This is a genomic window from Rhodococcus ruber, assembly GCF_027270735.1.
Classification (GTDB): domain Bacteria; phylum Actinomycetota; class Actinomycetes; order Mycobacteriales; family Mycobacteriaceae; genus Rhodococcoides; species Rhodococcoides rubrum_A.
The window spans coordinates 402,055-458,550 of sequence record NZ_JAPWIJ010000005.1; the positions used below are offsets into that span (position 1 = coordinate 402,055).

General features: G+C 65.0%; 59 protein-coding genes (1 of these 59 only partly in view). 32 read left to right on the top strand and 27 right to left on the bottom strand.

Annotation, left to right across the window (positions count from 1 at the left end):
• Positions 1-115 precede the first annotated feature (115 nt).
• Positions 116-1,450, bottom strand: a complete 1,335-nt coding sequence (locus O4220_RS14325) for an ammonium transporter (protein WP_269605238.1) — start codon at positions 1,448-1,450, stop codon at positions 116-118.
• Positions 1,447-2,178 carry an enoyl-CoA hydratase gene (locus O4220_RS14330; protein ID WP_269605240.1) on the bottom strand — a complete coding sequence of 244 codons (732 nt, stop codon included), beginning with the start codon at positions 2,176-2,178 and terminating at the stop codon, positions 1,447-1,449. Before O4220_RS14330 ends, O4220_RS14325 begins: the two co-directional genes overlap by 4 nt.
• Positions 2,179-2,240: 62 nt before the next feature.
• Here O4220_RS14330 and O4220_RS14335 point away from each other — a divergent pair, with 62 nt between their 5' ends.
• Positions 2,241-3,308: an NAD(P)-binding domain-containing protein gene (locus tag O4220_RS14335; RefSeq protein ID WP_420030388.1), complete on the top strand. Its 1,068-nt coding sequence runs from the start codon at positions 2,241-2,243 to the stop codon at positions 3,306-3,308.
• On the opposite strand, the gene O4220_RS14340 is transcribed toward O4220_RS14335, so the two are convergent.
• Entirely contained in the window at positions 3,305-4,126 is an 822-nt protein-coding gene (locus O4220_RS14340) for a uroporphyrinogen-III synthase (RefSeq protein WP_269605242.1), read from the bottom strand. The two genes, O4220_RS14335 and O4220_RS14340, sit on opposite strands and share 4 nt — an antisense overlap.
• Before the next feature lie 40 nt (positions 4,127-4,166).
• Complete coding sequence (locus O4220_RS14345) at positions 4,167-5,015, bottom strand: aldo/keto reductase (RefSeq protein WP_269605244.1); 849 nt, start codon at positions 5,013-5,015, stop codon at positions 4,167-4,169.
• A 57-nt stretch (positions 5,016-5,072) separates the two neighbouring features.
• Here O4220_RS14345 and O4220_RS14350 point away from each other — a divergent pair, with 57 nt between their 5' ends.
• Positions 5,073-6,704, top strand: coding sequence for an ABC-F family ATP-binding cassette domain-containing protein (locus O4220_RS14350; RefSeq protein ID WP_269605246.1), 1,632 nt, complete (start codon positions 5,073-5,075; stop codon positions 6,702-6,704).
• A 60-nt stretch (positions 6,705-6,764) separates the two neighbouring features.
• On the opposite strand, the gene O4220_RS14355 is transcribed toward O4220_RS14350, so the two are convergent.
• Positions 6,765-7,595, bottom strand: a complete 831-nt coding sequence (locus tag O4220_RS14355; protein WP_269605248.1) for an alpha/beta fold hydrolase — start codon at positions 7,593-7,595, stop codon at positions 6,765-6,767.
• 81 nt (positions 7,596-7,676) lie between these two features.
• Between O4220_RS14355 and O4220_RS14360 the strand changes: the two genes are divergently transcribed.
• The 6 genes from O4220_RS14360 (at position 7,677) to O4220_RS14385 (ending at position 12,642) form a co-directional block, all read left to right on the top strand.
• Positions 7,677-8,132, top strand: coding sequence for a MarR family winged helix-turn-helix transcriptional regulator (locus O4220_RS14360; protein ID WP_269605250.1), 456 nt, complete (start codon positions 7,677-7,679; stop codon positions 8,130-8,132).
• A 65-nt stretch (positions 8,133-8,197) separates the two neighbouring features.
• The gene (locus tag O4220_RS14365; protein ID WP_032372936.1) at positions 8,198-8,470 is read left to right on the top strand and encodes a helix-turn-helix transcriptional regulator; all 273 of its coding nucleotides are present in this window, start codon (positions 8,198-8,200) and stop codon (positions 8,468-8,470) included.
• Positions 8,467-9,018, top strand: a complete 552-nt coding sequence (locus O4220_RS14370; protein ID WP_269605252.1) for a hypothetical protein — start codon at positions 8,467-8,469, stop codon at positions 9,016-9,018. The genes O4220_RS14365 and O4220_RS14370 overlap by 4 nt, the downstream gene beginning before the upstream one ends.
• Positions 9,019-9,034: 16 nt before the next feature.
• Complete coding sequence (locus O4220_RS14375) at positions 9,035-9,928, top strand: ABC transporter ATP-binding protein (protein ID WP_269605254.1); 894 nt, start codon at positions 9,035-9,037, stop codon at positions 9,926-9,928.
• Complete coding sequence (locus tag O4220_RS14380; RefSeq protein ID WP_032377382.1) at positions 9,925-11,124, top strand: ABC transporter permease; 1,200 nt, start codon at positions 9,925-9,927, stop codon at positions 11,122-11,124. Before O4220_RS14375 ends, O4220_RS14380 begins: the two co-directional genes overlap by 4 nt.
• Before the next feature lie 24 nt (positions 11,125-11,148).
• Positions 11,149-12,642 (top strand): carboxyl transferase domain-containing protein, encoded by a 1,494-nt coding sequence (locus O4220_RS14385; RefSeq protein WP_269605255.1) that lies wholly within the window; start codon positions 11,149-11,151, stop codon positions 12,640-12,642.
• Between the two features lie 18 nt (positions 12,643-12,660).
• Here O4220_RS14385 and O4220_RS14390 read toward each other — a convergent pair whose 3' ends face one another.
• Positions 12,661-13,092: a hypothetical protein gene (locus tag O4220_RS14390; RefSeq protein WP_269605257.1), complete on the bottom strand. Its 432-nt coding sequence runs from the start codon at positions 13,090-13,092 to the stop codon at positions 12,661-12,663.
• A gap of 193 nt (positions 13,093-13,285) precedes the next feature.
• On the opposite strand from O4220_RS14390, the gene O4220_RS14395 reads away from it, so the two are divergent.
• Both O4220_RS14395 and O4220_RS14400 read left to right on the top strand, forming a co-directional pair.
• Complete coding sequence (locus O4220_RS14395; RefSeq protein WP_269605261.1) at positions 13,286-15,142, top strand: propionyl-CoA synthetase; 1,857 nt, start codon at positions 13,286-13,288, stop codon at positions 15,140-15,142.
• 73 nt (positions 15,143-15,215) lie between these two features.
• Positions 15,216-16,118: a DMT family transporter gene (locus O4220_RS14400; protein ID WP_269605263.1), complete on the top strand. Its 903-nt coding sequence runs from the start codon at positions 15,216-15,218 to the stop codon at positions 16,116-16,118.
• On the opposite strand, the gene O4220_RS14405 is transcribed toward O4220_RS14400, so the two are convergent.
• A complete protein-coding gene (locus O4220_RS14405; RefSeq protein ID WP_269605265.1) occupies positions 16,115-17,443 on the bottom strand; it encodes a cryptochrome/photolyase family protein in 1,329 nt (442 codons plus the stop codon). The genes O4220_RS14400 and O4220_RS14405 overlap by 4 nt on opposite strands.
• A gap of 121 nt (positions 17,444-17,564) precedes the next feature.
• Here O4220_RS14405 and O4220_RS14410 point away from each other — a divergent pair, with 121 nt between their 5' ends.
• The 5 genes from O4220_RS14410 (at position 17,565) to O4220_RS14430 (ending at position 22,078) form a co-directional block, all read left to right on the top strand.
• Entirely contained in the window at positions 17,565-18,635 is a 1,071-nt protein-coding gene (locus tag O4220_RS14410; protein WP_269605267.1) for a sensor domain-containing diguanylate cyclase, read from the top strand.
• 92 nt (positions 18,636-18,727) lie between these two features.
• Positions 18,728-18,934 carry a hypothetical protein gene (locus tag O4220_RS14415; protein WP_032378310.1) on the top strand — a complete coding sequence of 69 codons (207 nt, stop codon included), beginning with the start codon at positions 18,728-18,730 and terminating at the stop codon, positions 18,932-18,934.
• Between the two features lie 17 nt (positions 18,935-18,951).
• Complete coding sequence (locus O4220_RS14420) at positions 18,952-19,680, top strand: response regulator transcription factor (RefSeq protein WP_269605269.1); 729 nt, start codon at positions 18,952-18,954, stop codon at positions 19,678-19,680.
• Positions 19,677-20,978 carry a sensor histidine kinase gene (locus O4220_RS14425; RefSeq protein WP_269605271.1) on the top strand — a complete coding sequence of 434 codons (1,302 nt, stop codon included), beginning with the start codon at positions 19,677-19,679 and terminating at the stop codon, positions 20,976-20,978. Before O4220_RS14420 ends, O4220_RS14425 begins: the two co-directional genes overlap by 4 nt.
• 62 nt (positions 20,979-21,040) lie before the next feature.
• Positions 21,041-22,078, top strand: coding sequence for an isopenicillin N synthase family dioxygenase (locus O4220_RS14430; RefSeq protein ID WP_269605273.1), 1,038 nt, complete (start codon positions 21,041-21,043; stop codon positions 22,076-22,078).
• On the opposite strand, the gene O4220_RS14435 is transcribed toward O4220_RS14430, so the two are convergent.
• Together O4220_RS14435 and O4220_RS14440 are read right to left on the bottom strand one after the other, a co-directional pair.
• A complete protein-coding gene (locus tag O4220_RS14435; protein WP_032377394.1) occupies positions 22,071-22,430 on the bottom strand; it encodes an FKBP-type peptidyl-prolyl cis-trans isomerase in 360 nt (119 codons plus the stop codon). The genes O4220_RS14430 and O4220_RS14435 overlap by 8 nt on opposite strands.
• An 85-nt stretch (positions 22,431-22,515) precedes the next feature.
• Positions 22,516-23,190, bottom strand: coding sequence for a DUF2848 domain-containing protein (locus tag O4220_RS14440; RefSeq protein WP_269605275.1), 675 nt, complete (start codon positions 23,188-23,190; stop codon positions 22,516-22,518).
• A 130-nt stretch (positions 23,191-23,320) separates the two neighbouring features.
• Between O4220_RS14440 and O4220_RS14445 the strand changes: the two genes are divergently transcribed.
• Positions 23,321-24,670, top strand: coding sequence for an MFS transporter (locus O4220_RS14445; RefSeq protein WP_269605277.1), 1,350 nt, complete (start codon positions 23,321-23,323; stop codon positions 24,668-24,670).
• On the opposite strand, the gene O4220_RS14450 is transcribed toward O4220_RS14445, so the two are convergent.
• Entirely contained in the window at positions 24,642-25,283 is a 642-nt protein-coding gene (locus tag O4220_RS14450) for a GntR family transcriptional regulator (RefSeq protein ID WP_269605279.1), read from the bottom strand. The genes O4220_RS14445 and O4220_RS14450 overlap by 29 nt on opposite strands.
• 46 nt (positions 25,284-25,329) lie before the next feature.
• Between O4220_RS14450 and O4220_RS14455 the strand changes: the two genes are divergently transcribed.
• Complete coding sequence (locus O4220_RS14455) at positions 25,330-26,130, top strand: carbon-nitrogen hydrolase family protein (protein ID WP_269605281.1); 801 nt, start codon at positions 25,330-25,332, stop codon at positions 26,128-26,130.
• A 126-nt stretch (positions 26,131-26,256) separates the two neighbouring features.
• On the opposite strand, the gene O4220_RS14460 is transcribed toward O4220_RS14455, so the two are convergent.
• From O4220_RS14460 to pdxH, 5 genes are all read right to left on the bottom strand, one after another.
• On the bottom strand, positions 26,257-27,555 hold the full coding sequence (locus O4220_RS14460; protein ID WP_269605283.1) for a citrate synthase: 1,299 nt from the start codon (positions 27,553-27,555) through the stop codon (positions 26,257-26,259).
• 70 nt (positions 27,556-27,625) lie between these two features.
• On the bottom strand, positions 27,626-28,564 hold the full coding sequence (locus O4220_RS14465; protein WP_269605286.1) for a carbohydrate kinase family protein: 939 nt from the start codon (positions 28,562-28,564) through the stop codon (positions 27,626-27,628).
• Positions 28,561-29,490, bottom strand: a complete 930-nt coding sequence (locus O4220_RS14470) for an aldose 1-epimerase family protein (RefSeq protein ID WP_269605289.1) — start codon at positions 29,488-29,490, stop codon at positions 28,561-28,563. Before O4220_RS14470 ends, O4220_RS14465 begins: the two co-directional genes overlap by 4 nt.
• On the bottom strand, positions 29,474-30,757 hold the full coding sequence (locus O4220_RS14475; protein WP_269605427.1) for an MFS transporter: 1,284 nt from the start codon (positions 30,755-30,757) through the stop codon (positions 29,474-29,476). Before O4220_RS14475 ends, O4220_RS14470 begins: the two co-directional genes overlap by 17 nt.
• Positions 30,758-30,762: 5 nt before the next feature.
• Positions 30,763-31,437, bottom strand: coding sequence for a pyridoxamine 5'-phosphate oxidase (gene pdxH / locus O4220_RS14480; protein ID WP_420030389.1), 675 nt, complete (start codon positions 31,435-31,437; stop codon positions 30,763-30,765).
• Between the two features lie 78 nt (positions 31,438-31,515).
• On the opposite strand from pdxH, the gene O4220_RS14485 reads away from it, so the two are divergent.
• The 5 genes from O4220_RS14485 to O4220_RS14505 all read left to right on the top strand — a co-directional run bounded on the left by O4220_RS14485 (position 31,516) and on the right by O4220_RS14505 (position 36,468).
• Positions 31,516-32,634: a citrate synthase 2 gene (locus tag O4220_RS14485; RefSeq protein ID WP_269605291.1), complete on the top strand. Its 1,119-nt coding sequence runs from the start codon at positions 31,516-31,518 to the stop codon at positions 32,632-32,634.
• An 87-nt stretch (positions 32,635-32,721) separates the two neighbouring features.
• Positions 32,722-33,840 (top strand): phosphoserine transaminase, encoded by a 1,119-nt coding sequence (serC, locus tag O4220_RS14490; protein WP_269605293.1) that lies wholly within the window; start codon positions 32,722-32,724, stop codon positions 33,838-33,840.
• Between the two features lie 96 nt (positions 33,841-33,936).
• Positions 33,937-34,608, top strand: coding sequence for a rhomboid-like protein (locus tag O4220_RS14495; protein ID WP_269605294.1), 672 nt, complete (start codon positions 33,937-33,939; stop codon positions 34,606-34,608).
• Between the two features lie 111 nt (positions 34,609-34,719).
• Positions 34,720-35,613, top strand: coding sequence for a septation protein SepH (sepH, locus tag O4220_RS14500; RefSeq protein WP_269605295.1), 894 nt, complete (start codon positions 34,720-34,722; stop codon positions 35,611-35,613).
• Positions 35,614-35,697: 84 nt separating this feature from the next.
• Entirely contained in the window at positions 35,698-36,468 is a 771-nt protein-coding gene (locus O4220_RS14505) for a DUF6928 family protein (RefSeq protein ID WP_420030390.1), read from the top strand.
• 115 nt (positions 36,469-36,583) lie between these two features.
• Here O4220_RS14505 and O4220_RS14510 read toward each other — a convergent pair whose 3' ends face one another.
• Together O4220_RS14510 and O4220_RS14515 are read right to left on the bottom strand one after the other, a co-directional pair.
• Positions 36,584-36,853: a DUF2537 domain-containing protein gene (locus O4220_RS14510; RefSeq protein ID WP_269605296.1), complete on the bottom strand. Its 270-nt coding sequence runs from the start codon at positions 36,851-36,853 to the stop codon at positions 36,584-36,586.
• Positions 36,850-37,653 carry a TrmH family RNA methyltransferase gene (locus O4220_RS14515; protein ID WP_269605297.1) on the bottom strand — a complete coding sequence of 268 codons (804 nt, stop codon included), beginning with the start codon at positions 37,651-37,653 and terminating at the stop codon, positions 36,850-36,852. Before O4220_RS14515 ends, O4220_RS14510 begins: the two co-directional genes overlap by 4 nt.
• Before the next feature lie 75 nt (positions 37,654-37,728).
• Between O4220_RS14515 and O4220_RS14520 the strand changes: the two genes are divergently transcribed.
• Positions 37,729-38,928: a GNAT family N-acetyltransferase gene (locus tag O4220_RS14520; protein WP_269605298.1), complete on the top strand. Its 1,200-nt coding sequence runs from the start codon at positions 37,729-37,731 to the stop codon at positions 38,926-38,928.
• Here O4220_RS14520 and O4220_RS14525 read toward each other — a convergent pair.
• The 4 genes from O4220_RS14525 to O4220_RS14540 are packed head-to-tail and all read right to left on the bottom strand — an operon-like array spanning position 38,925 to position 42,623.
• Positions 38,925-40,241 carry an MFS transporter gene (locus O4220_RS14525; protein WP_269605299.1) on the bottom strand — a complete coding sequence of 439 codons (1,317 nt, stop codon included), beginning with the start codon at positions 40,239-40,241 and terminating at the stop codon, positions 38,925-38,927. The two genes, O4220_RS14520 and O4220_RS14525, sit on opposite strands and share 4 nt — an antisense overlap.
• A gap of 44 nt (positions 40,242-40,285) precedes the next feature.
• Positions 40,286-40,933 carry a response regulator gene (locus O4220_RS14530; RefSeq protein WP_269605301.1) on the bottom strand — a complete coding sequence of 216 codons (648 nt, stop codon included), beginning with the start codon at positions 40,931-40,933 and terminating at the stop codon, positions 40,286-40,288.
• Positions 40,930-42,072 carry a sensor histidine kinase gene (locus O4220_RS14535; protein WP_269605304.1) on the bottom strand — a complete coding sequence of 381 codons (1,143 nt, stop codon included), beginning with the start codon at positions 42,070-42,072 and terminating at the stop codon, positions 40,930-40,932. Before O4220_RS14535 ends, O4220_RS14530 begins: the two co-directional genes overlap by 4 nt.
• Entirely contained in the window at positions 42,069-42,623 is a 555-nt protein-coding gene (locus O4220_RS14540) for a CcdC protein domain-containing protein (protein ID WP_037154973.1), read from the bottom strand. Before O4220_RS14540 ends, O4220_RS14535 begins: the two co-directional genes overlap by 4 nt.
• A gap of 167 nt (positions 42,624-42,790) precedes the next feature.
• On the opposite strand from O4220_RS14540, the gene O4220_RS14545 reads away from it, so the two are divergent.
• Genes O4220_RS14545 through O4220_RS14565 form a run of 5 tightly spaced genes read left to right on the top strand, consistent with a single transcriptional unit; the run spans position 42,791 to position 46,496 of the window.
• Complete coding sequence (locus O4220_RS14545) at positions 42,791-43,018, top strand: hypothetical protein (RefSeq protein WP_080739160.1); 228 nt, start codon at positions 42,791-42,793, stop codon at positions 43,016-43,018.
• Positions 43,015-43,950 carry an ABC transporter ATP-binding protein gene (locus O4220_RS14550; RefSeq protein ID WP_269605312.1) on the top strand — a complete coding sequence of 312 codons (936 nt, stop codon included), beginning with the start codon at positions 43,015-43,017 and terminating at the stop codon, positions 43,948-43,950. The genes O4220_RS14545 and O4220_RS14550 overlap by 4 nt, the downstream gene beginning before the upstream one ends.
• Positions 43,947-44,720, top strand: a complete 774-nt coding sequence (locus O4220_RS14555) for an ABC transporter permease (RefSeq protein ID WP_269605314.1) — start codon at positions 43,947-43,949, stop codon at positions 44,718-44,720. Before O4220_RS14550 ends, O4220_RS14555 begins: the two co-directional genes overlap by 4 nt.
• A 37-nt stretch (positions 44,721-44,757) precedes the next feature.
• Positions 44,758-45,894 carry a sensor histidine kinase gene (locus O4220_RS14560; protein WP_269605316.1) on the top strand — a complete coding sequence of 379 codons (1,137 nt, stop codon included), beginning with the start codon at positions 44,758-44,760 and terminating at the stop codon, positions 45,892-45,894.
• Positions 45,891-46,496 (top strand): response regulator transcription factor, encoded by a 606-nt coding sequence (locus O4220_RS14565; RefSeq protein WP_032377416.1) that lies wholly within the window; start codon positions 45,891-45,893, stop codon positions 46,494-46,496. Before O4220_RS14560 ends, O4220_RS14565 begins: the two co-directional genes overlap by 4 nt.
• Positions 46,497-46,502: 6 nt before the next feature.
• On the opposite strand, the gene O4220_RS14570 is transcribed toward O4220_RS14565, so the two are convergent.
• From O4220_RS14570 to O4220_RS14580, 3 genes are read right to left on the bottom strand one after another with little or no spacing between them, the layout of a single operon-like run.
• Positions 46,503-47,774, bottom strand: a complete 1,272-nt coding sequence (locus tag O4220_RS14570; protein WP_269605319.1) for an MFS transporter — start codon at positions 47,772-47,774, stop codon at positions 46,503-46,505.
• A gap of 57 nt (positions 47,775-47,831) precedes the next feature.
• Complete coding sequence (locus tag O4220_RS14575) at positions 47,832-48,263, bottom strand: MarR family winged helix-turn-helix transcriptional regulator (RefSeq protein WP_269605434.1); 432 nt, start codon at positions 48,261-48,263, stop codon at positions 47,832-47,834.
• A gap of 49 nt (positions 48,264-48,312) precedes the next feature.
• Positions 48,313-49,764: an NCS2 family permease gene (locus O4220_RS14580; protein WP_269605321.1), complete on the bottom strand. Its 1,452-nt coding sequence runs from the start codon at positions 49,762-49,764 to the stop codon at positions 48,313-48,315.
• A 59-nt stretch (positions 49,765-49,823) separates the two neighbouring features.
• Between O4220_RS14580 and O4220_RS14585 the strand changes: the two genes are divergently transcribed.
• Positions 49,824-50,063, top strand: coding sequence for a DUF2530 domain-containing protein (locus O4220_RS14585; protein WP_269605323.1), 240 nt, complete (start codon positions 49,824-49,826; stop codon positions 50,061-50,063).
• Between the two features lie 141 nt (positions 50,064-50,204).
• The gene (locus tag O4220_RS14590) at positions 50,205-50,348 is read left to right on the top strand and encodes a hypothetical protein (protein ID WP_198289516.1); all 144 of its coding nucleotides are present in this window, start codon (positions 50,205-50,207) and stop codon (positions 50,346-50,348) included.
• On the opposite strand, the gene O4220_RS14595 is transcribed toward O4220_RS14590, so the two are convergent.
• Genes O4220_RS14595 through O4220_RS14605 form a run of 3 tightly spaced genes read right to left on the bottom strand, consistent with a single transcriptional unit; the run spans position 50,317 to position 54,654 of the window.
• A complete protein-coding gene (locus tag O4220_RS14595) occupies positions 50,317-50,868 on the bottom strand; it encodes a phosphatase PAP2 family protein (RefSeq protein WP_269605327.1) in 552 nt (183 codons plus the stop codon). The genes O4220_RS14590 and O4220_RS14595 overlap by 32 nt on opposite strands.
• Positions 50,858-53,587, bottom strand: a complete 2,730-nt coding sequence (locus tag O4220_RS14600; RefSeq protein WP_420030396.1) for a sacsin N-terminal ATP-binding-like domain-containing protein — start codon at positions 53,585-53,587, stop codon at positions 50,858-50,860. Before O4220_RS14600 ends, O4220_RS14595 begins: the two co-directional genes overlap by 11 nt.
• Complete coding sequence (locus tag O4220_RS14605; RefSeq protein WP_420030391.1) at positions 53,584-54,654, bottom strand: DUF3027 domain-containing protein; 1,071 nt, start codon at positions 54,652-54,654, stop codon at positions 53,584-53,586. Before O4220_RS14605 ends, O4220_RS14600 begins: the two co-directional genes overlap by 4 nt.
• A 41-nt stretch (positions 54,655-54,695) precedes the next feature.
• Between O4220_RS14605 and O4220_RS14610 the strand changes: the two genes are divergently transcribed.
• Together O4220_RS14610 and O4220_RS14615 are read left to right on the top strand one after the other, a co-directional pair.
• On the top strand, positions 54,696-55,544 hold the full coding sequence (locus O4220_RS14610; protein ID WP_420030392.1) for a glutaminyl-peptide cyclotransferase: 849 nt from the start codon (positions 54,696-54,698) through the stop codon (positions 55,542-55,544).
• Between the two features lie 64 nt (positions 55,545-55,608).
• Positions 55,609-56,496 carry the 5' portion of an MFS transporter gene (locus tag O4220_RS14615; protein ID WP_420030397.1) on the top strand. It continues 753 nt past the right edge of the window, so the window shows 888 of its 1,641 coding nt (coding positions 1-888); the start codon lies at positions 55,609-55,611; its stop codon lies beyond the right edge, outside the window.

Below are 56,496 nucleotides of genomic sequence, written 5' to 3' on the forward strand. Positions count from 1 at the left end.
AACCGAAGATGAACGAACGGGGTCGAATCGAACAACGATCGATCGCATCAACCCGAAAGGGACAGAACGACTTTCAGCGACCGATCGGTTCGTAAAGGGGACCCACGGGCTGTCTCTACTTACCGAAAAGACCAGGCTTGTTGCTGCCTCCGTGACCCACTCCGAAGTCGTAGGCGGACTCGGCGTGCTCGTGCTCGTCGAGGCCGTCGGCTTCGTGCTGCGCGTCGGCACGCACGCCCATGACAGCCTTGATCGCGAATGCGATGCCGGTGGTGACCACCGCGCAGTAGACGAACACCGCCACCACTGCGATCGCCTGCACCCACAGCTGATGCAGGCCGCCGCCGTAGAACAGACCGTCCACACCCGCAGGCATCTGTGCACTGGCAACAAGCCCGATCATCAGCGTGCCGACGATGCCACCGACGAGGTGCACGCCGACGACGTCGAGTGAATCGTCGTAACCGAAGCGGTATTTGAGGCCGATGGCCAGAGCACACAGAGCACCCGACGCGATGCCGATCGCCGCGGCACCTATCGGAGTGACCGCTGCGCACGACGGGGTGATGGCCACCAGACCTGCTACGACGCCCGAGGCCGCGCCGAACGATGTGGCGTGACCGTCTCGCCACTTCTCGACGACGAGCCACGCCGCCATGGACATTGCTCCGGCACCCATCGTATTCACCAATGCCACCGCGGCGACGCCGTCCGCGGCCAACGACGATCCCGCGTTGAAGCCGAACCAGCCGAACCACAGCAACCCGGCGCCGAGCATGACGGCCGGAAGATTGTGTGGGCGCATGGGATCTCGCGGCCAGCCACGACGCTTGCCGACCACGAGCGCGAGCACCAGCCCGGCTACTCCGGCATTGATCTCCACGGCCGTGCCGCCGGCGAAGTCGATCGCGCCGAGCCTGTTGGTCAACCATCCGCCGAACTCACTGGTGAGCCCGTCGAGCGAGAACACCCAGTGCGCCACAGGGAAATACACCAGGGTGGACCACAGGGCCGCGAACAGCACCCACGGCACGAAGCGCATCCGGTCTGCGACGGCACCGGAGATCAGCGCGACCGTCACCATGGCAAATCCTGCCTGGAACGCTGCGAACACCAACGCCGGAACGGTTCCCACCAACGGAATCGACACCGTGCCCGCCGCCGAGGTGTACACCCCGCCCAATAGACCCTCGAAACCGGCGTACTGCAACGGGTTTCCGATCCACCCGCCGATCACGTTGTCGCCGAACACCATCGAGAACCCGAACACCAACCACAGCAGCCACACGACGGCGATGGCCGACAGGCTCATCATCATCATGTTCAGCACGCTCTTCGAGCGCACCATGCCGCCGTAGAAGAAGGCCAGGCCGGGCGTCATCAGCAGCACCAGCGCGGTGCTGGCCAGCAGCCACGCGGTATCGCCCGCATCGGGCGCGCCGGTGATCACCTGCCCACGAACTTCGGCTTGCGCTTCTCGGCACGGGCCCGCCGCGCTTCCCTCATGTCCTCGCTGCTCCACGCGGCCTCGAACGCCGCATGCTGCTCCGGCGTCGGATCATCGCGAATCTCGTCGTCGTTGAACACGAGCTTGAGGTGTTTCAGGGCCAGCGGAGCGAGTTCGGTGATCGACTCGGCCCACTGCGTTGCAACCGTGAGATCGCCGAGCTTGTTGGCCAGCCCGCACGTGTACGCCTGCTCTGCGTGTACCCGCTCCCCACCCAGCAGGATGGTGCGCGCCACTCCCCCACCGGCGAGCGCAGCCAACCGCCGGATGGTCCAGTTGCTCACCGCGATACCGAGGCGCGTCGACGGAATCTCGAAGAAGCTTCCCGGCGCAACGACCCGCAGATCGCAGGCGATCGCCAGCTGCGTCCCCGCACCCACGGCCGGGCCGTTCACCGCAGCCACCACCGGAATCGAGGCGCGTTCGATCGCCGTCAGCATCTCTTCGAGGATCTGCCCGAACGAGTCGGGAAACGCATCACCGGTCAGATCCGCACCTGCGCAGAAGCTGGTGCCCTGACCGGTGATGACAACGACCCGCGCGCCGTCACGCTCGGCCTGTTCCACACCGTGGCGCACCGCAAGACACAGCTCCGTGTTCAACGCATTGCGTCGATCCGGGCGCTGCAATTCGAGAGTGACGACATCGCCGTCACGAGAGAGTCCGATCACGAGAGCAGAGGTTACCGACCAGTACCGGTTTTACCTACTGGGTGGCTGATCTACTGGTAGCCGTGATCGACACTCGAATCGCCGTCATCGGCGCGGGGCAGGCCGGACTCTCGGCCGGCTACCACCTCCATCGAGCAGGCCTGGACGCAGGCGCAGGCTTCGTGATGCTGGACGGCGCCCCCAGTCCTGGCGGTGCCTGGCAGTTCCGGTGGCCTTCGCTGACGCTGAGCACCGTCAATGGTGTCCACGACCTGCCCGGTATGACCTTCTCCGAAACGCTGGGCGACGAGCCGGCCGAGACTGTTCCGGCCGCCGAGGCCGTCCCCCGCTACTACCGCGAGTACGAGGAACGCTTCGAACTACATGTTCGACGCCCCGTCACGGTCACCGTCGTGTGCGATCGCGAGCCTCTCTTCCGGGTCGAGGCCGGGGAGACGGTCGTCATGGCCGAGGGATTGATCAACGCCACCGGAACGTGGGAGAAGCCGTTCGTTCCGCATTACGACGGAGCCGAGACGTTCACCGGCAGGCAATTGCACACCAAGGATTACCGGACCGCCGACGAGTTCGCCGGCAAGCACGTCGTGGTGGTGGGCGGCGGGATCTCGGCCGTCCAGCTGCTCGACGAGATTTCCCAGGTGACGACCACAACATGGGTGACGCGCCGACCACCGGTGTTCAGGGACAGTCAGTTCGACCACGACGCCGGACGCCAAGCCGTTGCCATGGTCGAGGAGCGGGTGCGAGCGGGCCTGCCACCGGGCTCGGTCGTCTCGGTGACCGGTCTGCTGCTGACGCCGTCGTTGGCCGCGGCACGCGAGCGCGGCGCGCTCGAGCGCAGGCCGATGTTCTCGAGGATCACCGCAGATTCGGTGGTGTGGGACGACGGATCGAGCCAACACACCGACGTGATTCTGTGGGCCACCGGTTTTCGCAGCGCACTCGACCACCTGGCTCCTCTGCGCTTGCGCGGGCACGGCGGAGGAATCGTCATGGACGGCCGGCTCGCCACTCGAGTGGCGGCGAACCATCGCGTCCACTTGCTCGGCTACGGGCCGTCCGCGAGCACGATCGGAGCGAACCGCGCCGGACGAGCCGCGGTGACGGAGATACTCGAAACGCTGGGCTAAGAGAGTTGCTCGGTCACGAACTTCGCCAGTGCGCCCAATCGTGCCCGGCTCGGCATCGAGGTCGGGACACCCAACGCATCCAACGGGGCCGATGTCACCGGACCCACGCAGATCGCGGCGACGTGGCCTCGAAGCGCGTCCAGGAAGGCGTCGAGCCGGCCGTTGTCCTTCGCGGTCGAGAGCAGCGACGCGACGGCGGGGGCGCTGGTGAACGTCACCGCGTCCACACGACGGTCGATGATCTGCGACAGAAGGTCGATGAGCGGAGCCTGGTCCACGGGACGGATCCAGCGGTACACCGGGATCGGTCGGACGTGCGCACCGAGTTCCCCCAGCGCATCGCTGAGATGGATCGTCGGTTCCCATTCGGTGATGACGCCGTGCAGCTGCACCGCAACGTCCACTCCGGAAACACCTTCGGCGGCAAGATGATCGGATACTTCCTGCGAGGCCTCGGTGGCCGGCGACCACTCTTCTCGAAGCCCCGTGCCGCGAATTGCCCCGCGCGCCTTGGGGCCTCGGGCAATGATTCGCGTGTGCCCCAGTGCTGTCAGGAGGTCTTCGCGCATACCCCAGTCGGCCGCCGCGTCGAGCCAGCCCCGAAAACCGATGCCGGTACTGATCACGACAATCTGCGGTGGACGCTCGACGATGCCCTCGGTGGCCGACTTCAACTCGGAGTCGTCGATCAGGGGCAGAACGTGAATCGCCGCGGCGTGAACGATGTTCGCGCCGCGGCGTTCGAGCATGGTGGCCAATTCGTCCGCGCGCCGCTCGGCGGTGAGGGCAACGGTCTTGCCGTCGAGCGGTTCCGACATGAGTACAGACTAGGCCCCCGACGTGCCTGGAACTGACAGGTCAGCTGCTGAACTTGTCCGGGTCCGGGCCGGTGCGGCCGTCGGCGGAGTCCAGCGCATTGATCTGCTGAATCTCGTCGTTGCTCAGCTCGAAGCCGAAGACGTCGAAGTTGCTGGCAATGCGCTCGGGGGTGACCGACTTGGGGATCACGACGTTGCCGAGCTGGATGTGCCAGCGCAGAATCACCTGGGCCGGGGTAACTCCGTGCGCCTCGGCGATGGGCGCGAAGGCCGGATCGTCCAGGACGGTGCCGGAGCCGAGCGGGCTCCAGGCCTCGGTGGCGATGCCCTTCGAGGTGTGGAAGGCGCGCAGCTCTTCCTGGATCAGACGCGGATGCAGCTCGATCTGGTTGATCGACGGCGTCTCGCCGACCGCGTCGATCAGCTTCTCGAGGGTGGGAATGGTGAAATTGGAGACGCCGATCGAACCGATCCGGCCGTCGGCCTTGAGCTTCTGGAAAGCCTTGAAGGTATCGATGTACTTGTCGCGATCGAGCTGCTGCCAGTGAATGAGGTACAGGTCGAGGTATTCGAGGCCCAGACGATCCATGCTGGCGTCGAAGGCCTTCAAGGTGGAGTCGTAGCCCTGATCGTCGTTCCACAGCTTGGTGGTGATGAACAGCTCGTCACGGGCGATGCCGGACTCCGCGATCGCCTTGCCGGTGCCGGCCTCGTTCTCGTACACCTTGGCGGTGTCGATGCTGCGGTACCCGACCTTCAGCGCCTCGGACACGGCGGCCTGGGCACCGTCGTCGGGAACCTGCCATACGCCGAACCCGAGCTGGGGAATGGACGTGCCGTCGTTGAGCACGATGGTCGGGACAGTACTGGTCTCGGCTGAATACGTCATACGAATGCCAACGGACGGCGCTGTGAATCTGTTCCCGGTCCCGGGGATACTGGTCCGGTGACTGCCACGCTCCGCATCGACGATCTGGCCGCTTTTCACGGCGATCGAACTCTGTTCTCCGGGCTCGACCTCACGGTGACCGAGGGCGATGTGATCGGGCTCGTCGGCGCGAACGGCGCAGGTAAATCGACGCTGTTGACGCTGCTCGCGGGTGTGGGGACGGCCGATCACGAGGGTGAGATCTACACCAGCCCACCCGACGCGACCGTCGGCTATCTCGCACAGGAGCCCGAGCGAATTACCGGGGAGACGGTGCTGGACTTCCTCGGTCGACGGACCGGGGTGACCGACGCCGAATCGTCGATGAACGCGGCCGCCGAGGCTCTCGGTTCGAGTGACGACGACCTCTACACCCCAGCACTGGAGAAGTGGCTGGCTCTCGGCGGCGCGGATCTGGCGGAGCGCACGGCGAAGGTGCTGGCGGATCTCGGTTTGGATGTCGACGGGTCTGCGCTCATGACGGCGCTGTCCGGTGGGCAGGCTGCGCGCGCCGGTCTCGCGGCGATTCTGCTCGCGCGCTACGACATTCTTCTGCTCGACGAGCCGACCAATGACCTCGATCTGGCAGGCCTCGAGCAACTCGAGCAGTTCGTCGTCGCGACGCGGGCGGCGATCGTCGTCGTCAGTCACGACCGCGAATTTCTGGCGCGGACGGTGACGGGTGTCGTCGAGCTCGATCGGGCGCAGCGTCGTATCGATGTGTACGACGGCAGCTACCAGTCCTATCTGGCGGAACGCGAGATTGCGCGCCAGCATGCGCGGGAGAAGTACGACGAGTTCGCAGACACCAAGTCGGCGTTGGAGTCCCGGGCCCAGATGCAGCGAAACTGGATGGAATCGGGGGTGCGCAATGCGCGCCGCAAGGCCACCGACAACGACAAGATCGCCCGCAAGACCCGCGCCGAGTCCACCGAGAAGCAGGCCGCGAAAGCTCGTCAGACACAGCGCCGCATCGAGCGGCTCGAGGTGGTCGAGGAACCCCGCAAGGAATGGGAGCTGCGAATGGAGATTGCGGCGGCTCCCCGTAGCGGCACCGTTGTCTCGGTGTTGGGCGGTGCTGTCGTTCGCCGATCGGAGTTCACATTCGGTCCGGTGACGACGCAGATCGAGTGGGGCGATCGAATCCTCATCACCGGGCCCAATGGCTCCGGCAAGACGACGCTGCTCTCGGTCCTGCTGGGCCGGTTGACGCCGGACGAGGGAATGGCCTCACTGGGTTCGGGTGTGGCGGTCGGCGAAATCGACCAGGCACGAGCATATTTCGTCGGCGAGGGGACAGTGTCCGACGCATTGAGTGCAGCGGTTCCGGACTGGCCCGACGCCGAAGTGCGGACGTTGCTGGCCAAGTTCGGACTGCGCGGCGACGACGCGCTGCGGCCGGCGTCATCCCTCTCGCCGGGTGAGCGAACTCGTGCGGCACTCGCATTGCTACAGGCCCGCGGCGTGAACCTGCTGGTGTTGGACGAGCCCACCAACCACCTCGACCTACCTGCCATCGAACAACTCGAACGTGCGATGGAGAACTTCGAGGGAACCCTGTTGCTGGTCACCCACGACCGCCGAATGCTCGACACCGTTCGCAGTACTCGTCACTGGACGATGAACGATGGGCAGCTGAGCGAGAAGTAGGTCGCGCTGAATCGGGTGCAGCTGGCCGCGGTGAGCGCGGTCAGCTGCACCCGATTCACGTCAGCTCAGCAGAATCTCGTTCACCTCTGCGGCGGGAAGCATCGGCAACGTGTGATGCGTGGCTCCGTCGAGTATCACGGTCCGCGCTGCAGGCAGGACGGTTCGGACCGCCGATTCGATGCGAGCAGCGTTGTGCACCTTCCCTTTCCCTGCCAGCACCACGGTTGTCGCTACACCGAAGTTCGCGAACGCAGCAGGTTTCGGCCGTTTCGGAACAATGATTTTTGTGGTCGGAGCATGCGCGGCTCCCAGAGCAAGTACGTCGAGCCAATCCGGATCCAACTGCGCGTCATCGGTTTCCCATCGCACGAAAGCACGCTGCCGTGTCTCGTTGGGAGACAGCAATGTCGGCAGGGCGTGCAGCAGGTACCGCGGACTCATGGAGCCGAAGCAGGAATTGGGATCGAGTAGCGTCAGCGTATCGATGCGACTTTCGTTGCGCAGGGCGTACGCCAGAGCGATCATCGCGCCGTAGGAATGTCCGCAGAGCGCCGCGGTGGGCAGCTCGAGCTCATCCAGCACCGCCGTCACCCAGTTCAGCAGCTCGTCCACGGAGTCGATGGACTGCTCACCCGGCACGCTCCGTCCGACATCGCCCATGAGGTCCACCGCGTACACCCGATATCGCTGCGAGAGCGCCGCCACGTTGGCGAACCACACGGTCGACGTCGCGCCCGCGCCCGGTAGTAACACCAGAGCCGGACCGTCGACGGGTCCGCAGGCGTTGATTCGTGTGGAGCCGTGCACCGTTTTCACGTCGATGGCTTGGGTATGTGCCGGCCACTCCCGCAGCACTCGGTCGTATGCGGCATAGAACTTCTCCAACGTCACGGCAACCCTCTATTCTCTCGATGATCGAGATAGTAGACAATAGAGAGACTTCTCGTCCAGCATCTCCCGAGGGACCAGCACATGACCGAGCCCATTTCTGCCGTCCATCAGCTACGTGCGCTGACCGTCGACCTCGATCTTCTGGGCGCGGAGTTCGCGCAGAGACATGCGCTCCATCCGACGGATATCCGGGCGCTGATCTGCCTCCTCGACGCGGACCGAGCCGGAACGCGCGCTACCCCCGGTTGGCTAGGAACCCAGCTGGGCCTGGAATCCGCGTCGGTCACAGCCCTGATCGATCGAATGGCGAAGCGAGAGTTGGTATCACGTGAGTCCGACCCAGCCGATCGCCGGCGAGTACTCCTCCGGGTCACCGCACATGCAGCCGAACTCGGCACCACGTTCTTCGGCCCCGTCATCGGCCGAGCAGTCGACGAGCTGGCGCGCTTCACACCCGAGCAGCGGGCGACGATCGACGAGTTTCTGACGACCATGCGCGCCATTGTCGCCTCCGCCCGGGACCAACAGACTTCGTAGCGACATCGAACTCATTCGTTATTACCCGTTGACAGATCGTTGGGTTTATACAACACTTCATTGTCATGAGCCCCGTCAAGCGCGGTACCGCGCTCCCGATCTTCAACAGGGTGGGTGTTCTGCGGGCAGAACGAAAGATGAGCCGCGCACAACTGGCCGAACTCGTCGAGGTGAACCCGCAGACAGTGGGAGCCCTCGAACGAGGCGACCACTACCCGAGCTTGGACCTCGCGATGCGCATCTGCGACGTCTTCGATCTGCCGATCGAAGCAGTGTTCTCGCGCACCGAACTCGGACCACTCTCGGCCGAACTCTTCCGAAGGGAAAAGGATCGATGACTACGCCCGGCTCCGACATCCTCACCCGCTACCAGGAGCGTCGCACGCGGCGCTTCTTGGAGAACGACGCGAAAACCCGTCACTGGCTTCCGAACTGGCGCACCCAGAAACGTCGACGCATACTCGTCGTCTTCCTGTTGGCGTCCTTGCTCACCCTGTTGGTGGTTGCCGTGTGGTCGCTGTTCTCCCGGTGGGCACCGATCGCATGGATCCCGGCCACGGTGATGTTTCTCGTCGCGTGGACGATGCTGCAGACAGTGTCCCGTCGGCACAGCGATGCACCGGTGGGCGCACTCGACGAATGGGAAGTGCAGCAGCGCAACGAAGCACGGTCGATCGGCCTCACCGTCACCCAGGCTCTGGTGATGATGGCAATTCTTCCAGTGATCGTGCTGTCGGGAGGGTACGACAACGAAAACCTTTCTTACGCCGCGGGTTTGTGGACGCTTGTTGCCCTGCTGACCGGCGGGTGCTCCCCCGCAATCATTCTCGCCTGGATCACCCCCGACCCCGAACCAGAAGACACCGAAGATTTCGACCAGCAGTAACGACCGAAAGGGCACCATGAGCACCCTCACGATCGACTCCGTCTCCAAGAGATACGGCGACAAGATCGCCCTGGACAACCTGAGTTTCGACGTCCGGCCGGGCGAGCTGTTCGGCTTCGTCGGCAGCAACGGCGCGGGCAAGACCACCACGATGCGCATCGCATTGGGCGTACTGTCTGCAGATTCCGGCCAGGTTCTGTTGGGCGGCAAGCCCGTCGACCTCGACGTCCGCCGCACCATCGGATACATGCCAGAGGAACGCGGCCTGTACCCGAAGATGAAGGTCGGCCCGCAACTGGCGTACATGGCCGAGCTCCATGGCTTGTCGTCGAAGGATGCCAAAGCTGCGGTGATTCGCTGGACCGAACGTCTGGGCATCGACGAGCGAGTGAACGACACCGTCGACGCGCTGAGCCTGGGCAATCAGCAGCGCGTGCAGTTGGCAGCAGCGCTGGTGCACGACCCCGCGGTTCTCGTGTTGGACGAGCCGTTCTCCGGCCTCGACCCGATCGCCGTCGACGTCATGAGCGAGGTCCTCCGCGAAAAAGCGGCTGCCGGAGTGCCGGTGGTGTTCTCGAGCCACCAACTCGACCTGGTGCAACGTCTGTGCGACCGTGTCGGCATCATCGCCGCCGGCTCGATGAAAGCCGTCGGCACCGTCGACGAACTACGCGGATCGGGAGATTCGCACCTGCACGTCCACGCACCGAACGCTGCCCCCGGATGGGCGTCGGGCATCGACGGAGTGAGCATCCTCGACCACAGCGACGGCATCACCGTTCTGGGGTTGGCACCGGGAGCCGACGATCAAGCAGTTCTGCGGGCCGCGCTCGCGACCGGACCGGTCCATGAATTCTCCATCCAGAAACCTTCCCTGAGCGACCTGTTCCGAGAGGCGGTAGTGGCATGAGCTCACAACTGAATTCCTTCAGCGCGGTCTCATTGATCGCCAAGCGCGAGTTCACCGTTCAGGTGATGAAGAAGAGCTTCGTCATCAGCAACGTCATCATTCTCGCCGTCATCGTCGGCGGCATCATCGCGTACTCGATCTTCTCGGGCAGCGGTGACGAGGAGCGCGACGTCGTCGGCATCGCTGGTGATCAGTCAATCGCGGCCGTAGTGGAAGCAACCGGCGACGCCGTCGGTTCTCCGGTCGAAGTTCGTGAGATCGCCGACGCGGGGGCCGCACGGAGCGGCGTCGAATCCGGGGATCTCGACGTGGCGCTGGTGCCGGACGGAACCGCAGGCGCATACACAGCCGTCACCGAGTCCGATCTGACCGGGACGTTGAGAGCAGTCGTCGAGGGCAGTGTTGCGACGCAGGCCACGAATGCTGCACTGGCGCAACAGGGTGTCGACCAGAACGAACTCGCAGCGTCGACGGGTGCCGCGACGGTCACCGTCGACGCCATCGATCCGCCGGACCCCGAAGCCGGTCAGCGGACCGCTCTGGCGCTGTCGGCAGTGTTCCTGCTGTACGCCCAGATCATCGGCTTCGGCATGTACGTCGCGATGGGCGTCGTCGAAGAGAAGTCCTCACGGGTCGTCGAACTGCTGCTCTCCACCGTTCGCCCGCTGCAGCTGCTGTGGGGCAAGATCCTCGGCATCGGTGCCGTCGGAATCCTGCAGCTCGCTCTATACGGAATTGCCGGTGTGGGAGCAGGATTGGGCACGGGCGTCCTCACCGTCACCGGTGCCGCCGTGAGTGTCTTCGCTGCCACGTTGGCCTGGTTCATCCTGGGCTTCGCCTTCTTTGCGGTGCTCTATGCGGCAGGCGGGTCGATGGTCTCGCGGCAAGAGGACGTGAACTCGACGACAATGCCGCTCCTGATCCTGATCATGGCAATGTTCTTCGCCGCCTTCTACTCCGTCAGCGATCCGGAGAGCACACTCGCGAACACATTGAGCTGGATCCCCCCGTTCTCCGCGATCATGATGCCGTTACGCATCGCCGCCGGCGTGACCTCGCCGGTGCAGATCGTCGGATCGGCGGTCCTGATGATCATCACCACCGCCATCCTGGCGATGGGTGCAGCGAAGATCTACCAGCGATCCATCCTTCGAATCGGCAAGACCGTCTCCTGGAAGGAAGCGTTTGCTCGCTAGGGTTCGCTGCGTAGGCTCCCCGATATGAGCCCACGGACATCCGCCGCCGAGATTCTCGATTCCGTTCTCGACGGCGGATCGTTCGTGTCCTGGGACTCCACGCCCGTGGACGTCCATCCTGGGGAGTCCTATCTGAGGGACCTGGCCAAGGCTCGCGAGAAGAGCGGCGTCGACGAATCGGTGTTGACCGGCGAGGGCACCATCGAGGGCCGACGCGTGGTGATCATCGCCTGCGAGTTCGCCTTTCTCGCCGGCTCGATCGGCGTTGCAGCTGCCGAGCGCATCACCTCCGCTGTCGAACGCGCCACCGCCGAAGGATTGCCATTGATCGCCTCCCCCACGTCCGGCGGAACGCGAATGCAGGAGGGCACACTCGCGTTCGTGCAGATGGTCAAGATCGCCGCCGCCGTCACCGCGCACAAGATGGCACATCTGCCATATCTGGTGTACCTCCGCAATCCCACGACCGGCGGGGTGTTCGCATCCTGGGGTTCGCTGGCCCACGTCACCGTCGCCGAACCCGGAGCGCTCATCGGATTCCTCGGCCCCCGCGTCTATCAGGCGTTGTACGACAAGCCTTTTCCCGACGGAGTCCAGACCGCCGAGAACCTGTACCAACACGGCGTCATCGACGGGGTGGTGCCGGTCGATCAGTTGGGGAATCTACTCACTCGAGCCCTGCGGGTGATCCTCGACGCCCCGACGTGGACCGATACCGCTGATGACAGTCCCGCACCCATGACCGAGCGGTCGGCCTGGCATTCGGTGCAGTCGTCGCGTCGCGCCGATCGCCCCGGAATTCGGCAACTGATCGAACATGCTGCTACCGAACAGGTTCCGCTCAGTGGTACCGGGCAGGGCGAGGCCGATACCTCGATCCTGTTGTCGCTGTGCCGCATTCGCGGTGTCTCCTGCGTGCTTTTCGGAAACGACCGCAGCAGCAGCTCCGCCAGCGCGACAATGGGCCCGGCGGCATTGCGCGAGGCCCGACGCGGAATGCGTCTGGCCGAGGAATTGCGAATTCCGCTGGTGCTCGTGATCGACACGTTCGGCGCAGCTCTGTCCAAGGAAGCAGAGGAGGGCGGCCTGGCACCCGAGATTGCGCGCTCCATCTCGGATCTGGTCACCGTCGACACTCCCACGGTGTCGGTGCTGCTCGGCCAGGGCACCGGCGGCGGAGCACTCGCACTGCTGCCTGCCGATCGCGTCCTGTGCGCCCAGAACGGCTGGCTCGCACCACTTCCGCCCGAGGGTGCCAGCGCCATCGTGCACCGCGACACCGCCCACGCTGCAGAGATGGCCGAGGCACAGGGCATCCGGTCGGTCGATCTACTGCGCGACGGCATCGTCGACGCCATCGTGCCCGAACTCCCCGACGCGGCCGACGAGCCGGCCGCGTTCTCCGGTCGCATCGCCGATGCCATCGCCCGAGAACTGCACACGCTGTCGACCGTCGATTCCGCCACTCGGACTCGGAACAGGCTCGGCCGCTACCGCACTCTCGGGGTCACCTTGTGAGTGGAAACTCGACCCCTGCTACGAGACCGGAGTGGAGCCTGCGGAACGACCGCAGGCTCCGCCGTGCACCTGCGAGGTCACGAGCGCCAACACGTCGCCCGCGCGTAGGTCTGCGGGCAACTCGACCGGACTGACGCAGCTGCGTCCTGGGCTGTGCACGTCCACCTTGACCACCGGACCCACCGAATGTCGGTTGACCACCACGGCCTGCAGCAGATCACCGAACTCGGCATCGACGCCCACTTCACCTGCGATGACCGAGCGCACCCGAGTCACCAGAATGCGGCCCCACTGCACCGGAGTGCCCTGCGCATCGGCCAGATCCTCCAGCGCAACGCCGTCGACGGTGATTCGGCCGCACACACAGTGCGTATCGGCGGGCCACAGCGATGGATCGCACCGCGCAACATAGGCGGCACCGAGAGACGGAAGCATGTCGAGAAGTGTCATGAGAAGCAGTCTTGCGCCGCGCGGAGGCGTCGAACAGAGGTGTTGACGCAATATTGACGGCGCATCAGCGAATATTGACGGCGTGTGGGCAAGAGTGCACGCGGCGACCGCCGGTCGACGGGATTCCGCCGGTCGTCGCCGGTAGTGCGCAACCCGGCCCGGACCACCCCACCCTCGAACTACGCTCCAGAGCATGAGTGGCGAGTATCGGCAGGCGTTCGAGAACAGCATCGACAACCGCGAGCAATTCTGGCTCGATGCCGCAACGGGAGTCGACTGGGACACCCCGCCTACCAGCGCGTTCGACGGCTCGCGGTGGTTTCCCGGGGCCCGTCTGAACACCTGCTTCAACGCCCTGGACCGGCACGTCGACGCCGGGCACGGCGACCGGACCGCGTTGATCTACGACTCGGCGATGCTCGGACTCACTCGCAGCTACACCTACTCCGAACTCCTCGACCAGGTCGCTCGATTCGCCGGGGTACTGCGCGAGCACGGTGTGGGGCCGGGCGACCGCGTGGTGATCTACCTACCGATGATTCCCGAGGCCGTCGTCGCGATGCTGGCGTGTGCGCGACTCGGTGCGGTGCACTCGGTGGTGTTCGGCGGATTCGCCGCCAAAGAACTCGCCGCGCGCATCGACGACGCCGAGCCGGTACTGCTGATCACCGCGAGCGGCGGGTTCGAGCCCGGTCGCGTCATCGAATACCTTCCCCTGGTGCAGCGCGCCCTCACTCTGACGACCGCGAAAACACCGTCGGTGATCGTGAAATCGCGCGAGGGAATCGCCGGCGACCACGAGTGGCTGGACTGGGACACCCTCATCGCCGACGCCACCGCCGCACAACCGGTTTCGGTGCTGGCCACCGATCCGCTGTACATCCTCTACACCTCAGGAACGACGGGAAAGCCCAAGGGTGTGGTGCGCGACAACGGCGGCCATGCCGTCGCGCTGACGTGGTCGATGCGCAACATCTACGACGTGGGGCCCGGGCAGGTGATGTGGACGGCATCCGATGTCGGCTGGGTCGTCGGACATTCGTACATCGTCTACGCACCCCTGTTCGCCGGTGCCACAACGGTTCTGTACGAGGGCAAGCCCGTCGGCACTCCAGATGCAGGCGCATTCTGGCGGGTGATCCAGGATCACGGTGTCCGTGCCCTGTTCACGGCACCGACTGCGCTGCGTGCGATCCGCAAGGTCGATCCCCACGCCGCCGAGCTCGAGAAGTACGACACCTCCTCGCTCGAAACCCTGTTCGTCGCCGGCGAACGCCTGGATCCCGATACCTACGAGTGGATTTCGCGCACGCTCGATCGACCGGTGGTCGACCACTGGTGGCAGACCGAGACCGGGTGGGCGATCTGCGCCAATCTTCGCGGGCTGGAACCACTTCCGATCAAACCCGGATCGCCGACCGTACCGGTACCGGGGTTCCAGGTGGGCATCCTCGACGCGTCGGGCAATCCGGTGGACGCAGGCACCGAGGGCAACATCGTCGTGCAACTGCCACTGCCGCCCGGCGCGCTGGTCGGACTGTGGAACGACGAATCACGTTTCCAGCGTTCGTATCTCGATACGTTCCCCGGTTACTACCTCACCGGCGACTCCGGCTACATCGATGCCGACGGTTACGTCTATGTACTCGGCCGCAGCGACGACGTCATCAACGTTGCAGGCCACCGCCTGTCCACCGGGTCGATGGAGGCGGTGCTCGCGGGCCATCCCGCCGTCGCCGAATGCGCCGTCATCGGTATCCACGACGACCTCAAAGGCCAGCGCCCCAGCGGATACGTGGTTCTCAAGGCCGGCGAGAACATCTCCGAGGAGCAATTGCGTACCGAACTGGTGGCCATGGTGCGCGATCAGATCGGTGCGCTGGCGACGTTCCGCGACGTGACGATCGTCGGAGCGCTGCCGAAGACCCGATCGGGCAAGATCCTGCGGAAGACGATGCGCCAGATCGTCGCAGGCGAGGAGTACGGCGTGCCATCGACCATCGAGGATCCGGCCGTCCTCGATGCACTGGAGAAGCTGCTCGGCAGATAGGCGGCGGTAATACGAGCAACCATGGCCGAAACCCGCGCGCCACAGCGACGTCCTACGCGATAGCGTCGTCGGCATGACAGATCTCGACACCCGTCCTTCCGTCGACTGGCTCGCCCTCGGTGCGGTCACCGTCACGGTGGTCTCGTGGGCCTCGGCTTTCGTAGCGATTCGCGGCGTCGGCGAGTCGTTCGGAGCCGGCCCGCTGGCATTGGGGCGACTGCTCATCGGATCTTTCGCACTCGGCGCGATAGTTCTGGTCAAAAGACGGTGGGTCAAGCCGAATCGGACACAGTGGCTGCAGATCGTCAGCATCGGTGTCTTCTGGTTCGGCATCTACAACGTCTCCCTCAACGCAGCCGAACAGCGCGTCGACGCCGGCACGACGTCGATGATCATCCAGATCGGACCGATTCTGGTCGCCCTGTTCGCGGGTCTGCTTCTGGGCGAGGGCTTTCCGAAGTGGTTGGTGATCGGTGCCGGTATAGCGTTCGCCGGCGCGGTGATGGTCGGTGTCGTCACCGCCGTCACCACCACCTCGACCACCAGGACGGACGCCGACTTCCTCGGCATCGCATTGTGTCTGATATCCGCAGTGACCTATGCGATCGGAGTACTCAGCCAGAAGCCGGTACTGCGCACGATTCCCGGCCTGCAGGTCACCTGGATGGCGTGCACCATCGGCGCGGTGTGCACGCTGCCCTTCGCGCCTGCTCTGCTCGACGACCTGTCGACCGCCTCGACCGGCGCCACCGGCGGACTGATCTATCTGGGCCTGGTGCCGACGGCACTGGCCTTCAGCACCTGGGCCTACGCGTTGACGCGAATGAACGCAGGCAAGCTCGGCATCACCACGTACGCCGTGCCGCCGATCACCATCACTCTCGCCTGGCTGCTGCTGGGCGAAGTGCCGCACTACCTCGCCGTGGTCGGCGGAGTGATCTGCCTGGTGGGAGTCGGGTTGTCCCGCAGACGCTAAAGCGCCTTGAACCGTGCAATCGCCACTTCACGCTCGTGCTTGTGGTCGACGATCGGCTCCGCATAGTCCTTCGGGCGACCGAACTTCAACGTGTGCACGGCTTTACCCTCTTCACCACGCAGCTCCGGCACCCAGCGTCGAACGTAGTCGCCGGTGGGGTCGAACTTCTCGCCCTGGGTGATGGGGTTGAACACACGGAAGTACGGCGAAGCGTCGGTACCGGTTCCCGCGGTCCACTGCCAACCGTGTTGATTGCTCGCCAGATCGCCGTCGACGAGATGCTGCATGAAGTAACGCGCTCCCCGCCACCACGGCAGGTGCAGATCCTTGACGAGGAACGACGCGACGATCATGCGGACCCGGTTGTGCATCCACTTCTCCGAGTTCAACTGCCGCATACCGGCATCGACGATCGGGAAGCCCGTCTCCCCCGTGCACCACGCCTCGAACAACTCGTCGGCGTGCTTGCCCGAGTCCAGTTCGATCGCGTCGAACTTCTTGACGTAGTTTTCCCGGGCACTGTCGGGACGCTGAAAAAGGATGTCGCCGTAGAAGTCTCGCCAACAGATCTGCCGACGATACGACGCGGACCCCTCGCTGCGCAGTGTGCCGAGGTCGGCCAACATCGTCCGCGGGTGAATGGTTCCGTACTTCAGGTGCACCGACATCCGGCTTGTCGAATCCAAATCGGGACGATTGCGCTCGTCGTCGTACGCAGAAACCTCGTCGAGAAATTCCTTCCACTGCTTCGACGCGGCCTCCTCGCCGGCTGCCGCGTCGGACGCCTCCTTCTCGGAAGGAATCTTCACGCGCCGAACACCTTTGACCTCGTCCGGGTCGATCCACGTCGCACTGGCGGCCGACGTGTCGGCAGGCCCGCGCCAGCCGTGTTCCAACCACTGGCGTGAGTAGGGCGTGAACACCTTGTACGGCTCGCCGTCGTTCTTGAGGATCCGCCCGGGGGCGACCGCATACGGGGAGCCGGTCTCGACCAGGGTCACCTTCTCGCCCACCCGCTTGTCTCGCTCGCGACCGTAGGGGCCGTAGTCGGCACTGATGTGGACGTCCTCGGCGTCGATCGCCTTCGCCACCTTCGGGACCACCGTCTCGGGGTCGCCGTGCACCACCATCAACCTGCCGTCGAGCTGCTCGTTCAGTGCCTCGAGAGACCGAAACAGGAAGTCCTTGCGTGGACCGCCGGAGGGCTTCAGCAAGCGGTCGTCGAGCACGAACAGCCCGAGTACCGGATCTCCGGACTCGGCGGCGGCGGTGAGTGTGGGCAGATCCCCCAAACGGAGGTCACGGCGGAACCATACGAGCGACATGGTGTCAGTCTTACCCAACCGTCCGGAGTGCAACCCGCCCGCGTCGATTCCCTCCGCCCGACCCCAGGTGCAGTTACCGTGTATGCGGCACCGCGCCTGCCGGGGAGGAACACGCGTCGACATGGCATTCGAGTGGGGAGCGCCCCATCGGTACGACTTCTTTCCCGATTACCTGGTTCGACGGAACTTGATGACGCTCGCGCGAATCGCCGTTGTCCTGGCCACGGTGGTCCTGGGCCTACAGTCCCTGTTGTTCGAGCTCGGCACCGACCGGAGCAACTCCGGTGCGATGGTCGTGGCCGTAGGGGTTGCTGTCGTCGACGTGGGGTGGGCTGCGCTGCTGTGGCGATCACGTCCGTGGTTCACGGAAACACAGTCCCTGTGCTTCGTGGTCACCGCAGTCGTCTTCATGACCACCACTGGACTACTCGTTTCGATCCCGCTTCTCGGCCTGGCCGAATGTACCGGGTTCGCCGTCGTCTGTGGCTACGTGGTGTTTTTTCACGGCCCTCGTGTTTTCGTCGCAGCGATCACCGGCGCGGTGTCGGCGACCATCGCCATCGGGATTGCCGAGCTACACGACGGCGTTCCACCGATACAGGTTGCGGCACTGGGTGCGTCGGTTCTGATCATCATCGGCGCAGTGCCGATGATGACACTCGTGATCGTCGGCATGATGACCCTCGACGTCGAGGACTCGGAGATCGACGAACTCACCAGGACATTCAACCGTCGCGGGCTCGACCGGGAAGTTCGGCAGTCGATCACGTCGTCCGACTCCGCACAGTCCATCACCGTCTACCTCCTCGATCTCGACAAGTTCAAGTCGATCAACGACACGTACGGTCATTCCGCTGGCGACGAGGTACTCGTCGCGGTGGCCGATGCTCTGCGACGAACCGAACCGGCGATGACAGTGGCGCGGCTCGGCGGCGAGGAATTCGTGGTGGTCGACGCAGCCACGCCAGCCCCGTCGACCGCTCCCGAAGCCACGGCCGAAGGGCTGCGGCGCGCAGTTCGTGAAGCCGCCACACCCGTGGTCACGGCCAGCATCGGCGTCAGCGGACCGATGCACACGGACTCGTCTTCCGTCGACCGAACATTGCGTGCGGCGGTGGCAGCTGCGGATCGCGCGATGTACGAGGCCAAGCGTGCGGGCGGCGACCGAGCACATCACGATTCGATGTCGTGAAAGAACTCTCAGAGTACCGCCAACAACGGCTCACCGTGGTCGCAAGAAGTCCCTCTAGCTTGGGAAACACCCCGAGAGACGAGGAGAACATCATGACGAACACCCGCCCCTTCCCCGGCGCTCTTTCCCTGGTGAACAGCACCTGCACTTTCGAGAAGTACTACGAGCAGCTCTACGCCAAGGCTCCGGCACTCGCCTGGTCACTCGATGCCGACACCGGCCGCCGCAGTGCTCTCGAGGAGTTCTTCGCCAAGACGCCCGAAGAACGCCGAACCACCGTCGACAGCTGGGTTGCCTGAACCGTCACAATGGACCGGTGACCGAATCGTCGAGTTCCCCTGCCACCGTCCTCGTCGTCGATGACGACGCCGACGTGCTGTCCTCACTGCAACGTGGACTGCGCCTGTCGGGATTCACCGTCATCACCGCATCCGACGGAGCAGAGGCACTCGGCGTGGTCTCCAGATCCACACCCGACGCGATCGTCCTGGACATCAACATGCCGGTACTCGACGGGGCCAGCGTCGTGACCGCGTTGCGCGCGATGGGCAACGACATCCCGATCTGCGTGCTCAGTGCCCGTAGCTCGGTGGACGATCGCATCGCCGGGCTCGAATCCGGGGCCGACGACTACCTCACCAAGCCGTTCGTGCTGGCAGAACTCGTTGCGAGAATCCGCGCAATGCTCCGCCGACGAGGCACCAATCCAGTTGTGCCAGTGATAGATTCGGGTGTACCGAACTCGGCGGTGGCCATCGGGAGCCTGGTGGTCGACATCCCCGGTTATCGCGTGCATCGCGGCGGCGTCGACATCGACCTGACCAAGCGGGAATTCGAATTGCTGGCAATTCTGGCGAGAAACAAGGGTGTGGTCCTCACGCGTGAGCGATTGCTCGAACTGGTGTGGGGCTACGACTTCGTCGCCGACACCAACGTCGTCGACGTGTTCGTCGGCTATCTTCGTCGCAAACTCGAATCCGATGGGTCACCGCGCATCCTGCACACCGTCCGAGGCGTCGGCTTCGTCGTCCGAGACGCCGCATGAGCTTCTCGCTGCGCGCCCGCGTCGCTGCCGCCACGGCCCTCGGTGCCACCCTCGTGGTTGCCGCACTCGCGGTGGTCACCTCGGTTGCCATCTCCCGCAACAACGTCAATCAGCTCGACGAACGGTTGACGACAGCGTCACAGGTGCTGGTCCCGAACTCGTCGACGTTGGAGGCCTTCATAGATCAACTCTCCGGCGCATTCGCCGTCACCATTCGCAGCGGTGACATCGTCGTCGCGTCCACACCGACGCGGCTGCCCGCGCTGGACACCGGATCGCAGACCGTCGACGTCGACGGCCAACGGTTCCGCGTCTACACGGCAGTATCGACCGTCGTGTCCACCATCTCCATTTCGATCGGAGTGCCGGCCCTCGAGGCACAACAGGTGACCGACGAGCAACAAAAACAGGTGCTGATGCTGGGGCTGGTTGCGATCGCCGTGTCCACGGGCCTGGGCTGGCTGTTCGGCGGGCGAGCCGTCAGACCGCTGGTGACGTTGACCCGCCAGGTCAGCGCGCAGCCACCGACTGCTCCCGAGACCCGCACCGGTGTGACCGAGGCCGACGCACTCGCAGTCGCGATCGGGGGCATGCTGACCAGACTCAACGAGGCCCAGGACCGTACCAATGCCGCACTCGACACCGCACGCGACTTCGCTGCTGTCTCCGCACACGAACTGCGCACCCCACTGACGGCGATGCGCACCGACATCGAGGTCCTGCGAACCCTCGACCTCAAGCCCGCGCAGCAACGGGAGATTCTGGGTGATCTCGAGCGAACGCAAGGACGGGTGGAGACGACGCTGACCGCTCTGGAACGCCTCGCGTCGGGCGAACTGTCCAGTGAGGGCGACAGAGTCGAGACCGACATCATCGACATCTGCGACGTCGCAGCCCAGGACGCGCAGAGACTGCACCCCGAACTCGACATACGCGTGGAGTCCGCTCCCGATTCCGAGATCACGATGCGCGCACTACCGACCGGTCTGCGATTGGCCGTCGACAACGTGATCGGCAATGCCGTCCGGCACGGCAACGCAACCTCGATCGTCATCACTGCCGAACGGGTGGACACGACGGTGCGCGTTCTGATCGACGACAACGGATCCGGGGTTCCCGTCGATGAACGCGAATCGGTGTTCGGCCGTTTCGAGCGCGGCACCAGGGCAGCGAAGGGCGGCTCGGGGCTCGGCCTGGCACTGGTTGCGCAGCAGGCCGAATTGCACGGTGGCCGTGTCTACTTCACCGACAGTCCACTGGGCGGCGCGCGCCTGGTGATGGAGTTGCAGATTCGCTGAGTTGCGGCATTCGTTACGCGGGAGAAACCCGCAGGATCGCCCGATGCGAGGAGTATGGAATCGTGCACTCGTCATCGGATTTCACCGTTCCCGTCATCGACATCTCGCCCTACGTTCTGGGTGACCGCTCCCCGGAGGCCGACGCGATCGCGCGCCGAAGCGTGGCATCGGACGTCGACCATGCATGCAGCACAGTCGGTTTCATGCAGATCGTCGGACACGGCATCCGGGACGACGTCGTTGCCGGGCTCGCGTCGGCGATGGATTCGTTCTTCGGACTCGATCCAGCACAGAAATCGGCTTACATCTGCCCGCCCGAGCTCAATCGCGGCTACACCGCCCCGAAGAGCGAAACGTTGAGCCTGAGCTTGGGGCTCGATTCGGCGTCGGGCATGAACGACTACTTCGAGGCATTCAACGTCGGCACCGGTGAGCCGAACACCTGGCCCGAGTCGACCGGGTTCCGGAGCGCCGTCGAACTGTATTTTGCCGAAGCTGCCCGTGTGGCACGGACGCTGACCGGGGTGTTCGCCGATGCGCTGGGGGAATCGCCGAACCTGTTCTCACGCATCACCGATCAGTCACTCGACACGCTGCGCATGAACAACTACGCGCTGGATCCGGGCACCGACGTCCCGGAGTGTGAACTCACCGGAATGAGCGAGCACACCGACTACGGATTGGTGACGGTGCTCTGGGCCGATCGGGTACCCGGCCTACAGGTCCTCGGTGCCGACCGGCTGTGGCACGACGTGCAGCCTGCCGAGGGCGCGATGCTGGTGAATCTGGGTGATCTGACAGCCCGGTTGACCAACGATCGCTGGATGTCGACTCTGCATCGTGTGCGGCCACCGGTATCGGGCGGAACGATTCGACGCAGGCGTTCTGCCGCCTTCTTTCACGACGGAAACCTCGACGCACTGATCGCACCGTTGGCGTCGTGCGTCGAGACAGGCGCAGTGCCCCGGTACCGACCGGTCACCGTGGCCGAACACATCCAGGCAAAGCTGGCAGGTTCCCGAGGCGGAACGGCGAATGCCTCGGCAACCCGCGAAGCCGAGCGAGTACGACGCGCTGTTACTCGACCTGCGGTTACTTGACGTCGAGCAGGTCGATGACGAACACGAGCGTCTTGCCGGACAGGCGGTGACCTGCGCCGGCTGGGCCGTAGGCGAGCTCGGGCGGAATGGTGAGCTGACGGCGTCCGCCGACCTTCATTCCGGGGATGCCGTCCTGCCAACCCTGAATCAGTCCGCGCAACGGGAACTGGATGGATTCGCCGCGGTTCCAGGACGAGTCGAACTCTTCGCCCGAGTCGAACTCGACGCCGACGTAGTGCACCTCGACGGTGCCGCCTGCAACTGCCTCTGCGCCGTCACCCTCGACGAGGTCGACCGTCACCAGGTCCAATGGTGCGGGTCCGGCCTGAAATTCGATCACTGGCTTCGTCACTGAAGTCTCCTGCGGTTGATGCCGGCCCGCCGACGCCGGCTGTGAAGCTCTGGGCATATTCCGCTTCGACTTTACGTCGTGACGGTCAACCAATTGGAGCTGGCATCAAATTCGTCTTGTATTCGCAGGTCAACGTGTTGCCGGTTGCGGGGTCGCCCATCTCCACCTTCCAGGCGTCGGAGAACTGATTCACCCCGTGGTGCATCGAGATGGTGCCCGAGATCAATACCGTTCCACGCGAGAACAGTCCGCGTTCGGTGAGCACGTCCAGCCAGTACTGCGGAGCGAGGAGATCACCGAGCGTTCCGGCCTGAATGAGTGCTCCGTCCGCCCAGGCGGTCAGGGTGATCTCGTCCAGTCGATCGGCCACGTCGGTCAACCGCCACGCGCTGGTACCCAGCACGTCAGGGGCGGCGTTCTTGCTCCACGCGACGCTGTGAACTTCCAGGTCACGATCGGTGTGATCGCACGCAACCGTGAGCAGTACGTCGTCGATCGTGTTGCCCAGGACGACCAGGGCCCACTCGGCCTCACCCGAGGTGCGGCCGTGCTGGACGGCGACGGTGTCGGTCTGCTGCGCCAAGTAGGGCGAGATGGGGTACAGCGCCGGGGTCACCGTCGGGGCGGGTACCCCCAATTCGGCCAGCTCCGCGATGTGCGAGGCCACCTCTTCCTGGTTGCGGCCTGCGTACCCCGCATTGAGCAGCGTGGTGACCTCGAGCGACTCGGTCGTGCCGTCGGGCAGCGTGAATGTGAGCATCAGTAAGGACCCTCTCCTCGTAAATTTTCTGTTTCCGATACGCCGAAAGCCTTGCGCATACGTCTTGTATACAGCAAGTATGGAGCACGTACAACGGATAGAGTGATCCCAGGCACACGAAGGAGTCGTCATGACCGAACCTGTTTCGGTGGATAGAAAGGGCCTGGCCAAGGCCTTCGCGGCCAGCCTGACCGGAACGGCATTGGAGTGGTACGACTTCGCCGTCTACTCGGCCGCCGCCGCGCTGGTGTTTCCGCTGGTCTTCTTCCCGGACAGCGACCCGCTGACCGGAACACTGCTGGCCTTCTCGACATACGCCGTCGGGTACATCGCCCGTCCGGTCGGCGGATTCGTCTTCGGACGCCTCGGCGACGTGATCGGGCGAAAACAGCTACTCGTCATCACCCTGCTGTTGATCGGCGTCACGACATTCGCCATCGGCTTGATCCCCGGATACGACACCATCGGCATCGCAGCTCCGATCATCCTCGTCACGATGCGGTTCTGCCAGGGCGTTGCCGTCGGCGGCGAGTGGGGCGGTGCCGTCCTGCTCTCCAGCGAATACGGCGATCCCCGCAAGCGTGGCTTCTGGTCTTCCGCCGCGCAGATCGGACCACCGGCGGGAAACCTGCTCGCCAACGGCGCCCTCGCAATCCTGACACTGTCGCTGACCGACCAGCAGTTCGAGTCCTGGGGATGGCGGGTGGCATTCCTCTTCTCGTCCGTACTCGTCGGGTTCGGTTTGTGGATCCGCCTGAAGCTCGAGGACACCCCGGTGTTCAAGGCACTCCAGGAAAGCGGAGATCGCTCGGAAGCCCCGATCAGCGAGGTGTTCAAGACCGAACTCCGCCCATTGGTGGCAGGCATCATGTCTCGTGTCGCACCGGACGTCATCTACGCGCTGTTCACGGTTTTCTCCATCACCTACGGCACGCAGAAACTGGGCTTCGAGCGCAGCGAAGTACTCACGGCCATCCTGATCGGATCGGCGTGCCAGCTCGGCCTGATCCCGCTCGCCGGAGCGGTGTCCGACCGGATCAACCGACGTCTCGTCTACGGCGTCGCAGCCGTGGGCGGTGTTGCCTGGAGCGCGATCTTCTTCCTCGTCATCGGCGGCGGATCTCTACCGCTGCTGATCCTGGGTGTGGTGGTGGGCCTGGCGTTCCACTCGTTCATGTACGGGCCACAGGCAGCGTTTGTCACCGAGCAGTTCAGCGTGCGATTGCGCTCCACCGGTAGCTCGTTGGCGTACACGATCGCCGGTGTGTTCGGCGGGGCGATGGCACCGTTGATCTTCGTGTACCTGTTGGACAAGACGGACAGTTGGGTGCCAATCGCCGGATACATCGTGGTCGTCGGTGCCGTGACACTCGTCGGCCTCGCACTCGGCCGCAACCCCGACCCCACCGAGGACGAGCACTACGTGCTACTGAACCAGGAGCACGAAAAGGCTACGCGCGCAGCAGAGTCTGAAGTGTGACCTCGAGGTGAGCGTCGATCTTCTCGTGTACCAGGCCCTCATCGCCCGCACCGAGTGCGTCGATGATGGCCTGGTGCTCGGCGCACACCCGATGCTGCCGGTTGGCGGCGGTGAACAACGCACTCAAGCCCACGCGAAGCTGGCGTGCTCGCAGACCGGCATATGTACGAGAGAGCAGATCGCTTCCCGCCGAATCGATCAGACTCTGGTGAAATGTGCCGTCCCAGTCGATGAACTGCTTGGGTGCATCCGCATCGCCCGAGTTCATCAGCAACTCCTGCTGCGTCAGCGCGTTCTGCATCGCCGCGATCGGAGCATCACCGGCGCGCAGTGCTCGGGTGGCCGCGTGCCGCTCGAGGACGCCGCGGAGATCCATCAGTTCGGCGATCTGCCGTCCGGACATAGCCGGTACGTGCGCGCCGCGCTTGGGCACCATCTCGACCAGACCCTCGGACTGCAACATCAGCAGCGCTTCACGAACCGGTGTGCGCGATACTCCGATTCGCGTCGCGAGCTCCTGCTCGTTGAGAAAAGTGCCGGTGGCGGCCGGTGACGACAACACCTGATCGCGCACGAACAGATACGCCTTCTCCCTCCCCGACAGCGGCTGCATACGATATGTATACCTGTCTTCCTCCGACGACACCAGGAGTCACACCGTGAGCTCGTCCATCCGCATCAGCCTTGCCCAGATCACCAGCGGCGAACACCCCGCCGAGAACCTCGAACTCATCGAGACTCATGCCCGTGCAGCAGCACATGCCGGATCGGACGTCGTCGTGTTTCCGGAGGCGACGATGCGTTGCTTCGGCGGACCCATCCGAAAGTTCGCACAGCCTCTCGACGGCGAATGGGCCAACGCAGTGCGCTCCATCGCGTCGGACGCCGGGATCACCGTCGTCGCGGGGATGTTCACGCCCGCCGCCGACGACAGAGTGACCAACACACTGCTCGTCACCGGCCCCGGCATCGATGCGAGCTACGACAAGATTCACCTGTTCGACGCGTTCGGATTTGCCGAATCCGACACCGTCGCACCGGGTTCGGACCCACTGGTACTGGACATTGCCGGGGTTCGAGTGGGCTTCGCGACCTGCTACGACATTCGATTCCCGGCACTGTTCCAGAAACTCGGCGACCTCGGCGCGGAACTCGTTCTCGTTCCGGCGTCGTGGGGAGCGGGTGACGGCAAAGTGGACCAGTGGACCCTGCTCGCTCGCGCACGCGCGTTGGATTCGACGACGTTCATCGCAGCCTGCGACCAAGCCGAACCTGTTGCCGCCGAGGGAAATGCACCATTGGGCGTGGGACACAGCGTCGTCTGCTCCCCCACCGGCGAAATTCTCGGGCAACGCGACGCGACGCCCGGCATGCTGACGATCGACATCGATACTGCAATGGTCGCCGCCGTGCGCAAGACGCTGCCGGTATTGAAGAATCGCAAGCACTTCGACGCCTGACAGTGCCGCGAACTCGAAGCTATGGACGGGATTCGGCCGTAAAGCGTCCATAACTTCGAGTTCGGCACGGGGATACGACAAAGCCGCCGGCTCCCGAGGGGAGCCGGCGGCGTTGTTGTGCAACAGCTAGCGGGAGCTGACGTCCTGGTAGTCGCGCTCGGTGTAGCCGGTGTAGATCTGACGCGGACGGCCGATCTTGCCGGTCGTGTCCTCGTTCTGCTCGCGCCAGTGCGCGATCCAGCCCGGAAGACGGCCCATCGCGAACAAGACCGTGAACATGCGCGGCGGGAAGCCCATCGCGCGGTAGATCAGGCCGGTGTAGAAGTCCACGTTGGGGTACAGCTTGCGCTCGACGAAGTAGTCGTCGGTGAGAGCGGTCTCTTCGAGCTTGAGAGCGATCTCGAGCAGCTCGTCGCCGTTGCCCAGCTTGCCGAGGATCGTGTGCGCGGTTTCCTTGACCAGCGTCGCGCGCGGATCGAAGTTCTTGTACACCCGGTGTCCGAAGCCCATGAGCTTGACGCCGTCTTCCTTGTTCTTGACTCGACGCAGGAAGTCGGTGGCGTCGCCGCCCTCGGCCTTGATCTTGTCGAGCATCTCGAGCACGGCCTGGTTGGCTCCGCCGTGCAGCGGGCCCCACAGCGCATTGATGCCGCCGGAGATCGAGGTGAACAGGTTGGCCTGCGAGGATCCGACGAGGCGCACCGTCGACGTGGAGCAGTTCTGCTCGTGGTCGGCATGCAGGATGAGCAGCATGTCGAGTGCCTTGACGATCTCGGGATCGACCTCGTACGGCTCGGCGGGGAAGCCGAACGTCATGCGCAGGAAGTTCTCGACCAGACTCTTCGAGTTGTCCGGGTAGAGGAACGGCTGGCCGACCGACTTCTTGTAGGCGTAGGCCGCGATGGTCGGCAGCTTGGCCAGCAGACGGATGGTGGAGAGCTCGACCTGCTCGGGATCGTTCGGCTCCAACGAATCCTGGTAGTACGCCGACAGCGCGTTGACCGCGCTCGACAGCACAGGCATCGGGTGCGCGTTGCGCGGGAAGCCGTCGAAGAACCGCTTGAGGTCCTCGTGCAGCAGCGTGTGGCGACGGATCCGGTCGGTGAACGTCTCGAGCTCATCTGCGGACGGCAGCTCCCCGTAGATCAACAGATAGCTGACCTCGATGAACGACGACTTGCCCGCAAGCTGTTCGATCGGGTACCCGCGGTAGCGCAGGATCCCCGCGTCACCGTCGATGTACGTGATGGCCGACTTGGTGGACGCGGTGTTGACGAACCCGCCGTCCAGCGTCGTGTAGCCGGTGGTCGCCAGCAGCTTTCCCAGCTCGATGCCGTTGTTGCCTTCAGTGGCCTCGGCAATCGACATGGAATATTCGCCACCGGGGTAGGTGAGGGTGGCTTTGGCATCATTCTCAGCGGGCACGAATGGTCCCTCTCGAACTCGTGTAACGGACACGTACTTAAAACGGACAGTTCTTACGTCGATAGTGAAACTAGTCTCTCGACGCCTCGGACGCCCAGGGAGGGTCGGCACCGGGGCGCGAAACCGTGATTGCCGCTGCCTTCGCGGCGAACTCGAGCGCTTGTTGCCAATCTTGCTTGCTCATCGCCTTCACCGCGTTCGATGTGATAATGGTCTCCTTCTGCAAAAAGCTCAGCAGAGCCCCGTGCACGGTGTCACCAGCGCCTATCGTGTCGACGACGTCGACGGCCACACCCGGCACCGAGATCTCGTCGTCTGCAGTGAAGACCGAAATTCCGTCGCCGCCACGCGTCATGACAACAGCGGTGACCCCGGCCGCGAGCCAGTCGTCGACGGTGGTCCCCTGCGTTCCCAGCCCCAGCCAGTACGAGTCGTCCTCGGACACCTTGAGGATGTCGATGCTCGGCAGCCACGAGCGGAAACGGTCTCGGAAACCGTCGGCGGTGATGTCGCCGCTGGTGCTGTCGATGGCGGCCGGCCGGATGTTGGGGTCGAGCATCGTCAGCTTGCCCGCCGCCCGCGCCCGATGCAGCAATCCCGCGTACATCGACGCGCCGGGCTCGTAGAGCAGAGACAACGTGCCGAACGAAAGGACGCTGATCTCGTCCGGGAGATCGCCGGGATCTGCCACGAGCCGATCGGCGGTGCCATCGGCATAGAACGAGTATTCGGCGCTGCCGTCCTCGGCGAGGGTGGTCATCGCCAAGGTGGTCGGCTCGTCGCCGCGCTGAACCCACGAGATGTCGACGCCCGCGTCGCGCAGACTCGCCAGGATCTGCTCGCCGAACGAGTCACGCGAGATGCGGGAGAGATACGCCACGGGCGAACCCAATCGACCGATCGCAACGGCGACGTTGAACGGTCCGCCGCCGAGTTTGGGCGACAGCAGCGGCCCCTCGTGCACCGGGACCAGGTCGACCAACGCTTCGCCGCACACCAGAATCGTCACTTCTCGTACCTCATTCCCCAGGTGCCCGACCAGGTTTGCCCCGGCTCGAGCACGATCAGATCGATCTCGGAGTTCAACGCATCGGGTGGGCAGGTCATCGGTTCGATCGCCAACGCCCGCCCTCGGTCGGGATAGGCCTGATCGTTGGCCGGATCGGCGGTGAACACCTGCACCCAGCCGAAACTCGAGTCGGTCCACAACACTGTCGCGGTGCCGTCGGGGCCACGCAGAACATGGTTCGCACGACCGTCGCCGTCGGGCAGCGACGCACTGAACGGGGTGTCCAGCTGCACGCCCTGCAGCGTGCGCGGCTCCCGGAAGTCGTACTCGGTATCGGCCGTCGCAACGGAATTACCCACGGGCAGATTGCGCACCGGATCGAGCGGCAGCCGGGTCCCGGCGGAGAGCTCGAGCGTGCACTCGTCGAGCGGCACATCCCCCACTCGGACGTAGGTGTGGAAACCCATCCCGTACGGCGCGGCCGAAGCACCGGTGTTCTTCGCGGACGCGGTCACGGTGAGACCGTCCGCCGACAGCTCGTGCACCACGGTCACCGTCAACGAGAACGGCCATCCCTCGTGCGTCCCGACGTCCACGCTCTGCTCGACGCGATTGTCGTTGTGGTCGACCAGAGTCCATGCCACCTTGCGGACGAATCCGTGGCTGGCGTTGTTCCGTGAGGGCTCGCTGATCTCCAACCGATGTTCGACGCCTTCGAAGGAGAACGTCCCGTCGGCCGTTCGGTTGGGCCATGGGGCCAACACCAGTCCCGCCGACAGCGGCGGCTTGCTGCCCGCGTCCCAGGTCTCGGTGAGCGCTGCGCCGTCGTACTCGAGAACCCGCAGGCCCGCTCCGACGGCAGCGATGTCTGCCCGATACTTTCCGCTCGTCAACGAGTAGGTCTGTGCGTCAGCCATGACCGCCATTGTTCACCACCACACCCACTCGGTAGCGAATGAATGCCGGAAGCGCCAACGCAGCGATCGAGACACCGATGACGACCAGTACGCCGCCGCCTGCCGCGGCGGCTGCCGTCCCCACCGACGCGGCTGCAGCGCCGTGCAGCACGTCACCGATGCGAGGCCCGCCCGCGACGACGACGATGAAGACACCTTGCAGTCGGCCGCGCATCTCGTCGGTCGCAACGGTTTGCAGCATCGTGCTGCGGAACGCCGCCGAAATCATGTCGGCCCCGCCGCCGAGGGCCAGGAACGCCAGCGCGAACCACAGGGCAACGGCGGTCGCCCCATCGGTGGCTGCGCCTACGGCGACGCCGAACCCGATCATCGCCACGCCCCACACGACGATGCAGATCAGCACCGCCAGGCCTTGCCTGCGCACTCGTGGAAGCCAGCCCGAGAACACTCCACCCACCACCGCGCCCGCGGACATCGCCGCGAACAGCATGCCCAGCACCGGCCCGCCCGACGCCGGATCGCCGAAGCTCTCGTGTGCGATCTGTGGAAAGAGAGCCCTGGGCATACCGAACACCATGGCAATGATGTCGACGACGAAGGATGCCAGCAGCACCTTCTGGGTGGCGAGATAGGCGAAACCGTCGAACACCGAACGTAATCCGGCTCGCTGACCCGACTTCGCCGGCGGAATTCCCGGCAGCCGGATCACGGCCCACAGCGTTGCGAACAGCGCGATGGTGTCGATCAGGTAGAGGGTCTCGAGCCCGATGTAGTAGATCAGGATGCCTGCACTCAGTGGGCCGGCGATCGCACCGAAGTTGAACACCGTCATGTTCAGAGAGTTCGCAGCGGGTAGCTGTTCTGCCGGCAGAATCCTGGGCAGAATCGCGCTGCGGGTCGGCTGATTCACCGCGAAGAATGCCTGCTGAACTGCCAAGAGCACCAGAATGATCCAGACGTTGTTCACGCCGAGGAACGCCTGTAGCCAGAAGAGAGCGGATGTTCCGATCAGACCGCACGTGGTGATCATCAGCAGGGTGCGGCGGTCCATCACATCGGCCAGCGCGCCGCCCCACAGACCGAACACGATGAGCGGCACGAGGGCGAACACACCCGTCAGGCCTACATAGGCAGAGCTCAGCGTGATCTGAAATACCTGTTGCGGCACAGCAACAATGGAGAGTTGAGCACCGATGACGGTGACGATGTTCGCCAGCCACAGCCGACGGTAGGCCGGGGTCTTCAACGGTGTCGTATCGGCAAGAATGCCGCGCAACCCGCTCACGGCTGCAGACGCTCGATCACACCACTTGCCACCGTCAGGCGAATCCTGTTGTGCATGCGGCTGGTTCGGCCCTGCCAGAATTCGACCGTCTCGGGCTCGACACGAAAGCCGCCCCAATTCGGGGGCACCGGTACATCGAGGCCGTCGAACGTTGCGGTGACCTCGGCCAGCTTGGCGGCCAGGTCTTGCCGCGAGCCGACGGGTCGGGACTGCTCGGACGCCCATGCGCCCAGCTGCGAGCCGCGCGGCCTGGTGCGCCAATAGGTTTCGGTGGTCTCGGCGTCGACCTTGACCACCGGACCGCGCACGGTGAGCTGCCGGGCGCTCGCGATCCACGGGAAGGTCACCGACGCGTAGGGATTCACGGCGAGCGCACGGCCCTTGTCCGAGTCGTAATTGGTGTAGAACACCACGCCGTCGGCATCGAGACCCTTGCACAGCACGGTGCGAGTAGCGGGTCTGCCTGCCTCGTCGACCGTCCCCAACACGATGGCGTTGGGCTCGGAAAGAGCTGCCGCCACCGCGTCGGCCAACCACTGCTGTGCCAGCGGGAACCACCCGCCGGCCAGAGCGTCGACATCGAGGTCGTCGGGCTCGCCGTAGTCGACCCGCATGTGCGCCAGGCGCTGTTCATCTGCAGACACGAACCCAGACGCTACTCCCGCGTACATGCTCGCTATGGTTCTGGCACAGTACGCCCGGATGCGGCGCAGAGCCGGGCGCAAACGCGACGAGGGAGTCCACAGGCCATGGCTGTTCAACACGTTCCCGAGGATTTCGTCTCCGGTCTCGAAGGCGTCGTCGCCTTCACCTCCGACATCGCCGAACCCGACAAGGACGGCGGCGCACTGCGCTACCGCGGTGTCGACATCGAAGAACTCGTCGCGCAGAACGTCACCTTCGGCGACGTCTGGGCCCTTCTCGTCGACGGCGAGTTCGGGCGTGGCCTCCCACCGGCCGAGCCCTTCCCCCTACCGATTCACACCGGCGACGTGCGCGTCGACGTCCAGGCCGGCCTGGCGATGCTCGCGCCCATCTGGGGCTACCAGCCGCTGCTCGACATCGACGACACCACCGCCCGCGACAACCTCGCCCGCGCCTCGGTGATGGCCCTGTCCTATGTCGCCCAGTCCGCTCGGGGCATCTACCAGCCCGCCGTCCCACAGAGCCGCATCGATCAGGCTGCGACCGTCACCGAACGCTTCATGGTCCGCTGGAAGGGCGAACCCGACCCCGCTCACGTCGCAGCGATCGACGCGTACTGGGTCTCGGCCGCCGAACACGGCATGAACGCATCGACGTTCACCGCCCGCGTCATCGCCTCGACCGGGGCAGACGTCGCCGCCTGCCTCTCCGGTGCCATCGGCGCGATGTCGGGCCCTCTGCACGGCGGTGCGCCCGCACGCGTGTTGCCGATGATCGAGGAGGTCGAGAAGACCGGCGACGCTCGCGCCCTGATCACCGGCATCCTGGATCGCAAGGAAAAGCTCATGGGCTTCGGGCATCGCGTCTACCGCGCCGAGGACCCCCGCGCCCGCGTGCTGCGCGCTACTGCGAAGCGGCTGAACGCACCTCGCTACGAGGTTGCTGCCGCGCTCGAACAGGCCGCGCTGACCGAACTGCGTGAACGCCGCCCCGACCGCGCCATCGAGACCAACGTCGAATTCTGGGCCGCGGTGATCCTCGACTTCGCCGAGGTGCCGGCCCACATGATGCCTGCCATGTTCACCTGCGGTCGCACCGCAGGCTGGTGCGCTCACATCCTCGAGCAGAAGCGCCTGGGCAAGTTGGTGCGCCCCGCCGCCCTCTACACCGGCCCCGAACCACGCACCCCCGACTCCGTCGACGGCTGGGAGCTGATCCGGTAGTCGAGGAAGCCGTGGCACCCGACTACGCTTGGCTTTCGACTAACCTTCCGGGTGCCATATTCCATCGACGCTAGGACGCGCTACTCCATGGCTGATTTGCCGATCATTCCCGCCGATCTCCTGCCCGCCGACGGACGCTTCGGTTGCGGCCCGTCCAAGGTACGCCCTGAGCAGCTGCAATCCCTGGTCGACGTCGGCGCGTCCGTGTTCGGCACCAGCCACCGGCAGAAGCCCGTCAAGGACGTCGTCGGACGCGTACGCAGTGGCTTGAAGGACCTGTTCTCGCTCCCCGAGGGCTACCAGGTGGTGCTCGGGAACGGTGGCACGACGGCGTTCTGGGACGCCGCTGCGTTCGGACTCATCCGCGAGAAGTCGCTGCACCTCACCAACGGCGAGTTCAGCTCGAAGTTCGCCTCGGTGGCCAAGAACAACCCCTTCATCGGCGATCCGATCGTCGTCAAGGCCGAGCCGGGCAGTGCACCCGAGCCCACCTCCGACCCGTCCGTCGACCTCATCGGTTGGGCCCACAACGAGACGTCCACAGGCGTGGCCATCCCGGTCAGCCGTCCGGCCGGCTCGGAGAACGCCCTCGTCGCGATCGACGCCACCTCCGGTGCCGGCGGTCTTCCAGTGAACGTCGCCGATTCCGACGTCTACTACTTCGCGCCGCAGAAATGCTTCGCCGCCGACGGCGGCCTGTGGGTCGCGCTGATGAGCCCGGCCGCGCTCGCCCGCGTCGACGAGATCGCCTCCAGCGGCCGTTGGGTTCCGGACTTCCTGTCTCTACCCATCGCCGTCGACAACAGCAGCAAGGACCAGACCTACAACACCCCCGCAGTGGCGACACTGCTGCTGTTCGCGGATCAGATCGAGTGGCTCAACGGCAAGGGCGGCCTGGACTGGGCCACTGCGCGCACCGCCGATTCGTCCTCGCGCCTGTACGACTGGGCCGAGAAGAGCGAGTTCGCAACGCCGTTCGTGACCAACCCGGATCACCGCAGCCAGGTTGTCGGAACCATCGACTTCGACGAGAAGGTCGACGCAGCCCAGGTTGCGAAGATCCTGCGCGCCAACGGCGTCGTCGACACCGAGCCCTATCGCAAGCTCGGCCGCAACCAGTTGCGTGTCGGTATGTTCCCCGCAATCGAGCCGGACGACATCACCGCACTGACGAAGAGCATCGACTGGGTCGTCTCCGCGCTGTGAGCTAGTTGCCAGCAAGCTCCCAGCTGGGGTGCTCCCTTCGAGGCATACACTTGCATTCAAGTACGCAAGCGTAACGACCTCGGAGGGAGCGCTCGTATGTTCAGGCTCCTGGCACTCGCGCTGCGGATTCGCGTGACACTGGTCTATTGCGCCCTCGCGGTGGCAGGCACGGTAGCGCTCGGACAGATCGGGCCGCACGATCGCTGGCACGTGCTGCATGCGGCGAGCACCAACCTGCACAATCTGACCGACGGCCACCTTGCCACCCTCGTCACGAGCGTCTTCCTCACCGAGGGTCGGGTGAACTGGCTGTGGCTTGCCGGAGTCGCATTCTTGTTTGCCGTCGCCGAATGGATGTCCGGTTGGCGACGGTTCCTTCTCACGTTCAGCGCCGGCCACATCGGCGCGACGGCACTTGTTGCCGTCGGACTGTTCATCGGCATACGCGTCGATTGGTTTGCCGACTCACTGGCGATGGCAGTCGACGTCGGGGTCAGCTACGCAGCAGCAGCGGTGGCCGGGTCCATGATTCGTTACCTGCCGATGCCGTGGCGGCTGGGCTGGGCCGCACTCTGGATCGCGGTCGTCGCCGTCAGCGGACTATCGAACCTGTCGTTCACCGCCGTCGGACACGCGATCGCCCTGAGCATCGGCCTCGGCCTGGGCGCGTTGTACTTACAGCGGGACGCATCGGTGTTGCGTCACAAGGCAATTGACGCAACATCGGCCGATCGAGTGCACCCGAGCCCGGAGCTGTCTACTCTCTGATGGAGAAACGATCGCCGGCGGAGCGATGCGTGTCGAACACCCACCGAAACCATCGGGTGAACTAGGGTCGAATTCGACGGTATCGCGAGCCGGCGCGATGAGGAGGTCACAGTGCGAGACTTACACGTGGTGGGTCTCGAGGCCGACGGAAAGTTCGTCGTGTGCGCAGATCCCAAGACCGGCGACAGATTCCGGCTTCCGGCCGACGACAAACTCCGCGCGGCCTCTCGCGGCGACATCGCTCGACTAGGACAGATTGAGATCGAAATGGACAGCTTGCTTCGGCCGAAGGAAATTCAGGCTCGAATTCGGAGTGGAGCGACCATCGAACAGGTCGCCGCCGATTCCGGAATGGCCATCAGCCGCGTCGAGGTGTTCGCTCACCCCGTTCTGCTGGAGCGCTCGCAGGCCGCATCGATGGCTCAGGCCGGTCATCCGCTGCGCCACGACGGACCCGCTGTCCAGACTCTGCTCGACATCGTTACCCTCGCCTTCCGCGCTCGTGGCCACAATCTCGACGACGCCGAGTGGGACGCGTGGCGCGACGAGGACAACAAGTGGGTCGCACAGCTTAAGTGGCAGGCGGGACGCACCACCAACAAGGCGCACTGGCAGTTCCTGCCCGACGGGCACGGCGGCACCATCGCGCCGCTCGACGACACCGCACACGAATTGATCGATCCCGACTTCGGACGCCAACTGCGTGGCCTGGCTCCGGTACGCGCCCTCGCTCCCGCAGCGGCAGACGACGAGGCCTCGCAGCAGAGCTTCGACGAGTACTACGGAACCACCTCGGACAGCGAACTGGACGCCGAGACCGTCGAGCTCGAGGCCGACGAGACCCCCGCACCCGAAGTCGATCAGCCGCGCGAGCCGGTGGCCAGAGACCCCAAGCCCGCACCCAAGGCTGCACCCGGTCACGGCGGTAAGGACAAACGCGGCAAACCGGCCATGCCGTCCTGGGAAGACGTCTTGCTCGGCGTCCGTAGCAGCGGTCACAACTGACTTCTTCCATGACCGATTTACCGCTCGGTGACAAATTGCCGACGCTCACGCCGTAGGCTTCCGACGAAGCTTACGGAGAGAGAGGTGCCGGCAGTGGGGGCCAAAGCGTCAACGATCTGGTACGTGGACACACCGGATCCGATTTCTGTCCTCCGAGAGGCGACCACCTCGGACTGGAATGCTGCAACGGCCCTCGTCGGCCGCCTGTACCCCCATCTGACCGCTGTGCCCCTCGCCCAGGGTCCGATATCGACATCGGCAGGTGTGGACGACGATCACGTCTTCATCGGCTGCTATCCAGGCGTGACCGTGGTGTGCGGGTCCAATATCTCGGTACCGACACCGTCGACGCTTCCCGAATCCTTCACTCGCCCTCTGGCATCCGAGCACACCTACCTCGTCGCATCGGATCCCCAGCACGCGTGGGGCGCGTTCGCGTACTGGGAACGCGGTGAATTTCGGCGATCGTTCAGCGCTACTCCGGTGTACATCTACGAGGACGCGGGCCTGCCGCTGGTGTGGGAGCGGTCGTTCTGGGCCGGTGAGCATCCGCTGATCTATCCCCCCGGAGTGATGCCGGATCCTCAATCGCTGCCGTTTCACCCGCAGGAATTCGCCGAGGCCGCCAACGCCCAGTGGCTCGGATTCCGCTACACCGGTGCCCCGCACCCCGGTGAATTCGATCCGGCCACACTGCCGGTCTGCGGCTTCACGATGTACGTTCCCGGGCAGGAGCCACCGCCGCCGAACCAGCAGAGCCGAGGCTCGAACGGTTCGAGTGGCCAGGCTCCCGTGCCGGACGCCTCGGACCAGACGGCACCGCGACCGAAGAAGCGTTGGTTCTCGCGCAAATAGATGCCTCGCCCTTCCAGGGTGGGCACCATTGCACGCTACGACCGCTGATCGACGGGTTTCCGCCGCTCGTCGCCGGTAGTGCGCAACCGTGCCCGCTCCGGGTGCCCGGCGAACTTCAGAAGGCCAGGGCCGCCAGTGCGACGAAGCTCAGTAGCGCGCCGGCGCTCGCACCGTAGACGGCCCAGCGCCAGATCGGGATTGCGAGCCACCGCAGGACCGTCGGGGCTGCGCCTGCCACGACGATGATGTTCAAGCCGATCGCGAGCAGCGGTTGAATTCTGGCCAGTTCCAGGCCGAATGCCGTCAGTGCGACTGCCACCAGTGTCGCCGAGATCAAGGCGATCGGAAGACCGGTCCAGCGAACGCCAGGGTCGCGATCGGTCACGTCAGACGCACCCGTTCGTAGAATCCCATTGCCGCCGCTGTCGCGACGTTGAGTGAATCCGTGCCCGGTGCCATCGGAATGCGAGCGCGAATGTCCGTGGCACGCATGGCATGTTCGGTCAGACCCGGGCCCTCTGCGCCGAGCAGCAATGCGACCTTCTCCCCCGTCATCGCCGTCGCCAGCGAAACGGCCTCGGGATTGGGCGTCAGTGAGATCAGCTGAAAACCATGCGCGCGAACACTATCGAGGCCACGCGGCCACTCGGGCACCTTGGCGAAGGGCACACGCAGCACATGCCCCATCGACACCCGTACCGACCGCCGGTACAGCGGATCCGCGCACGCGGCACCGAACAGCACAGCATCGACGCCGAGGCCGGCCGCATTCCGGAACATCGACCCGAGATTCTCGTGGTCGTTGACGCCCTCGAGAATCGCCACCGTTTTCGCGCCGACCAGCACCTCGTCCAGATCGAGGGCCGGCGGCCTGTTCGCCGCCGCCAACACTCCACGATTGAGATGGAAGCCGACGACCTCGGCCATCACCTCGGCCGAGGTTCGATAGAACGGAACATCCGATTCGGCAAGGTCGTCGCGCAACGCGTCGAGCCGTCGATCCACGCCGAGCAGGCTGATCATCGGAAAACGCGAGGTCAACAGGCGCTGCGCAACCAGCACCCCCTCGGCGATCACCAAGCCCTTGCCCTCGGGCAGATCGGGCCGCCTGTCCGAGGAGTTGAGGTCGCGGAAATCGTCCAGCCGGGGGTCGAGAGGATCGTCGACATCGATTACATGAACCACCTGCTCATCTTGTCACCCGGCATTTCTGGCAGTCCCTCGGCGAAGGCCTACTTCTGTATGGAAAAGTAAAGAGCGATGACTACCGACGAATCGATCACCATCCGCACCGCCTCCGACCACGACTGGGATGCCGTCGCGCTACTCGACGCCCACGCGTTCGGCGAGCACCAGAACGCCGAGGATCTTGCCGAGACGCAGATCCTGACCAAGTCCGAGCACGTGTACCTGGCATGGGACGGCGAGACCCCGGTGGGTGTCGCCATGCACTTCCCGATGTCGGTGACCGTTCCAGGCGGCGCGCAGGTCGAGGCGTCGGGAGTCTCCTGGGTGTCGGTCGCACCGACGCATCGCCGACGCGGCATACTGCGATCGATGTTCACCCAGCAGCACCGGGCTCTGAACGACGCGGGTGCGCCGCTGTCTCTGCTGACGGCCAGCGAGGCGACGATCTACGGACGCTTCGGGTACGGGCCGGTGACCGAGGAAATCAGCGTCTCGATCGACCGTCGGTTCGCTCAGTTTCGCAAGGATGCTCCCCCGGCGACGGGTGTGCGGCTGATCGAATCGGCCGAGGCCAACGAACTGCTCCCGGACATCTACCACCGGTGGCAGCAGCAGACCGCAGGCGCGCAGCCCAAGCCGCCGATCCGCTGGGAGCGCTTTTTCGCCGATCGCGAGAACCGACGCGGCGGACTGACCGCACTGTTCTTCATCGTCCATGCCGACGGGTACGTCGCCTACCGCCGCGGGCGCAACCCCAGCCGAGTGGTGGTGGAGGAATTCATCTCCGTGACCGACGACGCGTACGCCGCGCTGTGGCAGATCCTGGTGGGAGTCGACCTGGTCGACACCATCGAAGTCCGGCAGGCACGGGACGAAGCACTGCCGTTCCTGCTGACCAACAACCGGCTACCGAAGGTCACGGCTCACCACGACGCTCTGTGGGCCCGCATCATGCACGTCGAGGCAGCGCTGGAGGCGCGTACCTACGCTCTCGACACGTCGCTGATCATCGCCGTCCGAGATCCGTTCCTCGAAGCGGGCGGTACCTATTCGTTCACCGTGACCGATGGCACAGCGACCTGCACCCGAGTGGAATCCGAACCGGACATCGAACTCGACATCGATGTGCTCGCCAGCATCTACTTCGGCACCCACCGGGCTCGATTGTTCGCCGCGGCCAACCGCCTCACGGCCCGCAACGAGGAATCTCTGCACGCGCTGGACCTGACGTTCGGAACTGCGCGCCCGGCCGTCATGGGCTGGGGTTTCTAGCGCGAGCTGATCGGCTTGTCGAGCGCGGTCGCCGAGCCGCCCTGCATCCGAAGGGCGGCGCACAGCGTCACCGCGAGCAGCACGGCCATGTAGGCGATGAATTCGACACTGCCGTGACTGCTCGTGGCGTGGTAGATCAACGGTGCCGTGCCCCCGAAGAGAGAGTTCGCCACGGCGTAACCGAAGCCGACGCCCAGGGCTCGGATGTGCGGGGGAAACACTTCCGCCTTGGCGATGCCGTTCACGGACAGGTAGCACGTGAGGACGAGAAACGCGCTCACCAGGATGACGAGGACAGCAAGTGGGGATGCGAGATGTGCGACCGCCGGCACCAACGCCCCGGTTGCGGGTATCCCCAGCGCCCCGAATACGACGAGCAGGGGCTTTCTGCCGATGCGGTCGCTCAGTGCACCACCGACCGGCTGCAGCACCATGAGCACCACAAAAGCAGCGAGCACGAGGCCGGTAGCGATGAGCTCTCCCCTGGCCCCGCCCGCGGCGAAGAACGTCTCGCGAACGATCGAAGGAACCGTGACGGTGTAGGTGTAGAACGCCGCGCTACCGCCCGCGGTCAGCAGGAACACCCACATCAGCGGACGCCAGTGATCGCGAAACAGCGCTCCCATCTTGGCGTCCCGGTCTGCCAGGGGTGCCGTCGGTTCTCGCGGGGCACGATCGAGCCCGCGCGCCCACCACAGCGACGCCAGGCCGGCCGCGCCTCCCGCGGCGAACGCAAGGCGAAAGCCCCACTCGGAGATTGCCGCTCGATCTGTGCTCGCGAGCAGCACGAGTAGAGACGTCTGCGCGAGCACGAGGCCGCCGACGATGGTCGCGGCCTGGAACGAGGCGAAGAATCCGCGATGACCGCGCGTGCCCGACTCGGAGAGCAACACCGTCGCCGCCGCGTATTCGCCGCCGGTTGCGATGCCTTGGACGATGCTCACGACCGCGAGGATCACCGCCGCCCAGGCACCGATCTCGTGGACCGTGGGAGTGACCGCCAGAGCAACCGATCCGGCCGACATCAGCGTGACTGCTGCGACGAGCGCGAACTGTCGGCCTCGCACGTCCGCGAGCCTGCCGAACAACCACGAGCCGAGCGGGCGTACGACGAAGGTCAATGCGAAGAGTCCGTAGACGTACACGAGTGAGTTCGTCGAGGCCGGATCGAAGAACTCCGTCCGAAAGTACGGCGCGAATGTCGCGTAGAGATACAGGTTGAACCACTGCACGAGGTTCGGCACCGAGCCCGCCAGAATGACGCGCACTTGCGTACGACGGCCGGGGCCGGCTGCCGGGTCGGTGCGATTCACGAGCTGAAAGTACCCGAACGCGTGCGTTCACGCAGGTGAGCCGCTCAACCCGCCAGACCGTGAGTGAATGCGAAGTGCACGGCCTGAGCCCGGTCACGTAGTTGCGCCTTGGCGAACAGATGATTGATGTGAGTCTTGACCGTCGCCTCGCTGACGAACATCTGCTGAGCGATCTCCCGATTCGAAAGGCCCGCAGCGATCGCGCGCAGGACGTCCACCTCGCGAGGCGTCAGCCCGGCCGGGATCTGCTGCGCGCGAGGCGCTTCGATCGCTCCGAGCAATCGCGCCTGGACCTCCGGGTTCAGCACCGCCTGCCCAGCTGCGGCCGCTCGCAATGCCGCCGCGATCTCGACCCGTCCGGCGTCCTTGGTGAGATATCCGCGTGCGCCTGCGCCGAGTGCATCGAGTATCGAGCGTTCGTCCGAGAAGGTCGTCAACACCACGACGGGTAGATCCGGAAAGAGCCCCTTCAGGATTCGCGTCGCCTCGATCCCGTCGGTCCCCGGCATCCGCAGATCCATCAGCACCACGTCGAGGTGATCCGCGCTCATCGCCGCAGTCACCTCGGTGACCGCGCTCGCTCCGTCGGCAGCGGTCGCAACCACGGTGATGTCCTCGATCAGGTCCAACATCGTGGCCAGCGCCTCGCGCACCGACGCCTGATCGTCGGCGATCACTATCCGCATGCTCATGCTCTCGTTTCCGTATCCGGTTCGGCGCGGTTGTGCAGAGGTACTTCGGCACGCACGACCCAGCCTGGCCCGTCGGGACCGGCAGTGACCGCCCCGCCCACGAGGGCAGCGCGCTCGCGCATTCCGACAAGCCCCATTCCTGTGCTCTCCACTCTGTCCGGTGGGGACGGGGCCGGGCCGTTCGCGATCGTCAGCTCCACTTTCTCGTCACCGAACCGAAGCACCACGTCCACTGCGGCACCGGGAGCATGGGTGCGCGCATTGGTCAGCGCTTCCTGCGCGCACCGAACCATGAACTGTGCCTGCGGAGTATCGAGATCGCGAGCCGTGCCGTCGACACGGAAGCTCGCGTCCTCGCCCACGAGAGCGGCCAACGTCGGCACGAGGGGTAGCGCATCCTGACGCAAAGTCTGCACGGCACGGCGGGTCTCGGTGAGTCCTTCCCGAACGAGGCTCTGCGCCTTGCCCAGTGCCGCTCTGGCCTCCTCGGCACGGCCGGCGTCGAGCAACGCGTCGGCGACTTCGAGTTGCATGTTGACCCCGGACAGCGAGTGCGCGAGAACGTCGTGAATGTCGCGGGCGATGCGGGCTCGCTCGGCCAGGGCATGCTCGCGGAGTTCGGCATCGGTGGCGCGGCGCGCATTACGCAGCGCGTCCAGCCGACTGCGCCGTGAGTACCCGATCAGCACCGGCCAACCCGCGAACAACCCTGCTGCCCAGGGCCATCCGTCGACACCATTGTGCTCGGCGATCCACAGTGAGGTTGCGCACGCCACGCTGAGCGAGATCGCGAACGGGAACGAGATCGACGGCCTGAATCGCCACCCTGCATGTCCCGCAATCAGAAACGGAAAGATGGTCGACGCCGTAGCTCCCCCGAGGGGCAGCATCGTTGCAGACGCGACCAGTGCGACACCCGCACCGACCAGAGACGAACGCGGACCGACGAACCGCCGCGGAATCGCCGATGCCAGTAGCAGGGCACTGTTGACGACGAGCAGCGCGAGCAGAAGCGGATTGCTCAGGTCCGATGTGGCGAAGGCCGCGACGATCACGACGGCCGCGACATACGGCCGGCTCGACAGCCTGAGGCTGTCGAGCGTGGGCAACCGTACGTCGGGGTTGGGTGCCGATGTCACCGAATCTTCGCTCCGCCGCCGCGAACCCGATTGTGCATGTCGGTCAGCGTAGGCGACGTGGTGTGGTGACCGGATTTGTCGGCGCGCCAGACGATGGTGGCGTCGGAGTGCATGGCGCGGTAGAGAACGGCGATCGACTCGGCGAGGAATCCGATGCCCACGGCCAGCATCGTGGCCTGACCGGCGACGGACGCCGCAGTCGGATCGATGGCGCTCTCCACCGGAATGAGCAGCACGCGGATGGCGATGGCGGCGATCCACAGGCCGATCGAGGCGACCGAGTACCGCATCCAGGCCGTCCCGTCCCGCTCGGAGATTCTGACGGTGTAGCCGCGGATCACCCCGAAGCCCACGCCGACGATGCAGCCGAGGAGGAGGAACCCGATAGCTGTGGCCGACAGGTCCGTCGAGTTCAGCGATGCCAACCCGACGAGGGCCAGAATCGCCGGCAGCACCAGCATGCGCCGGGCTTCCATGAGCTGGCCGGTCATGCGCCGCACCAGCAGATATCCGACCAGAAGGACTACGAGAGCAATCGTTGCGATGTTCATGGCAGTAACGCTACGAACATCGCGATGGTGGCGAATCGACCCACGGGTGGAGATCGGGTGGAGAACGACAGTCATGACTTTTGTCATGGCTGGACCGTGACGGTGTCACCTCAGGTCATGATGCGCTGCACTGTTTTCGGTGGTCCGGGCGCAGCAGACTCGTAGTCATGAAGCAACCAGACGAAGGAAATCTGTTCACCGATCTGATGGAGCTCGGACCGGCTCCGACGATGGCGCGTGAGATCGTCGTCATCGTCATCAGTCTCGCGATTGTCGCCGTGTTGTTCGCGATCGTCGGTACGTCGCTTCCGGCGTTCGTCGCACTCGGCGTCATCGTCGCCTTCATGGGCGTCCGGTTCGTCATCGGGCTGCGCCAGTGGGGAAAGCAATCATGACCATCATCGATGTCGACGGGATGACTCGTCGCTACGGCTCGGGCAAGAACGCGTACGAGGCAGTCCAGGCTCTCGATCTGCATATCGCCGAGGGTGAGCTGTTCGGATTGCTGGGTACCAACGGTGCCGGCAAGACCTCGACTCTCGAAGTGATTCAGGGTCTTTCGCGGCCCAGCAAGGGCACGGTGCGGATCATGGGAATGGATCCTGTGGCCGATCGCCGTAAGGTGCGCCCGGCGCTGGGCATCATGTTGCAGAAGGGTGGCCTGCCACAGGATCTGACGACCGCCGAGAGTCTACGGATGTGGGCCGGCACCTGCAGCGATCCGTTGCCGGTGACCGAGGTGCTCGGTCGAGTCGACCTGGCCGATCGCGCCGATACTCGGGTGAAGTTTCTCTCCGGCGGCGAGCAGCGAAGGCTGGACCTCGCCTGCGCGATCATCAGCCGTCCGCGAATCCTGTTCCTGGACGAGCCGACCACCGGTCTCGATCCCGAAAGTCGCCGCAACACATGGCGGTTGATTCAGGAGCTGAAGAACTCCGGCGTGACGATCATGTTGACGACGCACTATCTGGACGAGGCCGAGTCGCTGTGCGATCGACTCGCGATCATGCACCGCGGCAAGGTTGTTCGCAGTGGCACCGTGGACGAGGTGGTCGCCGACCATCCGGCGAAGATCGAGTTGAAGGCTCCCGGCACGGCGCTGCCGTCCCTGCCGGGCACGTCCATGGACGTCTCGGGTGACACGATCTCGATCCAGACGTCCTCGGTACAGGACACGCTCACCGACCTGCTCGTGTGGGCCCGCACCAATGGAGTCATTCTCCACGGCCTGGACGCCCGAGCGGCGTCGCTGGAGACCGTGTTCCTTTCCATCGCAGATGAATTCGACAATTCGGACTTCACAGACCAGAAGGTGATGAGCGCATGAGCACGATGACCGCCCTGTCGCGAGCAGAGTTCACGCTGCTCGGACGCAACCGAGTACTGCTGTTCAACGCGGTCGTCATGCCGTTGATCTTCCCCGTCGTGCTGCTGATCGTCGGCAGTCGGGGCGACGACGGACTGACCGACACCGGCGTCGGCGCCGCGCTCGAGATCTTCGCCCTGTTCCTGTTGGTGTTCATGGTCTACTACAACATGCTCTCGATCTACGCCACACGTCGAGACGAGTTGGTGCTCAAGCGACTTCGTACCGGGGAGAGCTCGGACGTTCAGATTCTGCTCGGCCCGGCAATACCCTCACTGATCCTCACCGTCGCACTCGGTCTGATCGTCGGCGCCGTGGTGTTGGCCTTCGGCGGCCCGGTTCCCACCAATGCTCTGCTCGTCGCCGTTGCCCTTCTCGGCGGAGCGGCCCTGTTCGCCGCGCTGGCGTTGATCACCTCTGCCTTCACCCGCAACGCCGAGGCGGCGCAGATCACCAGCCTCCCGGTGATCCTGATCGCCATGGCCGGTTCGTCGCTGCTGCGCGACGTTCTTCCGGATTCGCTCAGCAAGGTCATCGAACTGACTCCGATGGCGGCCGTGTCGGACCTGTTGAATCTGGGCTGGTTCGGTACCACCACGCCCGGCGACGCGTCGATCGGATTCGCCGGCACGTTCGGCGAGGCAGCAATGCCTCTCGCGGTGATGCTCGCCTGGATCGTCGGGAGCGTACTGATCGCCCGCACGCACTTTCGGTGGGAACCGCGGTCCTAGATCACACCTCCATCGATCGTCTGCAAGGCTGGAGATCATGAAGCTGTACGACTACCTCAATCCACTGCACGGCTGGAACGACAGCAGTGCAGTGGACAAGGTACGCGTCTACACCCGCCAGTCGTTCCTGCTGATCACTGTCGGTGTCGCCGGCGGCGCCATGCTGACAACGCTTCAGTACGACGACTACCTATCGACGGCGGCGGCAGCGGTGTGTGCCGCCGCTGCTTTCGTAGTTGTGCAGCGCACCCCCGAGCTCGGCGGCGAGTCGACGGCCCACCCACGAATCCCGCTGGCGGTCATGGCCATCGCCGCGGTGGTGCTGGTTGCCGGAGGGACCACGAGCAACGCACTGTGGGCCGCCGTACTCGTCACCACTGCGGTCGCGACCCTGATTCCGCTGCGATGGTCCCTGGCCGCGGCAGTGGCGGCCGCTGCGCTTGCGGCGGCTCTGGGAACCCCGGCAGTGGAAACTCTGATACTCGGCATCTTCATCGCCTTCATGGCGTTCACCGTCCAACTGTCGGCGTGGTTGCTGCGCATCGTCACCGAACTCGACGCCACCCGCGACGCCGCCGCCGCGCTCTCGGTTGCCGAGGAACGTCTGCGATTCTCGCGAGATCTGCACGACGTCGTCGGACGCGCGCTCTCGGCCATCGCGGTCAAGAGCGAACTCGCCGCGACGCTGGCTCGTCGGGGGGACGAGCGTGCGGCCGGCCAGATGGACGAGGTTCGCATTCTGGCCCAGGAATCGATGGCCGACGCCAGAAAGCTGGTTCGGGGCTACCGATCGGTCGATGTGGCGTCGGAACTCGACGGAGCTCGATCGCTGCTGTCCGCCGCAGGCATCTCCACCGAACTGGTCGGCGAGACCTCGGTCCTGTCCGAGCGTGCGGCCGAGGCGGCCGCCTGGGTGGTCCGCGAGGGAGTGACGAACATTCTGCGACATTCCGCGGCCACCTACTGCCGGATCGAGCTGACCGACAACAGCATTCGGCTGATCAACGATCATCCGCAACCATCGACCGGCCGCGACGACGGCACCGGCCTGAGCGGCCTGCGCGAAAGGTTGGTCGCAGTCGGAGGCACCGTGACGGCGGAGAAGACCAGCGACGACTTCACCCTCACGGCGATGTTGCCGACATCGCCCCAGAACCCGAGGACCACACCATGATCCGAGTCCTGTTGGCCGACGACGAAAATCTGATTCGATCGGCGCTGGCGACCATGCTCGATCTCGAGGACGATATCGAGATCGTCGGTCAAGCCGACTCCGGCGAGACGGCACTGACTGTGGCGGCCACCCTCGCACCCGACGTGGCGGTGCTGGACTTGCAGATGGGCGGGATCGACGGCATCGAGACGGCCCAGAAGATTGCCGAGACACTGCCCGCCTGTGCGTCGATCATCGTCACCAGCCACGGTCGACCGGGCTACCTGAAGAAGGCACTGGAGGCAGGAGTGCGGGGGTTCCTGCCGAAGACCACCTCGGCCGCCACCCTGGCGGAGGTGGTGCGCACCGTGCACGGCGGCGGGCGCTACGTCGATCCGACGCTCGCCGCTGAAGCCATCGGGGCCGGGGACTCACCGCTCACACCGCGTGAGGCCGATGTGCTCGAGTTCGCCGCCGACGGCGCATCGATCGCGGAGATCGCACAGCGCGCGCATCTGTCGCCGGGGACCACTCGTAACTACCTGTCTGCGGCGGCCGCCAAGCTCGGGGCGGCGAACCGGCACGAGGCCTGCGCACTGGCCCGGCGTCACGGCTGGATCTGACGAGCGTCAGACCTTGCTTCCGACGGCCACCGTGTCGAGGGTGGGCAGGCGGTGACCGTCGGCGGGCCGCACCACGGTGATCCGCAAGTTGTTGTGCCGCAGCAGATACACGGCAGCGAACAGCCCCGTGGCCAGTGAGATGACCCCGCCGAACACGAGCGGTGCGCGTGGATCGAGGACGTCGGCGAGCCAGCCGAGCACCGGGCTGCCCAGCGGGGTTCCGCCCAGGAAGCACAGCATGTAGATGCCCATCACGCGTCCGCGCATGTCGGACGGTACCGACATCTGCAGAATGTTCATCGCCGACGTCGTGAACGTCAGCGTCAGTGCGCCGGTGGGCACCAACAGTATTGCCACCAGAACGTAATTGGGCATCAACCCCACAAGTAACTCGAAAAGCCCGAACGCGATGACGGCACCGATGAACAGCCGTAATCGCGGGGCCGTGGCGCGCCGGGCCGCCAGGGTCGCTCCCGCCAACGTGCCGACCGCGAGGGTGGTCGAGAGCAATCCGTACGCGTCGGCACCACTGCCGAACGTGTTGCGCGCCAACACCGACAGGCTCAGGGGGAAGTTGAGACCGAACGTCGAGACCATGAACACCGTCGCCAGCAGCACGCGCAGGTCTCCCCGCCCCCAGACATACCGAAAGCCCTCCCGCACCTGTCCTTTGGCCCTCGGTGCCGGTTCGACGCGGAAGAGCTGACCGACGTTCATCGCCACCAGGGCAGCGAACACCGCCGCGAACGACACCGCGTTGATCAGGAACACCCAACCGGTACCGACGAGGGTGATCAGCACCCCCGACACTGCCGGCCCGACGATCCGCGCCATGTTGAAGGTCATCGAGTTCAATGCGATCGCGTTGGAAAGAGTTTCTTTGCCGACCATCTCGATGGTGAACGATTGCCGTACCGGCGCGTCGATGGCGGACGAGCAACCGAGGATGAACGCGATGACATAGACGTGCCACAGCTCGACCATGTTGCCGACGTCGAGCACGCCGAGCACCAGACCACAGACTGCGGCGAACACCTGGGTGATCATGAGGAGCTTGCGCTTGTCGTACCGGTCTGCGAGAACTCCACCCCAGACCGAGAGAAACAGCGTCGGCCCGAATTGAAGGGCCATGACGATGCCGACGGCGAAGCCGTTGCCGCCGGACAGCGTCAGTACGAGCCAGTCCTGGGCAACCCGCTGCATCCACGTTCCGACCAGCGAGACGATCTGCCCCGACGCCCACAATCGGTAGTTGCGAGTCTTCAGAGCAGCAAACATCGACGAACCGGACGTAGAGGAAGCAGGGGCCACCATTCAGATAATAAACCTAGGTAACTACTCGGAGTCGCTCACCAGGGCACCGATGATGTTCACCGCGTCACGCAGAATGTCGAGCTGCTCGGCCGTGAGGCCCGCGAGCTGCGCGGTCATCCACGCCTCACGCGCACTCGCCTCGTCGGCAATCAGCTCCTGGCCGGCAGGTGAGAGCGAGACGATCACCTGGCGTCCATCGGTGGGGTGCGGCGTGCGCACCACGAGGCCGAGTTCGGCCAACGACGCGATCACCCGCGTCATCGACGGCGGCTGCACCCTCTCCCGCGCAGCCAACGCACCGGGCGTCATGTCGCCCTCCCGGCTCAGCGTGGCCAGAGCGGACAGCTGAGTCAGCGATACTTGCGAGTCCACTCGCCTACCCCGAAGGTGACGAGTCAACCTCACCACCGCAAGCGACAGATCGCTTGCCAATTCCCGATTGTCTTTAACTATGTTTCCCGACGTCACAGCGCAGAGAATACGCCCTGGTACCGACCGCGCGTCATGTAACCGCCTCGGTGATGGGTCCGACCGCGAAATATGCAACAAACAGCAGTGCAACAATCCACAACAGGGGATGTACCGACTTGGCACGGCCGGAACCGACCGCAAGCACGACCCAGGTGATGAAACCGACGCCGATCCCGTTGGCGATCGAGTACGTGAACGGCATCACCACGATGGTCAAGAACGCGGGCAGCGCGTAGTCGAAGCGCTTGAAGTCGATATCGAGTACCTGCCCGATCATCAGCGCACCCACCACGACCAGCGCCGGAGCGGCCGCTTCGATCGGGACGACGGCCGTGAGCGGAGTGAAGAACATGGCCAGCAGGAACAGCAATCCGGTGACCACGTTGGCCAGCCCGGTGCGGGCACCCTCGGCGATTCCGGACGCCGATTCCACGAACACGGTGTTCGACGACGCCGACGCACCGCCACCGACGATCGCTCCGGCACCCTCGACCACCAGAGCCTTACCGATGTTCGGCAGTTTCCCGTCCTTGTCCAGATTCGCTTCTTTGCCCAAGCCGGTCATCGTGCCCATCGCGTCGAAGAAGTTCGCGAGCACGAGCGTGAACACCAGCAGGCTTGCGGCCAGTACGCCGATGCGAGTGAACGCTCCGAAGAGGTCGACGTTGCCGACCAGCGACAGATCGGGAGACTGCACCAACTGGCTCGGCAACTGCGGCACCGACAGATTCCAGCCCTTGGGGTCGACGCCGTTGGAGGGCCCCACATCGGTGACGGCCTCGACGATCGCCGCGAAGATCGTCGTGACGACGATGCCGATCAGCAGTCCGCCGCGGATCTTGCGCACCACGAGTACACCCATCAGCAGCAGCCCGAACACGAAGATGACCGTCGGCCACGACGCGATCGACCCGTCGATGCCGAGCCCGACGGGAACCGTCGTACCTGCGGCGTCGGGGATACGGCGCACGAAGCCGGAGTCGACCAGCCCGATGAATGCGATGAACGCGCCGATACCGGCGGCGATCGCTGCTTTCAGCTCCGCCGGGATCGCGTTGAAGACTGCCGTGCGGAATCCGGTGACGGCAAGCAGCACGATGATGATGCCGTCGATGACCACCAGCCCCATCGCCTCGGGCCACGTCACCTGCGGTGCGATGGTCACGGCGAGCAACGTGTTGATGCCGAGGCCCGCCGCGATCCCGAAGGGGTAGTTCGCGATGATGCCGAAGGCGATGCTCATGAACCCGGCCACCAGCGCTGTCACGGCGGCAACCTGGGCCACCGGCAGGATATTGCCGAGCACGTCGGTCTTGGCAGCTGCGTCGTCGGCGGAGAAACTACCGAGGATCAACGGATTCAGTACGACGATGTAGGCCATGGCCACGAAGGTGACCACGCCTCCCCGCACCTCGGACCCCACCGTCGAGCCGCGCTCGGTGATCTTGAAGTAGTTGTCGAGTAGCCGCGACGACAATTGCATGAGCGAACGATAAAGCACACCGCGAGACTTGGGGAAATATGGTGGCGTAGCGTGATTTTGTGGCCGACCTCCCCCAGATCCCGCGCAGCCTCACAGATCCGGTGCCGGTGCTGGCGATCGGCATACTCGGCTGGATCGTCGCGCTGGTGGTGTTCACTGCCACCGGAGACCGCACCGACGACGCACTCGCAACATGTTGGTCCGGGCTGGCGGTGGGTGCCGTAGGCTTCGGAATCTTCCTGATACAGAGAGCGGCGTCACGTCGAGGAAGCAGAACGGCCCAACGCGGCCTCGATTGAGACCAGCATCACGTTAGCTCGATCACCACACCGCCCCTGACGTGGGCAAACTAACCCCTCAGCCGGTTGAGTAACACAAAGTTAACGTGGACCATGGGTTATGTCAGTTCAGATAACCTCTCGATCCACGAAAGCCAGGCCATGAAGCTCGTCGCTCAGTACCGCAATCGCCGTAACCACGTCCGCTCGCTCCGCGCCCTCTACGCACGCGCCAACGCTGTCTCCAGCCCGGCCATGCGCGACGAGCTGCTCGTTATCGCCCAGCGCTCGGATTTCTCGCGCTGATCAGCCTGACGGCATAGATCCATCCCAGCCCCCACAGGGCACCGAACACCCAGCCGGCCAGTACGTCCGTGGTCCAATGCGCACCCAGATAGATCCGAGAGAATCCGATCAGCAGGGCCGCGACCACCGGTAGGGCACGCAGTGCCGGCCGATGCAGCCACGGATCCGGCGATCGCATCATCACCGCGATCGCCACCGTGGCAAGCAACATCGACATCGTCGCGTGGCCCGACGGAAACGAATGGCTCGCGATATCCACCAGGCGCTCCGGTATCGGTGGGCGCTCCCTCGCGAACGCGAATTTGAGCGCATTCGTCAGACCCCAGCCGGTGAGCATCGAACCCGCGACGACAACGGCATCCGATCTGCGTCCTACGCGAAGCACCGCAACGACGACCACCGCGGACAACAGAAACATCGACACCGTGTTGCCCACTGTGGTGATGATCCAGAACATCGTCGTGACCCAGTCGACTCGATGCTGGACCATCCAATCCAGCACTGTGGCGTCAAAGCCCACGAGGTCGCTCCCAACTCTCCGCGCAGTGGACGGTTCCGTCTGCGGCAATCCATAACGGCACAGCGTGGTCACCATCGACGTCCCCGGTCAATCGGACCACCAGTTCCCGATGCACCACCACCCCTCCTGATGGCAGCGCCAATCCCATTACTGCACAGGACAATACCGCTCCGGGTTCGCGTTCCCAGGAGCTGACGCGTCCGACTCCGAGCACTTCTCCGCTAATTACCTCCGACGCCGGCCTGATGTCGAGAACGTCTGCCAGAGCGGCTGCGGTAGCCATGTCCGAGAGAACTGCAACCTCCCGAGGTACGACACTTGCCAGCCACGGCGTGTCGATCACCAACGCGTCCGACGCGTCGATGACCGCTCCGCCGAGAGTGCGGACTCGATCCGGTGGATCTATGTCGGCGATGTCGATGAGACCGTCGACAACCGCGGTTGCGATCAGCGTGTGGGTACGCGCGATCACCGCCGGGGTCGGACTCCGCCGCGGATCCGACAGAGCCTCCAGCAGTACACGAGCTGTCTCGACGCTCTCGCACTTCGGCGCAGCGAGCACCGCCTCCAACTCGTCGGCGCGCGGGTGATCCAGCGGATCGAGCAGGCCCGCGAATGTCTCGTCGGACGGCGCACGGAACGCACGCAGGGGCACCCTCTGCATTCGCGCATGACGCCTGAGCCACCACGCGGTGTAGCCGTCCCGATCGGTCAGAGCCGCACGGGTACTGGGATCGTCGAGCAGCACGGTCAAGGCCTCGTACCATCCGTCCGAACGAACGAGATCGAGATCTCGGACTGCGAGCAGCGTGTCCGGCTCCGCAGACAGGCCGGACCACCACGCCGGCTCGTCGTCGAGGTCGTGATCCGGCCCGGTCGGCAGCTCGTCGCGTACCACCGAGAAACCCCACCCGACGCCCACCGCACGCAGCGCCCGCTCACCGAACCTCGTCACCACCGCAGGCGCGAGTACGCCGAACGGTGAATCCTGCACCAGCAGGTCCGCCAAAGGCGCTCCGGGAAGCAACAATTCGTCGGCACTGCGCAGCTCGCCGTGCTCGTCTTCGAGTGGCAGGCCGCCGATCCAGCCAGGTAGTTCACCCGCCTCCGCGGCCAAGGCGAGAACGGCATTCACCAGGGTCTCGACGTCGTCGTGGCTGTCCCAGTCGAGATCGTCGAGTGCCGCCTCGAGGGCCGGGTCCGTCAGCAATTCGAATGCGGTTGCCGCGCGGGCACCGAGACGCGTCAGCAGCGGACTCACTGCACCCGGATGCACCAGACGCACCCACGTCACCGCTGCCGAGGCGTCGGAGCCGATCACCGTTGTTCGCGCACCGGTCACCGTGCGGCCGTCTGCCAGCGGAACAGGCAGGGCAGCAAGCTCTTCCGCAGCAACACCGTCGACGACGAGGGGCGTCAACGCGTCGTACAGCTGCTGCCACCACCGCGGCTCGCGATCCAGACCACCGAGCATCTCCGCCAGCCCGGCCAATCCGATCCGGTGCACCCCCACTGCCGAGAGCGCCGACGCGCGGCGCGCTCCCGACAGCGTCGCGTCGACCAGATCGGGTACGACGTCGATCAGCACCGAGGCGAGTTCCTCGGAGGCGTCCGCGACCACATTCGACCGCTCGGGCACGAGGTCGCGTCCGTGCGCACCGGGAAGCCATGGCGCACTGGATAATCGACGGAAGATCAGCTCTCGCAACTGCCCGTCGACCTCGCTTCGAGCGAATCCGACCTCGGGCACGAACGACACCCGCGACGACGCAGGCAGTGACGCTACGAAATCCGCGTACCCGCGTGCCACCGCATCGAACGAGACGCCCGGCAGCACGCGCCGCCGGTCCGGCTGCATCGGCACATCGGCAATCACCAACGCGGGCAACGACAACAGCTCGTCCGATCGGGTGGGAGCCCGCAGCACGTCGGGTGACGCAGGAACGGGTAGACCGTCGACAACCGGAGCCAGCCAGCGCGCGGCAGGAGTGGTGAACTGTCGCCATGTTCGCGATCCGATCGCGATGTCGGCACTCTGGGCGTCGAGTGTCGTTCTGACGCAGTCGATCACAACGCCTTCGATCTCGATCGAGTCCAGCGCTTCGAGTTCGAGAAGCAAGTCGACGGCCTCGTCCGAATATCCGGACGCGAAGGGCTCCGCGCCCGGGCCCGCTCGCGGCGTCAACACGATCTCGGTGTCGAACCCCGCAGCGGGCGGTTCCGCCACCGGCCACGCCAACCTCAGTACCGGCACGCCCGCCTCGGGCACGGCCATCCCTCGCTCGCGCAGCGCAGCCGAGGTGCGCCGCGCACTGAACAGCACACCGCCGCCCAGCGATCGCACCTCGATCTCGTCGGACACCGATCGCACCGCGGTGAAACCGACTCCGAATTGCCCAACGCCTCCATCTGCAGCAGTCTTGGCCGACGCTCTCAGGGCCGTCATTGCATGTACACCCGAAACATCCAGCGCAGCACCGGTATTGGCGATGTGAATGCACCCGGCATCATCGGTCCACACGGCCAACCGTCCCGAAACACCCGCCCGCGACGCCGCGTCCGCAGCGTTCTGCGCGAGCTCGGTCAAGAGCCGGTCGCGGTAGCCTCCGCGCACCAGATCGGACTCGGACGCCGAATCCTCGCGAAGCCGCGTGGGCGACGAGGCCCAGGCCGCGAGAATCGACTCGCGCAGCGACCCGGTATCGAACGGGTCGATCAGCTCGGAGATACCGAATCCTCTTCGTGCACAGTCTCATCGGCCGCCTCGGGTTCCGCAGACTCGCTCGATACCGGAGCCGTTTCACCGGCCGGTACCTCTGCTTCCTGAACTGCCTCCACCTGCACGGCCTCGGCCTCGGCCGACGTTTCGGTTCCCTCGGTCGGTCCGTCGGACCCGTCCACAATGTCGGTGGTCTCGCCCGCGGAAGCGGTCTCGCCCGCGGAAGCGGTCTCGCCCGGGGAAGCGGTCTTGTCCGATGCATTCGCCTCGACCGGAGTACTCGTCTCGGCCGGAGGTGTCGGTGCCGCGGTGACGTCGAGAGCCGCGTCGTCGTACGGCTCGAACTGCGGTGATCCTGCTCCGGTGGGCAGCTCGGTATCGGAATGCGCTCCGCAGCCGTACTCGGCGTGCACCACGTGCCCGTCGGCAGCGAATTCGTTGCCGCACACTCCGAATGCGGCAGACAACGATCCGGCGATGGGCAGGTAGAAGCCGCAGAGCCCGCACGTCGACGGCGCAGCCTTGGCCATCTCGGCATCAGGACCGAAATCGCCGTCGTGCCAGCGTTGGGCGGCGTCGAGACGTCCTTCGAGGCTGGTGACCTTCGTTCTACCGAGACCGATCTCGCCTGCCACCTCGTCGATGGCTGGGTCGCCCGAGCTGACGTAGCCCGGGACGAGCCGCGGATCGTCCTGTCGCGGGGACAGCAGATCGCCCGGTCCCAGGTCACCGGGACGGATGCGTTCGTCCCAGGGCACCCAGGACGGTGCCACCAGAGCGTCGGGGCCGGGCAGCAGAACCAGCTCACTGACCGTGGCGCGATCGGCGTCCTCCGGGGCCGCGACCACAACGGCCCACTGCCACCCTCGGTAGCCCTCTAGGTCGCTGGCGAACCGGTGAGTGGCCGCGCTGGCGTCCTCGACGGTGACTCCGAGATACTCGCCGACACCTCCCTCTCCCAGGTCGAGCAGAGCCTGCCGCGCGAGGTCCACGGCATCGGCCAAGACGGGGCGGATGGAATCGAGCTCTGGAGAAGATACGAAACTCACACATTCAGTTTGCCGCATCGACTCGGTGACGCCCAGTTCGGGCTGCCATCATGGATGCAATGACCGTCCGCGCTCGCACCTTCGCCGCCGTCCTGACCTCCGCACTGGCGGTCACCGCCTGCTCGTCGACATCGGATTCGACGACCGCGGCTCCGGCGACCTCCGACTCGGTGCCGACCCTGACTGCAGAGGTCGTGCGCGAATACGACCGCGGCGACGACGCGTTCACCCAGGGATTCGAGATCCACGGTGACGTGCTCTACGAGGGCACCGGGCTGGAAGGCTCGTCGTTCGTCAGGCGCACCTCACTCGAGAACATGACCGAGCTCGAGCGAGTCGATCTGCCGTCCGACCTGTTCGGCGAAGGGATCACCGTCGACGGGGACACGCTGTGGCAGATCACCTGGCAAGACGGAGTCGCCATCGCCCGCGACCGGGACACCCTGACCGAACAGCGTCGAGTGAACTACGACGGCGAAGGTTGGGGACTCTGTACACAGGGTCGAGGAACACCGGACGACCGCCTCGTCATGAGCGACGGCACATCCACCCTGACCTTTCGCGACCCCACCTCTTTCGACGCCGTCGACACGGTGGACGTCACGCTCGACGGCAATCCGGTGGAACGGCTCAACGAGCTCGAATGTGCCGAGGACGGCTCGATCTACGCCAATGTGTGGCAGACGTTCGACATCATGCGCATCGACCCCGAGACCGGGAAGGTGACAGCCGTCATCGACGGCACACCGCTGTGGAATTCGATGTCTGCCGCCGATCGAGGCGGAGCCGACGTCTTCAACGGCATCGCACAGATTCCGGGTACCGACCGATTCCTCGTGACCGGCAAATTCTGGCCCAAGATCTTCGAGGTGCGATTCACCGATACCGCGCCCGTAGGACAGAATTGACCCCGTGACCGATCCCCGTCTCCCCCACACCCCACCGGGTGCGGACGACCCCGAGCAGGACAGCATGTCCGCCGGTCACTCCGCAGGCTCCGCTCCTGATCACTCGGATCATCCGGGTCTGGCCAACTACCCGCCCGCACCTACTCACTCCGCCCACGTTCCGAGTCGCCGCGAGCCGTTGCCGCCTCTTCATCCGCCGCGCACCGAGAAGATCACCGCCCCGCGTGGTCGGACCGGTACTCGCAAGCCCCCGCCGATGCCGAAGAAACTGACCGTCACGCGCGTCGCCGCCATGCGCGGCCGCGAGCTCACCGGCAAGGGCATCGCAACGTTTCAGCGAGCCGCGAAGGCCGACGGTGCCGACAAATCCGGTCTGACGGCGCTGACCTACGCCAACATGGCGAACAACGCCTCCGACGCGGCGCTGGCGATCGCTCTGGCCAACACCCTCTTCTTCTCGGCGGCCACCGGTGAGGACAAGACCAAGGTGGCGCTGTACCTCGTCATCACCATTGCGCCGTTCGCGCTGATCGCCCCGTTGATCGGACCACTGCTGGACCGTCTGCAACACGGTCGACGCATCGCGCTGGCCACATCGTTCGGGTTGCGGACCGTGCTGGCGGTGGTGCTGGTGTTCAACTTCGACAGTTGGGTGCTGTACCCCGCCGCGCTCGGCATGCTCGTACTCAGCAAGTCCTTCGCGGTGCTCAAGAGCGCGGTGACGCCGAGAGTGTTGCCTCCGGAGATCGATCTCGTCCGCGTCAATTCTCGGCTCACGGTGTTCGGCCTGCTCGGCGGCACCATCGTTGCAGGTGCCGTCGCCGGCGGCATCGCGTTCTTCGCAGGTTCACCCGGCGCGCTGTGGTTCGTCGCCGGGATCACGGTGCTCGGCGGCTACCTCAGCATGCAGATCCCGTCCTGGGTCGAGATTACCGAGGGTGAAGTGCCGGCC

What these genes read in the sequence shown, in the direction of transcription:
- pdxH (WP_420030389.1), bottom strand. Translation starts at nt 31,437, where the DNA reads ATGTACGCGGGAGTAGCGTCTGGGTTCGTGTCTGCAGATGAACAGCGC.
- O4220_RS14610 (WP_420030392.1), top strand. Translation starts at nt 54,696, where the DNA reads ATGACCGTCCGCGCTCGCACCTTCGCCGCCGTCCTGACCTCCGCACTG.
- O4220_RS14495 (WP_269605294.1), top strand. Translation starts at nt 33,937, where the DNA reads ATGTTCAGGCTCCTGGCACTCGCGCTGCGGATTCGCGTGACACTGGTC.
- O4220_RS14450 (WP_269605279.1), bottom strand. Translation starts at nt 25,283, where the DNA reads ATGCAGCCGCTGTCGGGGAGGGAGAAGGCGTATCTGTTCGTGCGCGAT.
- O4220_RS14395 (WP_269605261.1), top strand. Translation starts at nt 13,286, where the DNA reads ATGAGTGGCGAGTATCGGCAGGCGTTCGAGAACAGCATCGACAACCGC.
- O4220_RS14470 (WP_269605289.1), bottom strand. Translation starts at nt 29,490, where the DNA reads ATGGCGGTCATGGCTGACGCACAGACCTACTCGTTGACGAGCGGAAAG.
- O4220_RS14385 (WP_269605255.1), top strand. Translation starts at nt 11,149, where the DNA reads ATGAGCCCACGGACATCCGCCGCCGAGATTCTCGATTCCGTTCTCGAC.
- O4220_RS14560 (WP_269605316.1), top strand. Translation starts at nt 44,758, where the DNA reads ATGAAGCTGTACGACTACCTCAATCCACTGCACGGCTGGAACGACAGC.
- O4220_RS14520 (WP_269605298.1), top strand. Translation starts at nt 37,729, where the DNA reads ATGACTACCGACGAATCGATCACCATCCGCACCGCCTCCGACCACGAC.
- O4220_RS14345 (WP_269605244.1), bottom strand. Translation starts at nt 5,015, where the DNA reads ATGACGTATTCAGCCGAGACCAGTACTGTCCCGACCATCGTGCTCAAC.
- O4220_RS14530 (WP_269605301.1), bottom strand. Translation starts at nt 40,933, where the DNA reads ATGAGCATGCGGATAGTGATCGCCGACGATCAGGCGTCGGTGCGCGAG.
- O4220_RS14565 (WP_032377416.1), top strand. Translation starts at nt 45,891, where the DNA reads ATGATCCGAGTCCTGTTGGCCGACGACGAAAATCTGATTCGATCGGCG.
- O4220_RS14540 (WP_037154973.1), bottom strand. Translation starts at nt 42,623, where the DNA reads ATGAACATCGCAACGATTGCTCTCGTAGTCCTTCTGGTCGGATATCTG.
- O4220_RS14340 (WP_269605242.1), bottom strand. Translation starts at nt 4,126, where the DNA reads ATGTCGGAACCGCTCGACGGCAAGACCGTTGCCCTCACCGCCGAGCGG.
- O4220_RS14410 (WP_269605267.1), top strand. Translation starts at nt 17,565, where the DNA reads ATGGCATTCGAGTGGGGAGCGCCCCATCGGTACGACTTCTTTCCCGAT.
- O4220_RS14570 (WP_269605319.1), bottom strand. Translation starts at nt 47,774, where the DNA reads ATGTTTGCTGCTCTGAAGACTCGCAACTACCGATTGTGGGCGTCGGGG.
- O4220_RS14445 (WP_269605277.1), top strand. Translation starts at nt 23,321, where the DNA reads ATGACCGAACCTGTTTCGGTGGATAGAAAGGGCCTGGCCAAGGCCTTC.
- O4220_RS14400 (WP_269605263.1), top strand. Translation starts at nt 15,216, where the DNA reads ATGACAGATCTCGACACCCGTCCTTCCGTCGACTGGCTCGCCCTCGGT.
- O4220_RS14580 (WP_269605321.1), bottom strand. Translation starts at nt 49,764, where the DNA reads ATGCAATTGTCGTCGCGGCTACTCGACAACTACTTCAAGATCACCGAG.
- O4220_RS14440 (WP_269605275.1), bottom strand. Translation starts at nt 23,190, where the DNA reads ATGCTCACATTCACGCTGCCCGACGGCACGACCGAGTCGCTCGAGGTC.
- O4220_RS14370 (WP_269605252.1), top strand. Translation starts at nt 8,467, where the DNA reads ATGACTACGCCCGGCTCCGACATCCTCACCCGCTACCAGGAGCGTCGC.
- O4220_RS14415 (WP_032378310.1), top strand. Translation starts at nt 18,728, where the DNA reads ATGACGAACACCCGCCCCTTCCCCGGCGCTCTTTCCCTGGTGAACAGC.
- O4220_RS14555 (WP_269605314.1), top strand. Translation starts at nt 43,947, where the DNA reads ATGAGCACGATGACCGCCCTGTCGCGAGCAGAGTTCACGCTGCTCGGA.
- O4220_RS14405 (WP_269605265.1), bottom strand. Translation starts at nt 17,443, where the DNA reads ATGTCGCTCGTATGGTTCCGCCGTGACCTCCGTTTGGGGGATCTGCCC.
- O4220_RS14485 (WP_269605291.1), top strand. Translation starts at nt 31,516, where the DNA reads ATGGCTGTTCAACACGTTCCCGAGGATTTCGTCTCCGGTCTCGAAGGC.
- serC (WP_269605293.1), top strand. Translation starts at nt 32,722, where the DNA reads ATGGCTGATTTGCCGATCATTCCCGCCGATCTCCTGCCCGCCGACGGA.
- O4220_RS14545 (WP_080739160.1), top strand. Translation starts at nt 42,791, where the DNA reads ATGAAGCAACCAGACGAAGGAAATCTGTTCACCGATCTGATGGAGCTC.
- O4220_RS14425 (WP_269605271.1), top strand. Translation starts at nt 19,677, where the DNA reads ATGAGCTTCTCGCTGCGCGCCCGCGTCGCTGCCGCCACGGCCCTCGGT.
- O4220_RS14605 (WP_420030391.1), bottom strand. Translation starts at nt 54,654, where the DNA reads ATGCGGCAAACTGAATGTGTGAGTTTCGTATCTTCTCCAGAGCTCGAT.
- O4220_RS14360 (WP_269605250.1), top strand. Translation starts at nt 7,677, where the DNA reads ATGACCGAGCCCATTTCTGCCGTCCATCAGCTACGTGCGCTGACCGTC.
- O4220_RS14375 (WP_269605254.1), top strand. Translation starts at nt 9,035, where the DNA reads ATGAGCACCCTCACGATCGACTCCGTCTCCAAGAGATACGGCGACAAG.
- O4220_RS14380 (WP_032377382.1), top strand. Translation starts at nt 9,925, where the DNA reads ATGAGCTCACAACTGAATTCCTTCAGCGCGGTCTCATTGATCGCCAAG.
- O4220_RS14365 (WP_032372936.1), top strand. Translation starts at nt 8,198, where the DNA reads ATGAGCCCCGTCAAGCGCGGTACCGCGCTCCCGATCTTCAACAGGGTG.
- O4220_RS14590 (WP_198289516.1), top strand. Translation starts at nt 50,205, where the DNA reads ATGAAGCTCGTCGCTCAGTACCGCAATCGCCGTAACCACGTCCGCTCG.
- O4220_RS14550 (WP_269605312.1), top strand. Translation starts at nt 43,015, where the DNA reads ATGACCATCATCGATGTCGACGGGATGACTCGTCGCTACGGCTCGGGC.
- O4220_RS14390 (WP_269605257.1), bottom strand. Translation starts at nt 13,092, where the DNA reads ATGACACTTCTCGACATGCTTCCGTCTCTCGGTGCCGCCTATGTTGCG.